This is a genomic window from Streptosporangium sp. NPDC004631, from assembly GCF_053601935.1.
In genome coordinates, this window is record NZ_JBSGCR010000016.1 from 1 (window position 1) to 57,671 (window position 57,671).

At 69.6% G+C, this 57,671-nt stretch carries 44 protein-coding genes and 3 pseudogenes (1 of these 47 running past the window's edge); 24 read left to right on the forward strand and 23 right to left on the reverse strand.

What is annotated here, in order from left to right:
- Positions 1 to 105 precede the first annotated feature (105 nt).
- A pseudogene (locus ACWEF2_RS17755) lies at positions 106 to 617 on the forward strand (transposase family protein); the annotation flags it as partial.
- A 238-nt stretch (positions 618 to 855) separates the two neighbouring features.
- Here ACWEF2_RS17755 and ACWEF2_RS17760 read toward each other — a convergent pair.
- Complete coding sequence (locus ACWEF2_RS17760; protein WP_453816431.1) at positions 856 to 1,203, reverse strand: hypothetical protein; 348 nt, start codon at positions 1,201 to 1,203, stop codon at positions 856 to 858.
- A 471-nt stretch (positions 1,204 to 1,674) separates the two neighbouring features.
- On the reverse strand, positions 1,675 to 1,878 hold the full coding sequence (locus ACWEF2_RS17765) for a recombinase family protein (RefSeq protein WP_355593133.1): 204 nt from the start codon (positions 1,876 to 1,878) through the stop codon (positions 1,675 to 1,677).
- Positions 1,879 to 2,332: 454 nt separating this feature from the next.
- On the opposite strand from ACWEF2_RS17765, the gene ACWEF2_RS17770 reads away from it, so the two are divergent.
- Together ACWEF2_RS17770 and ACWEF2_RS17775 are read left to right on the forward strand one after the other, a co-directional pair.
- On the forward strand, positions 2,333 to 2,590 hold the full coding sequence (locus ACWEF2_RS17770; RefSeq protein WP_453816433.1) for a hypothetical protein: 258 nt from the start codon (positions 2,333 to 2,335) through the stop codon (positions 2,588 to 2,590).
- Between the two features lie 2,517 nt (positions 2,591 to 5,107).
- Positions 5,108 to 5,446 (forward strand): annotated as a pseudogene (locus ACWEF2_RS17775) (flavoprotein); the annotation flags it as partial.
- A gap of 240 nt (positions 5,447 to 5,686) precedes the next feature.
- Here ACWEF2_RS17775 and ACWEF2_RS17780 read toward each other — a convergent pair.
- Together ACWEF2_RS17780 and ACWEF2_RS17785 are read right to left on the reverse strand one after the other, a co-directional pair.
- A complete protein-coding gene (locus tag ACWEF2_RS17780) occupies positions 5,687 to 7,213 on the reverse strand; it encodes an NAD(P)-binding domain-containing protein (protein WP_453816435.1) in 1,527 nt (508 codons plus the stop codon).
- A gap of 247 nt (positions 7,214 to 7,460) precedes the next feature.
- The gene (locus tag ACWEF2_RS17785; protein ID WP_453816436.1) at positions 7,461 to 12,620 is read right to left on the reverse strand and encodes an ATP-dependent helicase; all 5,160 of its coding nucleotides are present in this window, start codon (positions 12,618 to 12,620) and stop codon (positions 7,461 to 7,463) included.
- A gap of 581 nt (positions 12,621 to 13,201) precedes the next feature.
- Between ACWEF2_RS17785 and ACWEF2_RS17790 the strand changes: the two genes are divergently transcribed.
- The 4 genes and pseudogenes from ACWEF2_RS17790 (at position 13,202) to ACWEF2_RS17805 (ending at position 16,318) form a co-directional block, all read left to right on the forward strand.
- Entirely contained in the window at positions 13,202 to 13,690 is a 489-nt protein-coding gene (locus tag ACWEF2_RS17790) for a VOC family protein (protein WP_355593123.1), read from the forward strand.
- A gap of 79 nt (positions 13,691 to 13,769) precedes the next feature.
- Positions 13,770 to 13,964, forward strand: coding sequence for a DUF3046 domain-containing protein (locus tag ACWEF2_RS17795; protein ID WP_355593121.1), 195 nt, complete (start codon positions 13,770 to 13,772; stop codon positions 13,962 to 13,964).
- Between the two features lie 552 nt (positions 13,965 to 14,516).
- A pseudogene (locus ACWEF2_RS17800) lies at positions 14,517 to 14,935 on the forward strand (ISAzo13 family transposase); the annotation flags it as partial.
- A 954-nt stretch (positions 14,936 to 15,889) separates the two neighbouring features.
- Positions 15,890 to 16,318, forward strand: coding sequence for a transposase (locus tag ACWEF2_RS17805; RefSeq protein ID WP_453816439.1), 429 nt, complete (start codon positions 15,890 to 15,892; stop codon positions 16,316 to 16,318).
- 260 nt (positions 16,319 to 16,578) lie between these two features.
- Here ACWEF2_RS17805 and ACWEF2_RS17810 read toward each other — a convergent pair whose 3' ends face one another.
- Positions 16,579 to 16,848 carry a hypothetical protein gene (locus tag ACWEF2_RS17810; protein WP_453816441.1) on the reverse strand — a complete coding sequence of 90 codons (270 nt, stop codon included), beginning with the start codon at positions 16,846 to 16,848 and terminating at the stop codon, positions 16,579 to 16,581.
- Positions 16,849 to 17,125: 277 nt separating this feature from the next.
- Here ACWEF2_RS17810 and recA point away from each other — a divergent pair, with 277 nt between their 5' ends.
- The 3 genes from recA (at position 17,126) to rny (ending at position 21,661) form a co-directional block, all read left to right on the forward strand.
- Positions 17,126 to 18,220, forward strand: a complete 1,095-nt coding sequence (gene recA, locus ACWEF2_RS17815; RefSeq protein ID WP_453816443.1) for a recombinase RecA — start codon at positions 17,126 to 17,128, stop codon at positions 18,218 to 18,220.
- A gap of 13 nt (positions 18,221 to 18,233) precedes the next feature.
- Positions 18,234 to 19,094, forward strand: a complete 861-nt coding sequence (gene recX / locus ACWEF2_RS17820) for a recombination regulator RecX (RefSeq protein ID WP_453816445.1) — start codon at positions 18,234 to 18,236, stop codon at positions 19,092 to 19,094.
- Positions 19,095 to 20,041: 947 nt separating this feature from the next.
- A complete protein-coding gene (gene rny / locus ACWEF2_RS17825; RefSeq protein WP_453816447.1) occupies positions 20,042 to 21,661 on the forward strand; it encodes a ribonuclease Y in 1,620 nt (539 codons plus the stop codon).
- Between the two features lie 123 nt (positions 21,662 to 21,784).
- On the opposite strand, the gene ACWEF2_RS17830 is transcribed toward rny, so the two are convergent.
- From ACWEF2_RS17830 to ACWEF2_RS17850, 5 genes are all read right to left on the reverse strand, one after another.
- Positions 21,785 to 23,665, reverse strand: a complete 1,881-nt coding sequence (locus tag ACWEF2_RS17830; RefSeq protein WP_453816448.1) for a prolyl oligopeptidase family serine peptidase — start codon at positions 23,663 to 23,665, stop codon at positions 21,785 to 21,787.
- Between the two features lie 270 nt (positions 23,666 to 23,935).
- Positions 23,936 to 24,877, reverse strand: coding sequence for an amino acid ABC transporter permease (locus ACWEF2_RS17835; protein ID WP_453816450.1), 942 nt, complete (start codon positions 24,875 to 24,877; stop codon positions 23,936 to 23,938).
- Positions 24,874 to 25,542 (reverse strand): amino acid ABC transporter permease, encoded by a 669-nt coding sequence (locus ACWEF2_RS17840; RefSeq protein ID WP_453816452.1) that lies wholly within the window; start codon positions 25,540 to 25,542, stop codon positions 24,874 to 24,876. Before ACWEF2_RS17840 ends, ACWEF2_RS17835 begins: the two co-directional genes overlap by 4 nt.
- A 56-nt stretch (positions 25,543 to 25,598) precedes the next feature.
- Positions 25,599 to 26,408: a glutamate ABC transporter substrate-binding protein gene (locus ACWEF2_RS17845; protein WP_453816454.1), complete on the reverse strand. Its 810-nt coding sequence runs from the start codon at positions 26,406 to 26,408 to the stop codon at positions 25,599 to 25,601.
- Positions 26,409 to 26,444: 36 nt separating this feature from the next.
- Positions 26,445 to 27,200 (reverse strand): amino acid ABC transporter ATP-binding protein, encoded by a 756-nt coding sequence (locus tag ACWEF2_RS17850; protein ID WP_453816456.1) that lies wholly within the window; start codon positions 27,198 to 27,200, stop codon positions 26,445 to 26,447.
- 195 nt (positions 27,201 to 27,395) lie between these two features.
- Between ACWEF2_RS17850 and miaB the strand changes: the two genes are divergently transcribed.
- The 3 genes from miaB (at position 27,396) to ACWEF2_RS17865 (ending at position 30,457) form a co-directional block, all read left to right on the forward strand.
- Positions 27,396 to 28,889, forward strand: coding sequence for a tRNA (N6-isopentenyl adenosine(37)-C2)-methylthiotransferase MiaB (gene miaB, locus ACWEF2_RS17855; protein WP_453816458.1), 1,494 nt, complete (start codon positions 27,396 to 27,398; stop codon positions 28,887 to 28,889).
- Between the two features lie 77 nt (positions 28,890 to 28,966).
- Positions 28,967 to 29,635: a hypothetical protein gene (locus ACWEF2_RS17860; RefSeq protein ID WP_453816460.1), complete on the forward strand. Its 669-nt coding sequence runs from the start codon at positions 28,967 to 28,969 to the stop codon at positions 29,633 to 29,635.
- 339 nt (positions 29,636 to 29,974) lie between these two features.
- Positions 29,975 to 30,457: a methylated-DNA--[protein]-cysteine S-methyltransferase gene (locus tag ACWEF2_RS17865; RefSeq protein WP_453816462.1), complete on the forward strand. Its 483-nt coding sequence runs from the start codon at positions 29,975 to 29,977 to the stop codon at positions 30,455 to 30,457.
- Positions 30,458 to 30,690: 233 nt separating this feature from the next.
- Here the strand turns inward: ACWEF2_RS17865 and ACWEF2_RS17870 are convergent, their stop codons facing one another.
- Positions 30,691 to 31,062, reverse strand: a complete 372-nt coding sequence (locus ACWEF2_RS17870; protein ID WP_453816463.1) for an antitoxin — start codon at positions 31,060 to 31,062, stop codon at positions 30,691 to 30,693.
- Positions 31,063 to 31,136: 74 nt separating this feature from the next.
- Here ACWEF2_RS17870 and miaA point away from each other — a divergent pair, with 74 nt between their 5' ends.
- The 6 genes from miaA (at position 31,137) to ACWEF2_RS17900 (ending at position 37,788) form a co-directional block, all read left to right on the forward strand.
- Positions 31,137 to 32,042 carry a tRNA (adenosine(37)-N6)-dimethylallyltransferase MiaA gene (gene miaA, locus ACWEF2_RS17875; protein WP_453816465.1) on the forward strand — a complete coding sequence of 302 codons (906 nt, stop codon included), beginning with the start codon at positions 31,137 to 31,139 and terminating at the stop codon, positions 32,040 to 32,042.
- A gap of 197 nt (positions 32,043 to 32,239) precedes the next feature.
- Positions 32,240 to 33,046 (forward strand): diaminopimelate epimerase, encoded by an 807-nt coding sequence (gene dapF, locus ACWEF2_RS17880; protein WP_453816467.1) that lies wholly within the window; start codon positions 32,240 to 32,242, stop codon positions 33,044 to 33,046.
- A 138-nt stretch (positions 33,047 to 33,184) separates the two neighbouring features.
- Complete coding sequence (locus ACWEF2_RS17885; protein ID WP_453816469.1) at positions 33,185 to 35,461, forward strand: tetratricopeptide repeat protein; 2,277 nt, start codon at positions 33,185 to 33,187, stop codon at positions 35,459 to 35,461.
- Positions 35,462 to 35,668: 207 nt separating this feature from the next.
- The gene (locus tag ACWEF2_RS17890; RefSeq protein WP_453816471.1) at positions 35,669 to 36,427 is read left to right on the forward strand and encodes an SDR family NAD(P)-dependent oxidoreductase; all 759 of its coding nucleotides are present in this window, start codon (positions 35,669 to 35,671) and stop codon (positions 36,425 to 36,427) included.
- Positions 36,428 to 36,533: 106 nt separating this feature from the next.
- Positions 36,534 to 36,896 carry a phosphomannose isomerase type II C-terminal cupin domain gene (locus tag ACWEF2_RS17895; protein ID WP_453816473.1) on the forward strand — a complete coding sequence of 121 codons (363 nt, stop codon included), beginning with the start codon at positions 36,534 to 36,536 and terminating at the stop codon, positions 36,894 to 36,896.
- A 220-nt stretch (positions 36,897 to 37,116) separates the two neighbouring features.
- On the forward strand, positions 37,117 to 37,788 hold the full coding sequence (locus tag ACWEF2_RS17900; RefSeq protein WP_453816475.1) for an HNH endonuclease family protein: 672 nt from the start codon (positions 37,117 to 37,119) through the stop codon (positions 37,786 to 37,788).
- A 66-nt stretch (positions 37,789 to 37,854) separates the two neighbouring features.
- Here ACWEF2_RS17900 and ACWEF2_RS17905 read toward each other — a convergent pair whose 3' ends face one another.
- Entirely contained in the window at positions 37,855 to 38,439 is a 585-nt protein-coding gene (locus ACWEF2_RS17905; RefSeq protein ID WP_453816477.1) for a helix-turn-helix domain-containing protein, read from the reverse strand.
- A 77-nt stretch (positions 38,440 to 38,516) separates the two neighbouring features.
- On the opposite strand from ACWEF2_RS17905, the gene ACWEF2_RS17910 reads away from it, so the two are divergent.
- Positions 38,517 to 39,437, forward strand: coding sequence for a class I SAM-dependent methyltransferase (locus tag ACWEF2_RS17910; protein WP_453816478.1), 921 nt, complete (start codon positions 38,517 to 38,519; stop codon positions 39,435 to 39,437).
- 136 nt (positions 39,438 to 39,573) lie between these two features.
- Here ACWEF2_RS17910 and ACWEF2_RS17915 read toward each other — a convergent pair whose 3' ends face one another.
- From ACWEF2_RS17915 to aceB, 5 genes are all read right to left on the reverse strand, one after another.
- On the reverse strand, positions 39,574 to 40,305 hold the full coding sequence (locus ACWEF2_RS17915) for an IclR family transcriptional regulator (protein ID WP_453816667.1): 732 nt from the start codon (positions 40,303 to 40,305) through the stop codon (positions 39,574 to 39,576).
- Between the two features lie 104 nt (positions 40,306 to 40,409).
- Positions 40,410 to 41,648 (reverse strand): (Fe-S)-binding protein, encoded by a 1,239-nt coding sequence (locus tag ACWEF2_RS17920; protein WP_453816480.1) that lies wholly within the window; start codon positions 41,646 to 41,648, stop codon positions 40,410 to 40,412.
- Position 41,649: 1 nt separating this feature from the next.
- Complete coding sequence (locus tag ACWEF2_RS17925; RefSeq protein ID WP_453816482.1) at positions 41,650 to 42,864, reverse strand: FAD-binding oxidoreductase; 1,215 nt, start codon at positions 42,862 to 42,864, stop codon at positions 41,650 to 41,652.
- Complete coding sequence (locus ACWEF2_RS17930; RefSeq protein ID WP_453816483.1) at positions 42,864 to 44,321, reverse strand: FAD-linked oxidase C-terminal domain-containing protein; 1,458 nt, start codon at positions 44,319 to 44,321, stop codon at positions 42,864 to 42,866. Before ACWEF2_RS17930 ends, ACWEF2_RS17925 begins: the two co-directional genes overlap by 1 nt.
- A 123-nt stretch (positions 44,322 to 44,444) precedes the next feature.
- Positions 44,445 to 46,031, reverse strand: a complete 1,587-nt coding sequence (aceB, locus tag ACWEF2_RS17935; RefSeq protein ID WP_453816485.1) for a malate synthase A — start codon at positions 46,029 to 46,031, stop codon at positions 44,445 to 44,447.
- Between the two features lie 229 nt (positions 46,032 to 46,260).
- Between aceB and ACWEF2_RS17940 the strand changes: the two genes are divergently transcribed.
- Positions 46,261 to 46,956 carry a DUF4097 family beta strand repeat-containing protein gene (locus ACWEF2_RS17940; protein ID WP_453816487.1) on the forward strand — a complete coding sequence of 232 codons (696 nt, stop codon included), beginning with the start codon at positions 46,261 to 46,263 and terminating at the stop codon, positions 46,954 to 46,956.
- Positions 46,957 to 47,204: 248 nt separating this feature from the next.
- Complete coding sequence (gene hflX / locus ACWEF2_RS17945; protein ID WP_355593064.1) at positions 47,205 to 48,572, forward strand: GTPase HflX; 1,368 nt, start codon at positions 47,205 to 47,207, stop codon at positions 48,570 to 48,572.
- Between the two features lie 110 nt (positions 48,573 to 48,682).
- Here the strand turns inward: hflX and ACWEF2_RS17950 are convergent, their stop codons facing one another.
- Genes ACWEF2_RS17950 through ACWEF2_RS17975 form a run of 6 tightly spaced genes read right to left on the reverse strand, consistent with a single transcriptional unit; the run spans position 48,683 to position 54,621 of the window.
- Positions 48,683 to 50,263 carry a SpoIIE family protein phosphatase gene (locus ACWEF2_RS17950; protein WP_453816489.1) on the reverse strand — a complete coding sequence of 527 codons (1,581 nt, stop codon included), beginning with the start codon at positions 50,261 to 50,263 and terminating at the stop codon, positions 48,683 to 48,685.
- 15 nt (positions 50,264 to 50,278) lie between these two features.
- Complete coding sequence (locus ACWEF2_RS17955; RefSeq protein ID WP_453816491.1) at positions 50,279 to 51,976, reverse strand: ATP-binding response regulator; 1,698 nt, start codon at positions 51,974 to 51,976, stop codon at positions 50,279 to 50,281.
- The gene (locus ACWEF2_RS17960) at positions 51,973 to 52,983 is read right to left on the reverse strand and encodes an ATP-binding protein (protein WP_453816493.1); all 1,011 of its coding nucleotides are present in this window, start codon (positions 52,981 to 52,983) and stop codon (positions 51,973 to 51,975) included. The genes ACWEF2_RS17955 and ACWEF2_RS17960 overlap by 4 nt, the downstream gene beginning before the upstream one ends.
- Complete coding sequence (locus tag ACWEF2_RS17965) at positions 52,971 to 53,372, reverse strand: anti-sigma regulatory factor (protein ID WP_355593056.1); 402 nt, start codon at positions 53,370 to 53,372, stop codon at positions 52,971 to 52,973. The genes ACWEF2_RS17960 and ACWEF2_RS17965 overlap by 13 nt, the downstream gene beginning before the upstream one ends.
- Positions 53,369 to 53,749 (reverse strand): STAS domain-containing protein, encoded by a 381-nt coding sequence (locus ACWEF2_RS17970; protein ID WP_355593054.1) that lies wholly within the window; start codon positions 53,747 to 53,749, stop codon positions 53,369 to 53,371. Before ACWEF2_RS17970 ends, ACWEF2_RS17965 begins: the two co-directional genes overlap by 4 nt.
- Positions 53,749 to 54,621 carry an STAS domain-containing protein gene (locus tag ACWEF2_RS17975; protein WP_453816496.1) on the reverse strand — a complete coding sequence of 291 codons (873 nt, stop codon included), beginning with the start codon at positions 54,619 to 54,621 and terminating at the stop codon, positions 53,749 to 53,751. The genes ACWEF2_RS17970 and ACWEF2_RS17975 overlap by 1 nt, the downstream gene beginning before the upstream one ends.
- A gap of 759 nt (positions 54,622 to 55,380) precedes the next feature.
- Here ACWEF2_RS17975 and hutI point away from each other — a divergent pair.
- Together hutI and ACWEF2_RS17985 are read left to right on the forward strand one after the other, a co-directional pair.
- A complete protein-coding gene (gene hutI / locus ACWEF2_RS17980) occupies positions 55,381 to 56,589 on the forward strand; it encodes an imidazolonepropionase (RefSeq protein WP_453816498.1) in 1,209 nt (402 codons plus the stop codon).
- Between the two features lie 762 nt (positions 56,590 to 57,351).
- Positions 57,352 to 57,671, forward strand: partial view of a helix-hairpin-helix domain-containing protein gene (locus ACWEF2_RS17985; RefSeq protein WP_453816500.1) — the 5' portion only. It continues 313 nt past the right edge of the window; only the first 320 of its 633 coding nucleotides appear in the window; its start codon is at positions 57,352 to 57,354; the stop codon falls past the right edge of the window.

Consider the following 57,671-nt stretch of genomic DNA (forward strand, 5'->3'; position numbering starts at 1 on the left):
TCATCCACAAGATCGGCCAAGGTCTCTACGCCGCCGTGCCCGACCCGCCGCTCCCTTGACAGACACCCGAAAACGCTAACTACCTGGCCTTGGGGAAAGACCCCTCCTCGCCTGGAGCAGGTGTTGCGCGCTGCCAAGCGCGCCGGGTACGCCTTCGTGATCCTGGACGGCACGCTCATCCCGATCGACCGGGTGGCCGCCGACCGGCCGTACCACTCCGGCAAACACAAGCGGCACGGCATGAACATCCAGGTCGTCGCCGCCCCGGACGGCACGCTGCTGTGGACGTCGGGCCCGCCGCCGGGATCGGTGTACGACCTCACGGCCGCCCGGATCCGGGGATCGTCCGCCGACTGGAGGCCGCCGGGCTGATCACGCCGGCGGACAAGGGCTACATCGGCGCAGGTCAGCAGGTGCTGGTGCCGTACAAGGGCAGGAACAAGCCGACCTCGCTGAAGCCGGCCAACTCCGCTCACGCCAGGCTCCGCGGCCCCGGCGAACGTGCGAATGCGCAGCTGAAGACCTGGCGGATTCTGCGGAAGCTACGCTGCTGCCCTCTTCAGGCAGGTCAGCTTGTCAAAGCCATCTGTGTCCTGCAGATGCGCGAGGCAGGATGAAAAAGGCTCAGTGTCCGTTTGCCTAATCTGGTCGCGGCCGACAGCGTTGATAGTGCGACAGGGGTGGGTTCCTCGTTCGATCGGGCGGATTTGGACACCTCTGATCTTCAGGAACCGTGCCTTTCTGTCGTTGCGGATTTGGCGTTTTTTACCTGTCCCTGCCTGCGCCGTTGGATGGCTACGAATGAACCCGTTCGAAACATCAACTTGCCGGTGCCCTGGAGCATTGTGGTCGGGATCAGTCCGATGCGATCTCGGGGTCTACCTGCATGCCGATGTGTCCGATCGTGCCGTGGTAACGACGGGCCTGCGTGCCGACCTGTTGAAGCAGGCTCGTCATCTGCGCGAGGCGGTCACGGGCTTCGACGATGCGGGGTTCCGGAGCGTCGCCGGTATCGTCATGCAGGATGTACCGCTTTGGCAAGGCCGCGACCTCAGTCCGCATGTGGCTGGCTGCGGCTGCGGCGGCCAGGGTCACCTCGCCCAGCAGTCGTCCGGCGTCGTGGAGCTCGGTTAGATCCAGTGTGCGCCGCTCGCTCACGGCCTGGAGAAGCTCACCGAAGCGAGTGAGATCCTCAGCGTTCATCGCTGCTTCCTTTCACTAGGGCCTGCTGGGATCGGTCGGCGGCAGGGAACGGAGGGCCGACGAGTTCGGGGACGTGCCTATGGAGTGTGCTGGGGTTGGCGCCCGGCAGCCGGGCGATGAAGGAGATGGTGTCGTCAGGCAGGGTCAGCATGTTGCGGGCGTGGTGGATCCGCTCAAGCGTCGCAGCCGAGGGCTGACCGAGATGCTGCCTGCGGTCCCGCGCGGCGTCTAGGGCCTCAGGAGTGCCCTCAAGGTGAGCTCGTGAATGAACGCCACCAAGGCTGAGAAGACATGGAATACGAGCCGTCCGCCGGGCGTGATGGTATCGATCGTCTCGTGCAGGGTCTCGAAGCCGACGCTGCGCTTGCGTAGCCCAGCCACGATCGAGGTGAGCTCCTACAGGGAGCGTCTCAGGCGATTCAGAGGCGGCACTCATGAAGGTATCGCCGGTGCGCAGGGGATCCAGCGCCTTCACAGCTCCTCACACTTGACGTTCTTTACGGGCTTCTTACCGAAGAAAATCCGCAGGCATCCGCTGCCGGTGAGCGCGGCCATCTGGCAGTCCACGTTCTGCTTGGTGGTCGAGACCCGTGCGTAGCTGATCAGTGTGCCAGTCAGCTGGACAGGTTCGAGCAGGAGGGAGTCGTCCTCAGGAGGAGTACGTGGTGGTGTCATCCTGTCAGTGTACGAAAAAGGAATTCGGTGGCTTGTTGAACGCCCTGGCTTTCCAATACCTTTTATGACGGTGCTGATGGCCTTGGAGGCCCTTCCGGACCCCATGATTTTTTTCGAGAGATGATGGCGCGCTCGATCAACGTATCGCCGCTGTTCAGGACCTTAGCGTAAATCTCTGCCGGAGTGTGGCAGCTATGGATCTTGCGGAGACGGTTGTTGAGCTTGGTGGCGATGGCATCCAGGTCGTCTTGGCTGAAGGTGTGCATATCCATGGACTTGGGCAGGCATTTCTCCTGCGTCGGCAGGCCCGTTTTCTGCGGGTCTCGTCGATGCCCTCCCTGCCTCGACCGGCTCCGGTTCGCTCAGCGGTTCCTCGGCCAGTGCGGCCAGGTGCCGGTGGATCGGCGGCCGGCCCAAGCCGTACTCCCGGCGGGCCGCCGCCACGGAGGCCCGCATGGTGTCGCGCCTGGCAGGCCGGTGGGCTGGAGGAATTGGCGTCCAGGGGTCGGGCGGGGAGAAGTGCCGGCTGGATGAGCGGCGGCTGGAGCGGCTGTGGGCCGAGCTGGAGCGGGGGCCAGCTGCGCATGGTCTCGTCGAGGAGCAGCACTGGACGTCGGCCTGGGGTGCCGATCTGATCGCGGTCTTGTTTCATGTCCGCTATATTTTGCGCAGGGCGTCATATCTGCTGCACCGCATCGGCTGGACGCCGTAGATTCCCGTACAGCGTGCCGTTGAGCGCGACGAGGGGGGAGGCGAGTTGTGGGTCGCCGAGGAATGGCTGGCGATAAAAGGGCGGCGCCCGACCTGGGCGCCCGGTTGTGCCGGGAAGACGAGGCAGGGCAGATGAAACCGGCCAACTCGCCGCACTGGTCAAGACCAAGCCCAAACAGATGCAGTACCGCCCCACGCTGCCGCGACGGCTTCATCGCTCAGACCGTTCTTATTCTCGAACCGCCGTCCATTATTGCTCGCCGACCAGTTTCGGTTGATTCAACGAACAGGTGGGACGCCGGAGTCATATGGGGTAACGAAATATCGCATTAAGTGTGATTGGACTTCAGGGGCAGGGGATTCATGGTGCCTGGCGCGTATAATGCGCTCGCCGAATCAGAAGGCCCTCAAGTTGTTTAGGGCGTTTATTGTTAAATTCTACATTCGCAACCTGTCCTCTGGGCTAGAGTTAAACTAAGATCATCTGGGGCAGAATACCCAGTTCCAATCAGGGTCGACCTTTGGTACATTGCAGTGTGTGGTTACTGTCTGGGAGCTTCCGTCTCTGTACCACTTCAAGGTGACCCGGCCCACCCACCACCAATTCCAGAAGCTATGACAGTTTTCGATGTCGAGGCGTGCCGAGGTACTTGCCTGTGTACCCGTATGGCTTGTTCCACTGATCTTTACGGCTTGATAGAGAGTGGAATCATCGCATGCTCGAACCTGTTGGCCATTGGATCCGAAGTTCAGTACTGGCGTGGATTCTGTGCTCCCGGGCCCTGCGTAAGCGGTACCGGAAGAAGCCGTTATAGCTAATCCTACGGCCAGGATGCCGGTTGCGATGCGTTGGGCGGCCATGCGTGACATGCAAGAAGTCAAGGAGATTCCTTCCATCAAGCTATTCGGCTAAAATGCCTCGCCACACATCCACAATGGAAAAGCTGGCGATGAGCGGAACATTGAGTGGATGAAACGCCGTCAATGGAAGATTAACTCCACATTGCCGCAACCAGAGAGGGGCATCCGGGGCTACCGTTCATCTAATTATGATTTTTACATATGGAGGCGAGGTGAGTCAAGAACCTACTTGGATAAAACTTGGAATCCTCCCCATGTGTCTCCAGCTTCGCATATTACTCGTAGTGGCTGCCAGCGGACTCTAGGCGGCTCGCATCTTCGGCTTTTCGTGATCCTCGTGTGATCGAATAAAGCGTTTGCTGCGATCCTTTGTTTAAGTTCATGTCATGAGCTCTGAATTAGGGGGACCTTTAATGAACGTTTCGCTATCCCTGACGCGGATAATCATGGTTGTGATCTCGTGTAATGTCTCATCGCCTGGAGTTGATGCGCAGGCAGGAAAGTCCGCCGTTAGCCTCGATGTTTCGTGCGCCCAGTAGGACGGAGGTGAAGCCATGACGTAGCGGCTGATCATCTGTTCGTAAACTAGTCGTCGCTTACCGGTGTGAGTCCGTCCCGGGTAGCTACCAGGAGGCCCGGTAGCGGACTGGTGGCGTCAGAGGAAACGCCTGGTGTCGAACCCCAGCCATCATCACTGATCACCGCTGTCGGTCGCGAGCGGCTTGAGCAATCGGTTCTGGAATCGCCGACTCGGCTGAGCCCTATGGATCGGTTCGCGATGATTTCCGATCTGCAGTCGCGGCGTGGACGGCGGCATTCGCCGACATCGGCTCTGGCGTTGATCGCGTGTGCGACCGTGGCCGTGGGCGGTGACTCGCCGACCGCGATCGAGTAATAGGCCGACAATGCGCCCGAGCCGGCCCTGGCCGACCTGCGGGTGTGGCGCAATTCGCTGACCGGGTTGCATCAGCCGCCCAGCGAGCGGACCATGCGCCGGGTCCTGGCCGGCCTCAACGGTTACAGATCGCGACCTACGTGCGCAGTCATTGGAACGCCGTCGAGAACGGCACCCACTATGTCTGTGACGTGACCTTTCACGAAGACATCGGCCAGGCCCGAACCGGTACCCCGCGCTCCGACCTCCTTCCGTAATCTGGCCCTTGGCGCCCTGCGCCACGCGGGCTACGCCAACATCGCCTATGGCCGACGTCACCACGTTTACGGTCACCGGCGCACCCTCAATCTGTTCAAGATGGAAGCGAGGGAATCAAGCTGACCAAATCATAAACTCGCCGGAGCCCTGGGCAGAGTGAGGTTACTCTCGCCTTGCCGCACAGTTACAGCAGGCATTGGGCGTGCATGTTGCGGCAACAGAAAAGGAGCTCGTCTTACCGGACACCATGGAAAATATGAAACGCAGAAGTGTTCTGGGGATCACTGCGGCGACCTCCGTGGATCGGCCGCACTGGAGCCGCTCGCGCGACTGCTGGACGGCTTGGACGGTAAAGATCTGACAGATGTCGGTGTCGCCGAGGTTCAGGCGGTCGAGGCCGCCGCAGACCTCTACACCCGTATGGACCTGGCCCATGGCGGAAGTACGGTGGCGGCGATGGCGCGCGGCTCTCTGGGCTGGGCGATCGAGTTGCTGGACAGGCCGATGACCGTGCCGATCCGGGAACCCCAGGACGGGGAATGGGCCGTCCAGATCGTCGTGACCCCGTCGGCCCTCGCCTTCGTCGACGTCCCCGCCCTGGAGGCGCGGACCGGCCGCCCGGTGCGCAGCCGCTACCGCACGCCGGACGAGCCCAAGCCCCCGCGGGCCGACGCGATCATCGTCGCCCCGGCCACCTACAACACCGTCAACAAGTTCGCCCGCGGCATCGCCGACACCTACGCCCTCGGACAGCTGGCCGAAGCCCCCGGCCTGGGCATCCCTGTGGTCATGGTGCCGTTCGTGAACAGTGCCTTCGCCGCACGCGCGCCCTTTCGCCGGAGCGTCGAGAGTCTGCGCGCCGAAGGCGTTCCCGTCCTGTGCGGCTCCGGCCGGTTGGAGCCGCACGCACCCGGCACCGGAGACGAGAGTCCGGCGATTTACCCCTGGGAGCCGGCTCTCCAGGAAATCGAGCGGCGCCGTCCCTGCTGGTCGCCCGGAATCGATCGAGCGGCGCCGTCCCCGGTAGCCGCACGGAATCGGTCGATCCACCGAGCCTCCCGCGTCCCCGGTCCGAGCGGGAGGTCAGAGTGGCAGCAGCCGGTCGAAGAATCGCGTGAGCGGGGCCACGTGCCGGTCGGGGTGGCGCCACTCGGTCACCACACTCTCCGGCAGGTGCAGTTCGGAGGTGAGCACGCCGTTCCTGAAGACGCGGACGGCCGGGTGGATGGCCTCGCTCTCGGTGGCCCGTGACGACAGCGGGCGGCGCCCGACGGCGAACGCGCCGGCCTCCAGGTCGTCGGGGTCCGGGGCTCGGTTCTGGCGCAGGCCCACGGTGACCAGATCGCCGAAGCGCTCGACGGCGTAGTCCTCGGGCAGGTCCTCGTAGCGCTCGATGCCGTGCTCGGTGATCACCATGGCGTCGACCAGATATCCGGCCTGGGCCCACAGGGCCGAACTCCGGTTGACCCGGTCGAGGATCGATCCGGTCAGCTCCGCGCGGGGAACGACGGTGTGCGGGAGCCGTACCCCGTCATAACGCTCGGCGAGCAGGCGGCTCATCGTCCGCAGGTTGTAGCGGAAGCCGTAGATGAACGCCGACGTGCCCCGCCTGGCGTCACGGGCCTGCATCGTCGTGCCCGCGAAGTACAGGCCGTCGAGGTTGACCGACTCCCAGTCCGACCTCACCGCGGGCAGTCTCCCGCAGGAGCCGGTCCTCAGCCCGTCGGCGAACACGTCGGCACCCATCCGGAAACCGGTGCAGCGCAGTACCGCGTCGTACTCCAGCCGTTCCCTGCCCCGTCCGGCGTGGCTGTGGAGGATGTCCACGGTGTAGGTCTCGCCGTCGAACCCGATCCGCTCGACCGTGCAGTCCAGCAGCGAGTGAGGCGTGGTGAAGTGGTGGCTGTCGAGTAACGCGCCGTACGAGCCGCGCACATCTCCCGGGTACCTGGAGTTCCAGGACAGCCGGACCGGTCGTGGACTGGCCAGGTGGATCATCGACGCGTGACCGAGGAGGGCGTGGGCCGTCTCGAAGGCCGAGTTGCCCTTGCCGAGGATCAGCACCCGTCTGCCGCAGAACGGCTCGGGGTCGATGGCCATGTCCTCGTACCCCTCCGCGTGCTCGATGCCGGGAATGTTGGGGATGTACGGCTCGCCCCTCCCGCCGGCCCAGATCAGGCACTCGGCCTGGATCTCCTGCCCCTCCTCCGTCTCCAGCCGGAACCCCTCCTCCTTGCCGATCACTCGGCTGACCCCGGTGCCGAAGGCGATCCTCAGGTCATGGGTGGTGTGGAAGTCGGTCAGATAGCGTCGCAGGTCGTCGGGGGAGGGGAGGTAGTCGTCGCTGTAGTGCGGGAACAGCAGGGACGGATCGTCGCTCAGCAGTGAGTTCCAGTCCCAGCGGAGCCGGGTCTCCGGATCGTCGGACCAGGTGTGCACCTTGTTGAGTGAGATCAGCCGGCGGTGCCTCGGAAAACGGGTGAAGAATCCGCCAACGGTGTGGTTCCGTTCCAGGATCAGGTAGTCCGCCCCCCTCTCCTGCAGGAAATGGCCGATCTGCAGCCCCGCGGGACCGGCGCCGACCACCACGTAACGATGCTCCTGGATCACGAGAGGACCTTTCTTAGGTTGGGCAGATCCCTCCTGGGGTCCCAGCGGGCATCTCCTGGGATACCCACACCCGGCGGTCGCCCATCCCCCCGAACGCAGCGGCCTTGAGCCCGTCGCCCCCAGCCCACAGCGGAGCCGGCCGGTAACGGAGCGAGGAGGCGGCAGTACCGCCCCGTCCCCCTGGAAATGGAACGACGGGTGGCTGTTCCGGCCGTGGGCGCTGGTGACGGCGACACGGTCGGTACGGCTAAGCGCGCAGGCGCAGGCCTTTCGGGGTCGGATGGAATCCGGCGGACTCCAGGGCGGCGGCCAGGGGGGAGTCGTTGATCGCGGTGCCGTCGGCGCGCTCCACGGTGAGCTTGCCCAGGGCGCCGTCGCGTACGGCCAGCGCGAGGGCGTCCACGGCGGACCGGAGGCCGTCGCCGGTGGAGAAGGACAGCAGGGTCTTGCCGCCGCGCTCGACGTAGAGCACCAGATGCCCGTCCACGAGCACCACCAGGGATCCGGCCTTCCGTCCGGGTCTGTGGGACCCCTCACCCGGATGGACCGGCCACGGCAGGGCCGCGCCGTACGGGTTGGCCGGATCGGTCGCCGCCAGCACCACCGCCCGCCGTGCGCCTGTGGCCGGGTTTCGGACGGCCCGCGGATCGGACGTGCCTGTGGCCGGCTCCCGGACGCTCCATGGATCGGACGCGGGTGCGCCGGTGCCCGGCGCCGCCGAGGTGGCACGCATCCGGTCGACGGCGCCGGGCAGCGCGAACTGGGCGCCCCCCAGGCCCTCGACGAAGTAGCCCCGGCGGCACCGGCCGCTCTCCTCGAAGGCCCGGAGCACCTGGTAGACCGCGGCGAACCCGCCGGGCAGCCGCTCGGCGGCGACCGCGCCGCGTGTCACCACGCCGTGCCGCTCCAGCAGGATCTCGGCCTGGGCGTGCACCCGCTGGGTCGCGTCGCCCGACGGGGCGGGCAGTGGCCACCAGCGCCCGCCCACCGTCGGCGGCCCGCTCCGGGTGGGCAGCACCGCTCGTCGGCTGCGAGTGGGAGCCCGGCGGTGCGCGGGGCGTCCGGTGCCGAGGGTGGCGCGCAGCGGTGCCAGCGTGTCGCCGGTGATCCGCCCCGCCCACACCAGATCCCACACCGCCGCGGTCAGCACTCCGTCATCCGGAACCGCACCGGGCAGCAGGGCGCCGACGCGCCCGGCCAGATCGCGGAAGAACAACGCGCCCCCACCGCCGAGGACGGTGAGGACCGTCTCGTGCACCGGGGTCATGGTGATCTCCAGTGGATCGGGCATCAACAGTGGAGCGGTGTCCGCGAAATACAGGGCCACCCAGCCGTCCCCGCCGGGCAGCGACCCCTGCCCGGCCCAGACGACCTCGCCCGAGGCCGTCAGCTCGTCCAGCAGCGACGGATCGTATCCGGGCACCCGCGAGGGCAGGATCAACGTCTCCAGCGCCGAGGCGGGCACCGCCGCCCCCTGGAGCTGCTCGATCGCGCCCACCAGCGCGTCGATGGGCGGTCTGCTCCGCCGCGGGGCGCCGGTGATGCCGTGCCAGGCGGGGGCGAAGGCCGCCAGCGTCTCGGGGGTGACCGGCTCCACCTCCTTGCGGAGCCTCGCCAGCGACCTGCGGCGCAGCATCCGCAGGACCCCGGCGTCGCACCACTCCTCACCTCGGCCACCGGGCATGAACTCCCCGTTCACCACCCGGCCGGAGGCGGCCAGGCGGCGCAGCGCGTCGGTGACCACCGCCGGGCCGAGACCGAACCTGGCGGCCGCCGTACCGGCCGAGAACGGGGTGCGGGTACGGGCGTGCCTGGCGACGAGATCGCCGAGCGGATCCTCCACCGGCTCCAGGAAAACGTGCGGCACCCCCACCGGCGGCGGCACGCCGAGCGCGTCGCGCAGCCGGGCGGCGTCCTCGATCGCCGCCCACTGCCGCTGCCCCGCCACCCGCACCCTGATCGCCCGCCGGGCGGTCTCCAGGGTGATCAGCCACTCCGGGTCGCCCCCGCGCAGGCTTACGTCGGCCGCGACCAGCGGGCCGTGCGAGCGGAGCAGGTCCGACAGGTCCTCGGCGTCGCGGAGCGGCCGGTCCAGCCGGGCCAGCTCGCGCTCGGCGTCGGCGATCACATCGGGGTCGAGCAGCTCACGGAGGTCCGCCTGACCCAGCAGCTCCGCCAGCAGGCTCGTGTCGAGCGCGAGCGCCTGCGCTCGGCGCTCGGCAAGGGGGGCGTCCCCCTCGTACATGAACGCGCCGACGTAGTTGAAGAGCAGCGACGCCGCGAACGGCGACGCCTGCCCGGTCTCGACCTCCACCAGCCGCACCCGCCGCGCCGCGACGTCCCGCATGAGCCGGACCAGTCCCGGCACGTCGAAGACGTCCTGCAGGCACTCGCGCATCGTCTCCAGCACGACCGGGAACGATCCGTACCGGCCGGCCACGCCGAGCAGGTGCGCGGCCCGCTGCCGCTGCTGCCAGAGTGGGGCGCGCCTGCCCGGCGTGCGCCGGGGCAGCAGCAGGGACCGTCCCGCGCACTCGCGGAACCGCGCCGCGAACAGCGCCGAACCGCCGAGCTCCTCGATGACGATCCGCTCGATCTCCTCCGCGTCGAAGACCGCTATGTCCGAAGGGGGACCGGAGAGCGTGTCGGGGACGCGCAGCACGATCCCGTCGTCGGAGTGCACGGCCTGAACGTCGGTGCCGTAGCGCTCCCGCAGCCGCCGCCCGATCGCCAGGGCCCACGGCGCGTGCACCCGCGCCCCGTACGGCGAGTGCACCACGACCCGCCAGTCGCCCAGCTCGTCGTGGAACCGCTCCACCAGCAGCGTCCGATCGTCCGGTACGTATCCGGTGGCCTGCCGCTGCTCGGCCAGGTAGGACAGCAGGTTCGCCGCGGCGAATCCGTCCAGCCCCGCCGCCCTGATCCGCTCCAGCGCCCTGTCGCGGGCCGTACCGCTCCACCCGCCGGAGCCCGGCTTCCCTCCGCCGGGCGTCGGCCCCGCCAACCCCGCGGCACCTCCCTCCGCGCCGTTGCGCCTTGGACGACCGTGCTCTGCGCCCTCCGCTCGCGCACCGTCGCGTCCCGGACCTTCCTGTCCCATGGAGTCCGTCTTCGCGTCGGCGCGTGCCGCGTCGCCCTGCCTTGAGGCGACGCCTGTCGGGCCGTCTCGTCCCGCGGATCTTGGCTCCGCCTCGGAGTCCGCGCCCGCCGCGGACATCTCGCGGAGGAACGCGCCGATCGCCCTGCCCAGCTCGGCCGGGCGTCCCGCGCTGTCACCGAGCCAGAACGGCAGCTTGCCCGGTTGTCCGGGCGCGGGGGAGACCAGCACCCGGTCGGCCGTGATGTCCTCGATCCGCCAGGAGGTCGCGCCCAGCACGAACACGTCCCCGACCCGCGACTCGTAGACCATCTCCTCGTCCAGCTCGCCCACCCTGGAGGTTTTCGCACCGACCAGGAACACGCCGAACAGCCCCCGGTCGGGGATCGTGCCGCCGTTGGTCACCGCCAGCCGCTGGGCTCCCGGCCGTCCCCGCAGGGCGCCGGTGAGCCGATCCCACACGATGCGCGGCCTCAGCTCGGCGAACTCCTCACTCGGGTAACGCCCGGCGAGCATGTCGAGCGTCGCCTCCAGCGCGCTCCTGGGCAGTGTCCGGTACGGCGCGGCACGCCGTACCACGGTCTCCAGGTCGTCCACCGTCCACTCGTCCATCGCGGTCATCGCCACGATCTGCTGGGCCAGCACGTCAAGGGGGTTGCGCGGGTAGCGGAGCTCCTCGATCTCGCCGCTCCGCATCCGCTCGGCCACCACGGCCGTCTGGACCAGGTCGCCGCGGTACTTGGGAAAGATCACGCCACGCGAGACCGCGCCCACCTGGTGCCCGGCCCTGCCGATCCGCTGCAGGCCGCTCGCCACGCTCGGGGGCGACTCCACGCAGGCGACCAGATCCACCGAGCCCATGTCGATGCCGAGTTCCAGGCTGGAGGTCGCGACCACCGCGGGCAGCCGCCCGGACTTCAGCGCCTCCTCGATCTGGGCGCGCTCCTGCTTCGACACCGATCCGTGGTGCGCCCGTACGATCTCCGGGACGACCCCCTTCGCCGCACCGGCCTGCGCCATCGTCGCGGCCGGGGTGGACGGGGAGGCGGGCGGCACGGGGAAGCCCTCCGACCAGTGCGCGGGCTCCGGCGACTCCGACGGCCCCGACGGCCCAGGCGGCCCGGGATCTTCCGCCCGCCGTTCCCAGGCCAGCTCGTTGAGACGGGTGCACAGCCGCTCGGCCAGTCGGCGCGAGTTGGCGAAGACGATCGTCGAGCGGTGCCTCCCGATCAGGTCGAACAGCCTCTCCTCGACGTGCGGCCAGATGGAACGCCTGGCCGGCGGCCTGGTCTGCCATCCGCCGTCGCCGTCATCGGCTCCGGCGGGAGGTGGGGCGGTGTCGAGCTCGGTCATGTCCTCGATCGGGACGACCACCTCGACCTCGATCACCTTGTCCGAGGGCGGCTGGACCACCGAGGCCGGGCGTGAACCGCCGAGGAAGGCGGCCACCTCGCTCACCGGCCGCACGGTCGCCGACAGGCCGATGCGCTGGGCGGGCCGGGAGAGCAGGGCGTCGAGCCGCTCCAGGCTGAGGGCCAGGTGCGCGCCGCGTTTGGTGGCCGCCACCGCGTGCACCTCGTCGACGATGACGGTCTCCACCCCGCGCAGCGCCTCGCGGGCCTGACTGGTCAGCAGCAGGAAGAGCGACTCGGGGGTCGTGATGAGGATGTCCGACGGCTTGGCCGCGAAACGGCGCCGCTCCTCCGGTGAGGTGTCACCCGACCGGATCGCCACCGAGATCTCCGGCACCGGCGACCCGAGCCGCCGCGCGGTCTGCTTCAGCCCGGCCAGTGGAGCCCGGAGGTTGCGCTCGACGTCCACCGCCAGAGCCTTGAGCGGTGACACGTAGAGGACCCGGCACCGCCGGACCGGCCCGTCGTCCTTCCATGAGGCGGCGCGCCCGCGCGCGGGCCGCCTGTCACCGGCGTGCGAGGCCCCCGCAAGACCGGCGGGTGGGACGGCAGTGGTGCTCGCCGGGTCTTCGGGGGCCGTGGTGCCGGCGCTCGCGAGGTCTGCCGCGGTGCCGGCGCTTACGGTGCCCGGCGGGAATCCGGAGCCCTCCGCGGCGCCGGGGGCGCGCTCGGCGGCCAGCCTGTCCAGTGACCAGAGGAACGCGGCCAGTGTCTTGCCGGACCCGGTGGGCGCGACCACCAGCGTGTTGTCCCCCCGGGCGATCGACGCCCACGCCCCCTCCTGCGCGGTGGTGGGAGCGGCGAAGGCCCCGGCGAACCACTCCCTGGTCACGGGGGTGAAATGGTTGAGCGCCGAGCTCGCCCCGCGCCCCGGCGGCCCCGTGCCCGTTCCGTCCATCACGTGCCCCCTCGTGTTTGATCCGGCTACTCGATCCGGCTCGACGGTTCATAGTGCACTGCCCTACCGACAGAATCCGTCCCGCCCTCGGGGTTGAGTAACAGGCGAAAGATCACCTAAAGGTGACCAAAATCCACATTGCTGGCTGTCGGGACCTTATCGACATATTTTCCGTTTATAGGGCCGTTATGAGAGTGAGCGGCTGTGCCGTGCACCCGGCGGCTCCGGTCTTCTTCCCCCTGTTCTCCGTACGGAGGTCGGAGGGAGCCCCTCCCGGCGCCTCCGGGTAAGGGGGCCGGAGCCCCTCCCCTGGTCGAGGCCCCCGGCACTCCCGGGAGCAGGGAAGGCGTGAGGACACGCCACGAGGGCCGTACCGAGGTGTGCCGGGACGGTGGGCCCGTGCCGTCCGTGCCGTCTGTGCCGCTCTAGGACTTCTTGGACTCCTTGGACACCGGGGGTTCGGTGGGCTCCGTGGGCGGGGTTTCGGCCACAGGCGCATGACGATTGAGAAAGGTTCATGTCCCGATAAGCCGGAGATAGATCTCAGACCAGCATCCGACGCATTAAGTGGTGAGCCGGCGATGAGCATCGACCATCCCGCCGTCGAGACGGCGCGTGAGCGGATCAGGGCGGAACGCCTGGGGAGGCACCGTCCGCTGAGCAGCGCGAGGGGGCTGCACCATGTCGCGCTGATCTCCTCCGACGTCGAGACGACGATCGCCTTCTACCAGGACCTTCTTGAGTTCCCCCTCACGGAGATCTTCGGAAACCGCGACTACCGGGGATCGAGCCACTTCTTCTTCGACATCGGCAACGGCAACCTGCTGGCCTTCTTCGACCTTCCCGGCCTGGACCTCGGTCCCTACCGTGAGGTTCTCGGCGGTCTCCACCACATCGCCATCTCGGTGGACCCGTCGACCTGGGAGCGGTTGCGGGGCAAGCTGGAGGCCGCGGGCGTGCCGCACGAGATCGAGAGCGGCGCCTCGATCTATTTCAGGGATCCCGACGGGGCCCGGCTGGAACTGCTCGCCGACCCGCTCGGGGAGATGTACGGCTCCAGCGTGCTCTGACCGGGTCGAACCGAGCCCTACCCGGCTCGGGGCGCGGAAGGCAGGGGTTCGCACGTGGGCGGGGGCCCATACTTGGGGAATGCGCCTGTCGGAGTTCTGGAAGCGAATGAAACTGCACTTCGGTGATATTTACGCCGAGTCGTGGGCGCGCGACTACGTGATCGCCGACCTGGGGGGACGGACGGTGAATCAGGCGCTGGCCGAGGGGGTCGCGGCCAAGGAGGTCTGGAGGGCCGTGTGCGGGGTGTCCGACGTCGCCGCCCGCCTGCGCTGACGCCCCGCCGGGATGCCGAAGCCGCGGCGGGTTCGGAGCCCCGCGCGGCGCCCACTCGCCCGGACGCCGCCTCTCGAAAGCACGGGCGGATCCCCGGGCGGGCCTGAACCGCCGGATCACGTCCTCGAACTGCTGTCGCAGCGGCCCGGGGTACGGGCCGTCCTGGGTGACGCGGGTTCAACTGCCTGACGAGGAGTGGAAGTTCAGCCAATCGGCGGGTTCGGCCTACCGCGTTAACACGCCACAAGGGCGAATCCCGCAGATTGATCACAACTCAATACGCGGCTAGCACGGCTTGTGTTTCGCTGATACGGTAAAGGGTCGCGTCGCCGTAATGGCGTTCGAATGGGCCGCCTCGGCGACCATGCGATTGCCTTCCAGGATCATGTGGACAACCTCGTCCTTGAACTCCTGGGTGAACCTTCTCCAGTTGCGCTTCGACGCTCTCTGTCCTTCCGGTCGGCCTCACTCCCAAGGATTCACAGAGAAATAACCGGATGATTCGATCTGGACATGGGGAGCCCGCCTGAGCAGGCGGGTCATGGCAGAGATATGAGTGATACGCGGCACGCCTCCCTGACCTCGAAGCCCGGGAAGATCTTCCCCCATCCGGATGAACGTCAGCGGCGGCCGCTGATGAGAGCTGAAGCCCAGGTGCTGGGTCATGGCGGGATCCGGCTGGGCGCCTAGGCCGCAGGGGCAGGTGAGGGCACCGTCTCCCGAGGCGTGCGTGAACCGGCCGGCGGCGTGCCGACGCCGGGCCGGGCCGGCGGCCGGGCACAGACCGCAAACCCCTGCCCCAGACCGACCCGCAGGTACGTGCGGCTCTGCTTGGGCTGGTCGAGCCGGACACACGCGGAGGTCCGGACTCCCCGCCGCGGTGAACGACCACGTCGCCCCGTCGTCTGGCCGCCGAGCCGACTTGTCAAGGGCATCGCATCAGCGCGGACACGGCGGGCAATCTCCCGCGCCGAGCATTTCAGCCTGCGGGGCACCTACGACTCCGCTTGAGCGCCACGGTCTTGGCCGCGCTGACCGGGTACCGGCCGTGGCCTGATCTACCGGGCTCTCGACGAGATCCAGCCGCGGCGCCGACGATCCACGGCCATCACATTGGATGTCGCAAAAGTGATCGACACGTTGACCGAGAGTGAGCATTCGAGATGATCCATTACAGATACCCGTATAAAAATTCAGGCAAACCGGTAAAGTTTCATTAACCGCGTGATCTTGGTAACGCATAAAATCGTTGACACTCAAAAAGAAAAAAAGGAGAATATTTGCAATCCAACGACGCAATGGAAGGAGCTCGGAAGTGAGAATCAAGCCCTACGGCCGGAACCTCGTCACGCTTGCTCTTGCACCAATCGTAATAGGAGGAGTTCTCGCCGTGTCCGCCGGCGCGGCGAACGCATCTTCGGCAGGCCATTGTTACTCGTCGCAGGTAGGGTCCAGTGTCGCCACATCCCAGTGCACTTCAGGTAATATGGGAATCGAACACCGGGTCTGGGCCGACTGCTATGACCTGGGGGTCTACCAGGGGCGCTACAGAGGGAACTGGGCGAGCTCTCAGGGGCAGTCGAGTGTGTCGTGCCCCGGCTCGTCGGTTGTCCGGGCCCACGGCCTCGAGATACGCAGCTAGCATCTGGGCTCCCGTGAATAAGGCGCCACGGGGCAAAGGCCACCCGTCGGCTTCCGATGATGCCTGACGGACGGCAAACGAGGCGTACGGCTCATGCGAGCCGTACGCCTTCGCCGTGTCTGGGACGCTTTCACCGCGTCCCAGCCCTGATGAGCAGGGACTGGGCCGCCGCGTGACCCGGCCGTACGCGATGCCGAGGACGAGAACCACGGGAGTGAGACCCGGCGTTAGGGCCAGGGGGATTCGCCTGCGCGTTGGTCTCCGATCCCGGTAGAGCGTCGCCATGGCGCGCGGCGACCTCACCGATGACGAATGGTCCTTGATCGAGCCTCACCTGTTCCTTGGCGGGCAAGGCCTGATCCCGGACCTGCGGCAGCGGTTCAACGCCGTGATGTGGCGGTTTCGTGTCGGTGGCCCGTGGCGAGACCTGCCCGCCGAATGCGGGCCGTGGTCCACCGTCCACGACAGGTTCCGGTCGTGGGCCACAACCGGCGTCTTCGAGTGGCCGATGCAGGCCGTGATCGCCGAGGCCGCTGCCCGGGGTCAGGTCGATCTTGACCTGGTAGGCGTGGACTCCACCACGGCCCGCGCTCACCATCACGCAGCCGGGATGGTCCTGGACGGTGAGCTGGTGAAGGCGCTACAGGAGGCCGCCGAACAGGAAAAGGGCTGCGCCAAAGGGGCAAAGGCTCCAGAGCGGCGACCCCGGTGAGGACCGGGGCGAACGGCTGGCGGTTACGGCGGCGGCGCGGAATACGGCTGACAGCAGCCGGGCTGGGCCGCTCCCGCGGCCGCTGCGCAAGGCCGCGTTCGTCAGGCGGACCTTCGCCGATGCCACCGAGATCGCCTATGTGGTCGCCGTCGCCACCGCCCAGCCCAATGCCCGTGCCCAACCCTGAACCTGGGGACGGCCACCACTTCCGGTCCCGCACCCTCCGCCGCACGTTCGTCTACCGGCTATGGGGAACGCGGTCAGGAGGAGCCGTCCAGCAGTTTCCCGAGCGCCTCTGCCACCAGTCGGAGATCCCCGGTGTCCTCCTGCCCGTCGGGCGACCACAGGAAGAGCCACCCGTCCTTGGCCGGGGTGGCGAAGACGATCGTCTGCCGGCCGCTGTCCGGATGCCACACCCACAGCACGGGATCGTCGCCCCCGACCGTGCGGCTGACCAGCCCGTGCTTCGACAGTTCGGTGGCCAGGGAGCCAAGATGGATCAGACGTTGTCGGCTGAACGTGCTGGTCACGTGGGACACCTCGGGATCGTTTGCCCTCAGGATCGCCCCGGTTCGCCTTGGAGACAACATGTGCGGAGCAATGCCCGGGAATGTTGCCTTCCGGATGGGGTCCGTCGGCCCAGGCCGTCTGTGACACCCCGGAACACGTGGTCTCGTTGAGCTACGATCGAACAGTCGTTCGGCTATATTGGACACCGTCGCTCCAGGCGTGCTCTCCGGAAACTGTCGGTGGCACCCCGTAGCTTTCTGGCAACCGATCCAACCCGCGACCCTCCAGGGGGCTCACATGGCAGCTAACGACCGCGAGAAGGCGCTTGAGACCGCCCTTGCTCAGATCGAGCGACAGTTCGGTAAGGGCTCGATCATGCGTCTCGGTGACGAGACCCGGGCGCCCATCGAAGTGATCCCGACCAGTTCCATCGCGCTCGACGTCGCCCTGGGCATCGGCGGGTTCCCGCGAGGCCGCATCGTCGAGGTCTACGGTCCCGAGTCCTCCGGCAAGACCACCGTCGCGCTGCACGCGGTGGCCAACGCCCAGCGAGCCGGCGGCATCGCGGCGTTCATCGACGCCGAGCACGCCCTCGACCCCGAGTACGCCAAGAAACTCGGCGTCGACACCGACGCGCTGCTCGTCTCCCAGCCCGACACCGGTGAGCAGGCGCTGGAGATCGCCGACATGCTGATCCGCTCCGGTGCCGTCGACCTGCTGGTCATCGACTCGGTCGCGGCCCTGGTGCCCAAGGCCGAGATCGAGGGCGAGATGGGTGACAGCCACGTCGGTCTCCAGGCCCGGCTGATGTCGCAGGCCCTGCGCAAGGTCGCCGGCGCGCTCAACAACACCGGCACCACAGCCATCTTCATCAACCAGCTCCGAGAGAAGATCGGCGTCATGTTCGGCTCGCCGGAGACCACGACCGGTGGAAAGGCGCTGAAGTTCTATGCCTCGGTCCGGCTCGACATCCGCCGCATCGAGACGCTGAAGGACGGCACCGAGGCGGTGGGCAACCGCACCCGTGTCAAGGTCGTCAAGAACAAGATGGCCCCGCCCTTCCGGGTGGCCGACTTCGACATCCTCTACGGCGTCGGCATCTCCCGCGAGGGTGGCCTGATCGACATGGGGGTCGAGCACGGCTTCGTCCGCAAGTCCGGCGCTTGGTACACCTACGAGGGCGACCAGCTCGGTCAGGGCAAGGAGAACGCCCGCAACTTCCTGAAGAACCACCCGGACATGGCCAACGAGATCGAGAAGAAGATCAAGGAGAAGCTCGGCATCGGCCCCCGCGTGGACAGCCCGGCCACTCCGCCGCCCGCCGCCCCCGCCCCGGCCGCCGCCTCAGGCCGTGCTTCCAAGGCGACGACTCCCAAACCGGGTGACGTCTGACCCGGAGTGATCGATGACGACGGGACCTGACTCCGGTCCGGCCGACGCGGCCGGGCCGCGAGACTGGGGCGCCTGGCCCGACACGCCGGAGGCCGCGTCCACCGGATCGGCCCGGCGAGGGGGCGGACGGCCGAGGCGTGCGCGCCGAGACCGTTCGGAGGAGTGGGAGACGTCCGGTACGGGCGGGGACGACGCCTTCCCTCCGGGCGACTTCACAGAGAGTCCGCCGGACCGTTCCGATGGGGAGGGGCGAGGCCGGGGCACTCGCGGATCCCGGAGGGCGAGCCGGTCCGGAGACGGATCCGGGGGAGTTGCGCCGGACGGGCCGGCCGGGGGATCTCCGGCGAGCCGAGGTCCCGGCGCCGATCCGCAGGCCGTGGCCAGGTCCGTCTGCCTGCGACTGCTGACCATGGCGCCGCGCACCCGAGCCCAGCTCGCGGAGGCGCTGCGCAGGCGTGAGGTGCCGGAGGAGGCCGCCGAGGCCGTGCTTGAGCGGTTCTCCGAGGTCGGCCTCATCGACGACGAGGCGTTCGCCGCGGCCTGGGTGAGTTCACGTCACGCCGGACGAGGTCTCGCCCGCAGGGCCCTCGCCTCGGAGCTCCGTCACCGAGGGGTGAACGAGGACACTGTCAAGGATGCCGTGGAGCAGCTCGACCCCGAGCAGGAGGTGGAGACGGCGCGCAGGCTGGTGGCGCGCAGGCTGTCGTCCACCCGGGGGCTGGAGCCCGCCGCCAGGACCCGGAGGCTGGCCGGCATGCTCGCCCGGAAGGGGTATGGCCCCGGCCTCGCCTTCCGGGTGATCCGCGAGGCACTTGAGAGTGAACAGGCGGAGCGTTCCGCTTTTTCCACGGAGTTCGACTATCCGGATGAGTAGTGAAGACGATCGGTAAGCGATGTTCGACTATCCGCCCGGTGACCGGAACATGCGGTCGGTGACCTCGTCCACGTGGAGGTATAGGTGATCGGTGTGTGCTGTTCGGTTATTTGAGCGGCTTGCAGGTCATGTGATGTGTGGGGTGTTCTGTCCGGAGGGTGATGATTCGGATACGCCTGGGGTCGCTGAGGGGGTAGGACCGGCCGCCCGGTGGTGAGCGGGGCGAGACGGAGTGGTCTGTGGGCTTCGATACTTGGCCGGGGCTGGGTGCCAAGGGGGCGTCCGGCCGTTCGGGGGCCGGAGGTGACCGGCGTCCGGTTGGGTGGGTCGCCTGGGATGGATTCGAGTGATGTGCGGGGTTGGCCTGGTCAGAGGGGCGGCCAGAGTGGTGGGGAAGCCCGATGGGGCTGAGGTGGTCTTTGAGTATCCGGCTGGTTGTGCGGGCCGAGAGGTAAGCGGGTGGACCGTCCAGTGGGGTCGGCCTGGCGGGGATGACCGATGAGAACATGCGGTGACGGGGGCCGTCGATGTCCCGGCCTCCTCCGGGGAGACGGTTGGACCGGTGGAAAGCGAGTCACCACCGGGGCGGCACCCCTGTGAGCCTCGGTACATCATGTCTGGCCACATGAGAAAGAAATATCGCTCCTTCACGTTTAGCCGCTCCGAAGTCGGTCTTTGCTTGCCCGTTACCTCTTTGACGCTTAACCTCGACGGCAGTGAGGAGTTACTCCGCGCAGCGCGGATTGTCATAACGGTGAATTACGGATGAGCTAGTTCGACGGATGCGAGCGGATGGCGGGTCGGCGGGCCCAGCCGCTGCGCCGTCGGCTCTGGGTGATATCTGTCGGTGATATCTGGCCTGGTGGTGCCACCGCTCGGGCTTTCCGTGGTGTGCGTGTGACCCCTCGCGTGCTTGATATTTGCGACGCGAGGAGGGCGGGGCGCGCATGAATTCGGTGGTGGTCATCACCTTGGCGGTTGCGGTCGCGGTTCTCGCCGTGGTGACGATAGCCGTGCTGATCATGTTGCTGCGTCGTACCGGTGGAACCGTCGGAAGGCTGAACGGCACCTCTCCCGAGCAGGAGACCGGGGCTCGGGCGGATGTGGAGGAGGCCAGGCGTCAGGCCGCGGAGATTCGCCTCCAGGCCGAGAGCGACGCCAGAGAGGTTCTGCACAGATCGGAGGCCGCCGTCGAGGCCGCCGCCGAGCTGCGTAAAGAGGCCGAGGAAGAGAGCCGGATCCTTAAATACGAGCTCAAGGAGCTCCGTTCCGACCTCGAACGCAGGGAGAAGCGGCTGGCTGAACGCGAGCAGCGGCTTGATGAGGAGGCCAGGCGTCAGGCCGACCGGGCCCGTAAGCTCGCCGAGACGGAGACCGAGCTCGCCGACCGGCGCGAGGATTTGGACCGGGTCAGCCATGAGCGCAGGACCATCCTGGAACGGGTGGCCGGACTCACCGGTGATCAGGCGAAGTCCGAGCTGATCAGGGAGATTGAGAACCAGGCGAAGCGCGAGGCCGCCCTGATCGTCAGGGAGATCGAGGGCCAGGCCCGAAAGGAGGGCGAGAAGCGGGCCACCAAGATCGTCACGTTGGCGGTCCAGCGGGTGGCCGCGGAGCAGACCGCCGAGTCCGTCGTCAGCGTCCTGCATCTTCCCGGTGACGATATGAAGGGCCGCATCATCGGTCGTGAGGGCCGCAACATCCGCGCCTTCGAGTCGACCACCGGTGTCAACCTGATCATCGACGACACGCCCGAAGCCGTGCTGCTGTCATGTTTCGACCCGGTCCGTCGGGAGACCGCCCGGCTGACGCTGGAGAAACTCGTTCTCGACGGCCGCATCCACCCCCAGCGCATCGAGGAGGCCCACGAGCGGAGCAGGGCCGAGGTCCAGGACCTGTGCGTACGCGCAGGTGAGGACGCCCTGGTCGAGCTCGGCATCACCGACATGCATCCCGAGCTGGTCACGCTGCTCGGCCAGCTCCGCTACCGAACCTCCTACGGTCAGAACGTGCTGGGTCATCTCATCGAGTCCGCGCACATCGCCGGGATCATGGCGGCCGAGCTCAGACTCGACTCGATGCTGCTCAAGCGCTGCACGGTCCTGCACGACATCGGCAAGGCGCTCACCCATGAGGTCGAGGGCAGTCACGCGCTCATCGGCGCCGAGATCGCCAGACGGTATGGCGAGCACGAGGACGTGGTCCACGCGATCGAGGCCCACCACAACGAGGTCGAGGTCAGGACGGTCGAGGCCGTTCTCACCCAGGCCGCCGACGCGATCAGCGGCAGCCGGCCGGGTGCCCGGCGCGAGTCGCTGGAGGCCTATGTCAAGCGGCTGGAGCGCCTGGAGGAGATCGCCACCTCCTACGACGGCGTCGAAAAGGTCTTCGCCATGCAGGCCGGCAGGGAGATCCGCGTCATGGTCAAGCCGGACTCGATCGACGACATCCAGGCCCAGGTGATCGCCCGTGACGTCGCCAAGCAGATTGAGGAGGAGCTCACCTACCCCGGCCAGATCCGCATCACGGTGGTCCGTGAGTCACGGGCCACGGAGTTCGCCCGCTGACCCGGTGACCGTGAACCTCGCCGGGCTCCGGCACCCTCCCGCGGAGGCGGTTGTGATTCACTCCATCCGAAACCGGACGGGGCAGCCCGATAACACTCCGGGCGCACTCCAGGGGTTCGGCTGTCAGGGGCGGAAGATCTGCTGGTAGAAGGCGAGTTCGGTGGCCAGGGCCGCACTGCGGGTCTCGGCGCGGCGGAAACCGTGGGCCTCGCCCTCGAAGGTGAGGTAGGTGCAGGGGACGCCGTGTTCGGCGAGGGCGTCGGCGAAGGCCTGGGACTGGGCCGCGGGGACCACCGGATCGGACAGGCCCTGCAGCAGCAGCATGGGACAGTCCACCCCGGCCACCCGGCCGAGGGGTTCACGGGAGCGGTACAGGACGGGGTCCTCCGGGCCCACCAGCCATTCGATGTAGCGGGACTCGAAGTCGTGGGTGGTCGCCAGGAACGGGGCGAGCGCGCTCACCCCGTAGTACGAGACGCCGCCGGCGAACGTGTCCGACGCGCAGCAGGACGCCATGACCGTCCAGCCTCCCGCGCTGCCCCCCCGGATCGCGATCCGTCCCGGATCGGCCAGCCTCTCCGCGGCCAGCCACCTTGCCGCGTCGATCGAGTCCTCCACGTCCACCACGCCCCACTGGCCGTGCAGCAGATCGCGGTAGACCCGGCCGTATCCGGTGGAACCGCCGTAGTTGACGTCGAGCACCCCGATGCCCCTGCTGGTGAAGAACGCCTTCTCCAGGTCGAGTGCGCTGACGCTGTGTGAGGTGGGACCGCCGTGAACGAACACGACGTACGGCGGGGCGCCGTTGCCGGAGAACCCGGGATTCGACGGCGGATAGACGAACGCGTGCACTCGGCGGCCGGACCGGCCCTCGATCTCCACGGCCCGGGGGACCGGCAGGTAGGCGGCGTCGGGCAGCTCGTCGATGTCGCGGCGCAACTCCTCCGCCTGCCCCGTGCCGGGGTCCACCCGGACGACCGTGGGGGGCACAGCCGGGCCGTATCCGATCCCGGCCAGCATGCGCCCGTCCGAGGACAGGGCGGGGCGCCAGCCGTCGTAGGGGGTGTCCAGGTCGGTCAGTATCCCGCTGCTTGGGTCGAGGACGCCCAGTCGCAGGTCACCCCGCCCGTGCAGGACCGCGATCCGCCCGTCGGCCAGCGGCGCGTACGGCGCGCCGCCGAGCTGCCAGAGCGGTCCGGCGAACTCCTCCTTCAGCGGGCAGAGCGCCTCCGGCGCGGTGTCGTGCACTCCGACCCGGTAGAGGTTCCACCAGCCCGACCGGTCGGAGATCAGATAGAGGTGCCGGTCGCCGCACCAGCGGGGGAAGAGCACCGACTCGGCGGTTCCGCCCAGCACCGTCCGGGAGTCGCCGTCGGCCAGCCGGACGACCCGCAGCTCGGTACCGTTCCAGGGCATGAGGGGGTGATCCCAGCAGATGTAGGCCAGGTGCCCTCCACCGGGGGAGAGCGCCAGGCAGGCGTAGAAGTCGCTTCCGCCGACCCACTCGCGCGGCTCGGTCCCGCCGTGCAGCGGGACGGAGACGATCGAACGGCTGACCTCGCCGTCGTCGTGGTGCCGCTCGCGGACACACCAGACCTGTCCGTCGTACACCAGCAGGTCCGCGTAGCGGAGGCCGGCCTCCAGGGTGGGTTCCGGCGTGATCGGCCGTGGCTCGGCGCCGGGGAGGAGCAGGTAGAGCCGCTGGTCGGCGAAGTTCGTGAACACCAGGCCGCCGCCGGGGACGACCGCGTAGGGCCGTCCGCCGTACTCGTGGACGCGGGTCCTGGCGTTCCATGGGGCGGCCAGCAGCTCCCGGCAGGTGCCGTCGGCGTCCCGGTGCACGACCGTGGTCCGCCCACCCTCGGTGGGACGGTCCTCGCTCCACCACGTCTCCTCGCCGCGCACCGTCGGGAATTCCAGACGCAGCCCGGACCGGGCGACGCCGGTGGACGAGATCGGTGAGGGCCAGGCACCGTACGGCCGGATGGCCTGCTCGGGGGACATGGCGCAATCCTGCCCGACCAACCCGCCGCCTGTCGCCGGTATGGCATTCATCCCCTGTGACATGCGGAAATTCACTTTCCGTGACGGCTGACGACGGCCCTCAAACGGTGATGATCCGGTTTTCCCGGACGTCGGAGATAGTCACCGCAATCGCGGCGATCAGGTCTTCCCGGACGGCGAGGGCACGCACCACGACCCCGGCCGATCGGACCCCGTCGGCCAGGCGAACACCTGGCCGACGGGGTCTGTGCCTCCGATGAGGAGCGTCAGCTAGTCGACCGCGGAGACGCCGGTCGGGGAACCGGGCACCACGATCGCCCCGGGGGGCTCGATCGGCTGGGCCGAGGTCCTCCGGCTGCGGCGGCTGCGCCGTTCCAGCCAGGTGGCGAAGGCGCCGACGATCAGATTGATGATGATGTAGACGATCGCGATGACGATCACCGAGGGGATGAGGTTGTTGAAGTTGGACGGCAGCACGCGCGCCCCCGCGTTCAGCAGGTCCTCGAACGAGACGATGAACCCCAGGGCGGTGTCCTTCAGCAGCACGACGAGTTGCGCGACGATCGCCGGCATCATGGCCGTGACCGCCTGCGGCAGCAGGATCATCCGCATGACCTGCCCCTTGCGCAGGCCGACCGCGAGCGCGGCCTCCGACTGACCGCGCGGGATGGACTGAATGCCCGCCCGCACGATCTCCGCCAGCACCGACCCGTTGTACAGCACCAGGCCGATCACCACGGCCATGAAGGGGGTCACGGTGAGCCCGAAGACCACGCTGCCGCCGTACATCACCGCGAAGATCATGACGAGCAGCGGGATCGCCCGGAAGAACTCCACCACCACCCCCGCCGGGACACGGATCCAGCGCTGGTCGGCCAGCCGCCCGATGCCGAGGGCGAAACCGAACGGCACCGCGATCAGAGCGGCGACCGCCGCGGCGCTCAGCGTGTTCAGCAGGCCGGGCAGGATCAGGTTGACCCACACGTCGCCCCGGAGGAACGGCGTCCACAGGGCGGGGTCGAGCTGGTGCTTCTCGTTCAGCTTGACGACCATCGCGTAGCCGGCGAACAGCACGGCCACGATGACCAGCACCGTGAACACGGCGTTGCGCCTCCGGGCGCGGGGGCCGGGCGCGTCGTAGAGGACGTTGACCCGGTCGGATGTCCCGGCGCCCCCGCGGGTCCGCCGAGGTTCGGTGGTCAGCGCGCTCACCGGACCACCGCCAGCCGCCTGGACAGCCAGGTGAACAGCAACCCGGTCGGCAGGGTCAGGATCAGGAAGCCCACCGCGAACCCGAAGAAGATCGGGACGACCGCGTCACCGTGCGACTCGAAGAGCGTCTTCATCGTCAGCGACGCCTCGCCGACACCGATGGCGGCGGCGATCGTGGTGTTCTTGGTCAGCGCGATCAGGATGCTGCCCAGCGGGGCGATCACCGCCCGGAGCGCCTGGGGCAGCACGATCAGCCTCAGGTTCTGGAAGAAGGTGAGACCGATGGCGCGGGCCGCCTCCGCCTGGCCGAGCGGGACCGTGTTGATCCCGGCCCTGATCGCCTCGCAGACGAACGCCGCCGTGTAGGCGGAGAGGCCGATGATCGACAGCCAGAGGTAGTTGGTGGACAGGCTCGTGGAGAACGAGACGTCCAGGACCAGGCCGAGACCCAGCCCGCAGAACACGATCACCAGGGTCAGCGGGGTGTTCCGCAGGATGTTCACATACGCCGTGCCGATCCCGCGCAGCACGGGCAGCGGGCTGACCCGCATCCCGGCGAGGACCGTGCCGAGCACCAGCGCCAGCGCCCCGCCGGCGAGCGTGAGCCGTATCGTCAGCCAGAAGGCGCCCACGATGACCGGGAATTCGTCGAAGAGTGCCTGCACTCATCCCTCCAGAGGCCCGCCGGCCGGGACGTCGACGTCCCGGCCGGCCGGGGCGGTCAGTAACGCTCGATGGCGGGTGGCGTGGTGAAGAACGTGCCGAACTCGCCGAAGTTGGCGTCCACGGCCTTCTTCCAGCTGCCGTCGGCGAACATCTTCTCGACGGCCTTGTTGATCTTCTCGCGGAGCTCCTTGTCCTCCAGCTTCACGCCGATGCCGTACTTCTCCTCGGAGAAGGGCTTGCCGACGAGGCGGAACTTGCCGGGGGACCGGGTGGCGAACCCGGCGAGGATCGTCGCGTCGGTGGAGATCGCGTCGACCTGCTTGTTCTCCAGAAGCGGCAGGCAGGCGCCGTACACCTGCTGCTCGGTGAGGTACTGGCCCTTCCACGCCTCGCCGAACTTCTCCACCAGGCGCTTGGGCGAGGACGACCCCTGGGCGCCGCAGACCTTCTTGGTCTTCAGGTCCTCGACGCCGTTGATCGTCGTGTCGTCCGCACGGGTCAGGATGTCCTGGCCGGTGATGAGGTACGGCCCGGCGAAGCCGACCTTCTTCTTACGGTCGTCGGTGATCGAGTAGGTCGCGATCACGGCGTTGACCTGGCCCTGCTGGATGAACGACTCGCGGTTGGCGGAGCTGGCCTCCTTGAACTCGATCTGGTCGTCCTTGTAGCCGAGTTCCTTGGCGACGTACTTCGCCACATCGACGTCGAAACCCTTGAACGAGCCGTCGGGCTGCTTCTGGCCCAGGCCCGGCTGGTCGATCTTGATGCCGACGACGAACGTGTCGCCGCCCCCACCGCACGCGGTGACTCCGGCGGCCAGGGCCGCCACGGTGATCACCACGGCTCCAACACGACGTACACGCATCCTGCTACCTCGTCTTTCCTCAAGAGGGGTGAGTCGCTAGTGCGTTAAGATCTTGGAGAGGAAGTCTCTGGCCCGGTCGGTCCGGGCACCGGTGAAGAACCGCTCGGGGGTGTTCTCCTCGACGATCTGGCCCTCGGCCATGAAGACCACCCGGTCCGCCGCGCGGCGGGCGAACCCCATCTCGTGGGTGACGACCATCATCGTCATGCCGTCGGCGGCCAGGCCGATCATGACGTCGAGCACCTCCTGGACCATCTCCGGGTCCAGCGCCGAGGTCGGCTCGTCGAACAGGATCATCTTGGGGTCCATGGCGAGGGCGCGGGCGATGGCCACGCGCTGCTGCTGACCTCCCGAGAGCTGCGCCGGATACTTCGACGCCTGGGCGCCGATCCCGACCCTCTCCAGCAGCTCCATGCCCCGTCGCTCGGCCTCGGGCCTGGCGAGACCCCGGACCTTGATCGGCCCAAGGGTGACGTTCTCCAGGATCGTCTTGTGCGCGAAGAGGTTGAAGGACTGGAAGACCATGCCGACCTCGGATCTGAGCCGGGCCAGAGCCCTGCCCTCCGCGGCGAGGGGCCGGCCGTCGAAGGTGATCGTGCCACTGTCGATGGTCTCCAGCCGGTTGATCGTCCGGCACAGGGTCGACTTGCCGCCGCCCGAGGGCCCGATCACGACGACGACCTCACCTCGGGAGATCGTCAGGTTGATGTCACGCAGGACGTGCAGACTGCCGAAATGCTTGTTGACGTCCGCAAGGACAACCAGAGGAGTCGCATCCCCGTTCTCCGTCATGAAACACAACGTAAAGCTGTAAGGGGCACCTCGGGCTAACCCTGTGGTACCGATCCGATCACAGCCTGCCCGCCTCGGGTAAAGCTTGCCCCCGCTTCCGGTCTTCCCGGTCTGTCGCGGTGTCCTTTCAGGGGTGGATGCCCGACCGCGTGAGCCGTACCCGGGGGTCGGCGGAGCGCCTACCCTTGTCTTGAGATGACTGCCACCGTGGAGAGCGCCCGCACGTACCAGGTACGTACCTACGGGTGCCAGATGAACGTGCACGACTCCGAGCGCCTATCGGGCCTTCTCGAAGACGCCGGATACGTCCCGGCGCCCGAGGGGGAGACGGCCGACGTGGTCGTGTTCAACACCTGTGCCGTACGGGAGAACGCCGACAACCGGCTCTACGGCAACCTCGGGCACCTGCGCCCCTCGAAGATCGGCAACCCGGGCATGCAGATCGCCGTGGGCGGCTGCCTGGCGCAGAAGGACCAGGGGGAGATCGTCCGCAGGGCGCCCTGGGTGGACGTGGTGTTCGGCACCCACAACATCGGCTCGCTGCCGGTGCTGCTGGAGCGGGCGCGAGTCCAGCAGGAGGCCCAGGTCGAGATCAAGGAGTCCCTGGAGACCTTCCCGAGCACGCTGCCGACCAAGCGGGAGTCCGCCTACGCCGCGTGGGTGTCGGTCTCGGTCGGGTGCAACAACACCTGCACGTTCTGCATCGTGCCGTCACTGCGCGGCAAGGAGAAGGACCGCCGCCCGGGGGACGTGCTCAACGAGGTGCGGACCCTGGTCGACCAGGGCGTGCTGGAGGTCACCCTTCTCGGCCAGAACGTCAACACCTACGGCGTGGAGTTCGGCGACAGGCTCGCCTTCGGCAAGCTGCTGCGGGCCTGCGGCGGGATCGAGGGGCTGGAGCGGGTCCGCTTCACCAGCCCGCACCCCGCCGCGTTCACCGACGACGTCATCGAGGCCATGGCCGAGACGCCCAACGTGATGCACCAGCTCCACATGCCCCTGCAGTCCGGCTCCGACCGGATCCTCAAGGTCATGCGCCGCTCCTACCGGGCCGAGCGCTACCTCGGCATCATCGAGCGGGTCCGCGCGGCCATGCCCGACGCGGCCATCTCCACCGACATCATCGTGGGCTTCCCCGGCGAGACCGAGGAGGACTTCCAGGGCACGCTGGAGGTGGTGCGCCGGTCGCGGTTCGCCAACGCCTTCACCTTCCAGTACTCCATCCGGCCGGGCACGCCCGCCGCCACCATGGACGACCAGGTTCCCAAGGAGGTCGTGCAGGAGCGCTACGAACGGCTCGTCGCCCTGCAGACCGAGATCTCCTGGGAGGAGAACAGGGCACAGGTCGGCCGGACGCTTGAGGTGCTGGTGGCCGAGGGGGAGGGCCGCAAGGACGGGGCGACCAACCGCCTGTCCGGCCGGGCCCCCGACAACCGCCTGGTCCACTTCACCCCCGGCGCCGAGGTTCCGCGTCCCGGTGACATGGTCCGTGTTCAGGTCACCTACGCGGCCCCTCATCACCTGGTGGCCGACGGCTCCGCGTCCGAGCTTCGCCGCACCCGCGCGGGCGACGCCTGGGAGGCCAGGCAGGCGGGTCCGGCGGCGGGCTCCGGGGTCATGCTCGGCATGCCCTCGATCGGCCGCCCCGCGGCCCCCGCGCTCCAGGAGACCCCCGGCTGCTCCACCTGACGCCCCGGCTCCCCCGGAGAGCCTTCCCGTCGCGGGGTGACGGCTGTCGGAGGTGAGCGCTCGGTTACGCTGACGAGGTGCTTGTCGCCGCGGCCGTATGCCCGCATCCCCCGCTGCTGATCCCCGAGCTGGCCGGTGCCGCGGCCCCGGAGCTCGACGGGCTCCGGGCGGCCTGTGCCGCCGCCGTACGCGCCCTGGGGGAGGGCGGGCCCGACGCGATCGTGGTGGTCGGCGGCGCCGACCGGGCGGGAACCTACGGCGCCGACGCCGCCGGAAGCCTGGCCCCCTGGGGAGTTGACGTCCGGATAGGGGACGGTGACCCCGTCCTGCCCCTCTCCCTGTCGGTCGGCCGCCGGCTGCTGGAGTGGGAGGGGCTGACCGCGTCGGGGTTCCACGCCGTGCCGTTCGACGCCCCCGCGGAAAGGTGCGCGGCCCTCGGCGTACGGCTGGCCGGCGCCGCCGAGCGGGTCGCGCTGCTGGTCATGGCCGACGGCTCCGCCTGTCTCACCGAGAAGTCCCCGGGATACCTGGACCCTCGTGCCGCGCCGTACAACGCCGCGATCGTCGGGGCGCTCGCACGGGCCGAGGTTCCCGATCTCGACCCCCGCGTGGCCGCCGAGCTCTGGGTCGCGGGCCGCGCGGCCCTTCAGGTCCTCGCCGGAGCCGGGGGGGCGCTCAGCGGTGAGGTCCTCTACGACGCCGCCCCCTACGGCGTCGGCTACTTCGTCGCCCGCTGGACGGAGTGACCCCGGCCCGCCTCGGCGGCGACCGGGTGGCCGTACCGCGAGGCGGCGGACGGAGTGCCGTGTCGGGGGTGTTCCCTCCTCCGGCCCGCCTGCCGCACCGCGGCCGGTGGAGGGGGCGGCCTCCCCGGGTGTTCGCCGAGATCTGGGGGGCAACGCCACGGAGGGGAAGAAATACGGATCTATGAGGGGTTCTTACTTTATAAAGGGTCCTGCCTGTTGCGATCACCGTCGCGGGTGGGGACCGCGCTTGAGGTGCCGAGGACGACGAGTTCACGAAGGGGCAGAGTCCACATGGTAGGAACCGTGGCGTTCGGGAGTGTTCCGACACCGTTGGGGGACATGCTCGTCGCCGTCACGGAGGACGGCGTGGCGGCGGTCGGCTGGAGCGCCAGGAGCCGTGGGCTCAAGGCCCGCACCCTGGAGGGGCTCGGCCTGCCCGAGGTGGACGATCCGGACCGGACGGCCCCCGTCCTCGGTGAGCTCGCCGAATACTACGCGGGCGGGCTGCGGGACTTCGGCGTGAAGGTGGACTGGCGGCTGACCTCGCCCGTGCAGCGCAGGGTGCTCGGCACGCTGTACGAGACCGTCGGCTACGGCAGGGCCGTGACCTACGGCGAGTTGGCCGCGCGGAGCGGGACGGGTGTTCCCGCCAGGGCGATCGGATCGATCATGGGAGCCAACCCCATCCCCATCATCGTCCCCTGTCACCGGGTGGTCGCCGGGAACGGGCTCGGCGGTTTCAGCGGGGGAGAGGGCGTGGAGTCCAAACGGTGGCTGCTGACCCTGGAGGGCTACCTGCAGCCGATGCTCGACTGGGAGTGAACCGGACGGCTTCCCGGATACCGGAAGGCAGGGCGACGGGGGAGACGGTCGGGCGGAAGGACGGCGTTGCCCGGAGCGCGGCAGGGGGAGCGCGGGGAAGGCCGGGATCTGGGCGCACGGGAACCGCGCGGGACCCTGCCGGGTGGTCCCGCGCCTCTGCCGACGGTCTGTCCGGCCGTTCCGGCCGGAGTCAGCCCGGTAGCCCGATGCCGGCCCGGATGCCCTGACCGGAGTCAGCCGGAGGCGGGAGGCGTGTCGTCGTCGTCCGGATTCCGGTAGGGGTCGGCCTGGCCGGAGGCCGTTGAGGTGTCGTCGTCCGTCACCCCGTAGGGGTCAGGCCGGTCGGCGACAGGGGACGTGTCGCTCGCGCCCCCTGTTCCGTAGGCGTCGCTCTGGCCAGGGGTCTGCGGCGTGCCGGTCTGACCGTCGATCCTGTCGGCCATCTCCTGGGCCTTGGCCGACGCGGTGTCGATGTGCTCGTCGTACTTGCCGCCGGTCCGTTCCTTGGCGGCCTGCGCGGTCTTGTCGATGCCCTGCTTGGCGAGCTCCTCGGCCTTGGTGCTGTGCTCGCCCAGCAGGCTCTTGACCTTGTCGAAGATCGACATAGGTGAATCCCCCGATCCGACGCGACAAAGCGTCGTCTCTCATACATACCCAGAGAGTTGACACACTTATCACTGTGCGTCAGCTACCAGTCATCGCCGTCATCGGACCCACCGCGGCCGGGAAGTCCGACCTCGCCGTGGATATCGCCCTCGAACTCGGGGGGGAGGTCGTCAACACCGACTCCATGCAGCTTTACCGGGGAATGGACATCGGAACGGCGAAACTCTCCCCGGCCGAGCGGCGTGGGGTTCCGCATCATCTGCTCGACATCTGGGAGGTGACCAAGGCCGCGAGCGTGGCCGAGTATCAGTCGCTGGTCCGCCCGCTGATCGACGACCTCCGGGGCAGGGGGGTCGTGCCGATCCTGGTGGGCGGGTCCGGTCTCTACGTGCGGGCCGCCCTGGACGACCTGGAGTTTCCCGGCACCGATCCGGAGATCCGCACCCGCCTGGAGGCGGAACTGGAGCGTGCGGGCCCCCTCCCCCTGTACGAGCGGCTCCGTGAACGGGATCCGAAGGCGGCCGAGGCGATCCTTCCCGGCAACGGCCGCAGGATCGTCCGGGCGCTGGAGGTCATCGAGCTGTCCGGGCGGCCGTTCTCCGCCACGATGCCCTCCTACGACGCGGTCTACGACAGTGTGCAGCTGGGGGTGGAGGTGCCGAGGGAGATCCTGGACGAGCGGGTCGCCGCGCGGGTGCGGCGGATGTGGGAGGCCGGGCTGGTGGAGGAGGTCGGGAGGCTCGCCGAGAAGGGGCTCGCCAAGGGCCGTACGGCCAGCCGCGCGCTCGGCTACGCCCAGGTGCTCCGCTTCCTCGACGGCGAGTGGAGCGAGGAGCAGGCGATGGAGGAGACGATCCGCGCGACGCGCAGGTTCGTCCGCCGCCAGGAGTCGTGGTTCCGCCGCGACCCCCGGGTGATCTGGCTGCCTCAGCAGGCGCCGGACCTTCTCGCCCGGGCGCTCACCGTGGCGCGCCGGTGATCCGCCGTCGGCGGCGGAGGTGCGGGGTGGCCATCCCGGCCGGAATGGACAGGTGGACAGGATGGGGACAGGTGCGGGATATGGACAGGGCATGGACAGAATCCGGCAAGGAAATGGACAGGACATGGAAAGGGAGTGGACGGGGCGTGGACAGAGCCCGGGGCCGTCGCCCTGATCGGCCTGGATAGAGTTGGGGCATGCGATTCGTCAAGGGGCACGGTACCGAGAACGACTTCGTGATCCTCCCCGATCCCGACGGTGAGCTGGAGCTGTCCGCGGCGCTGGTCGCGGCGGTGTGCGACCGGCGGGCCGGGGTCGGCGCCGACGGGGTGCTGCGCGTGATGCGGACGAAGCTCAGCCCGGAGGTGGCCGGCCAGGCCGGTGAGGCCGAGTGGTTCATGGACTACCGCAACGCCGACGGCGGCGCCGCGGAGATGTGCGGCAACGGCATACGGGTCTTCGCCCGTTATCTGGTCGACGCGGGGCTGGCCGAGGCGGGCGAGTTCGGTGTGGCGACCCGGGCCGGCGTCAGGTGGGTACGGCTGGCCGAGACCGGCGACGTGACCGTGGACATGGGGGCGCCCCGGGTGCTGGGCCACAGCACCACGACCGTGGGAGGTCACGAGTACGACGGCCTCCACATCGACATGGGCAACCCCCATCTGGCCTGTGTCATCGGCGACCCGGTCACCCAGCTCGACCTGGGTCACCAGCCCGCGTTCGACCCGGCGGTCTTCCCGGCCGGGGTGAACATCGAGCTGCTCAACCCGGTGGGGCCGCGGCGTGTGGTGATGCGGGTCTTCGAGCGGGGTTCGGGTGAGACGCGGTCCTGCGGCACCGGCGCGGTCGCGTCGGCCGTGGCCGCGGCGCGGCTGGCGGGGGAGAGCGTCGGCACCTGGACGGTCCAGGTCCCCGGCGGCACGGTCGCCGTCACCCTGGAGGAGCACACCAGTCATCTCGCGGGTCCCGCCGTACTCGTCGCCTCGGGGGAGCTGACCCTCTGAGACGGTCGCCGCCGTCACGCTCCGGCGCCGGACGCGGCCGACTCCGCTGAGCACGGTCGAATCGCTCCGCCGCGGACCGGCCGGTCGGATGGCGGAGCCGTTTGGGGCATGGTCGCCGACCTGGCAGACTGACGTCTCATGGACGTGGACATCTGGGCCTGGGTCGGCGACACCCAGCGGCAACTGCACGAAGCCGGGAACACCGGTCTTGCCATGGCGATCGGCGATGTGCCCGCGCAGGCGCTGGAGGGCCGATACTCGCAGCTCGACGTGCTGGCGCCGGCCATCGCGCAGCAGGCGGCGAGTCTGGAGCTGCCCTGGCTGGAGTTCTACGCCCGCTACTGGCACCTGATCGGACGCGTCGGTGATCGCGCCCAGGGGGCGGTCGCCGTGGCCGACGCGGAGACCCTGGTCGAGTTCGCCCGGCGGGAGGATGTCCGTGACTGCCCGGCCGCTCCCGGCGCCGTCGCCGCGCTGGCCCTCGTCCAGGCGAACACCGACGGCCCCGGATACGCGGCCGAGCGGCTGGAGGTCCTCGGCGCCGTCGAGATCGGGCCCGACTCGCTGGCCTTCTCGGCCGTCGCCGAGCAGTACGTCGCGGCCCTGGTGGACGCCGGGCGCGCCGACGAGGCGGTCACCTACGCGGAGTCCGCCGTGGCGAGGCTGGGCGACGCGGGCCGGGAGGCGAGCTGGGAACTGGGCGCGGCCTCTGCCCGCGCGCTGCTGGCCGCCGGGCGTGCGGAGGACGCGCTCACCGCGCTCGACGCCGCCACCGGGTTCAAGCCCGACGACCCGATCGCCAAGGCGCACCGCGAGGGCGTGCTGCGCGCGCTCGTGCTGGCCACCCTGGATCGGATGCAGGAGTCCGTCGACGCGCTGCCCGACCTCGACGTGGTCGGCGATCATCCCCGTGACTGGGTCGAGTGGGCGCGTGCCATCCGCGGTCTCGCCGGGTCCGCGCGCATCACCAACACCTGGCAGCTCGGCCGGGTGCTCAAGCAGTGGATCGACTACTTCGCCATGATGGGCGGCTATCACGCCCGGGCCGAGCTGGCGCTGATCGCCGGTGACCTGGCGGTCATCCGGCAGGGGGTCTGGCAGGCCCGGCTGCTGGCGGACGTCGCCGAGTCGGCGGCGGGTGAGCTGAGGAACCCCGGTGACGTCGCCGAGCGGATCGCCGCGCTGCGTGCCGCCGCCGACGGGGTCGTCGCGCCGGAGGCTCCCGGCCCCGAGGCCGAGCTGGTCGCCTACTTCGACGCCGCCGACGGTTTCAACGCCGACCCCGAGCGCTGGGTGGGCTGGCTGGCCCCGCTCTCCGGCCAGGATCTGCCGGCCACCCGGCGGCACACCACCACGCTGGGCTTCCTCGGCTATCCGGCCAGGGGGGTGGACATCTACTGGAGCATGCTGGTCGAGTCCGGCGACATCGGGACCGCCGACCCGCAGGACGTCTCCTACCTCGTCGGCCTGCTGATCGAGGCCCGCCAGGACGAGCGTCTGGAGCAGATGGCGCAGCTGCTTTCCGGGGCCCAGCGTCATCTGGCCCTGGGCCGCCTGTACCGCGCGCGGGAGCGCTGGGAGCAGGCCGCGGCCGAGGGGGAGGCGGCGGTCGCCGCCGGGGCCGGCGTCGAGGCGAGCCGGCTGTGGTCCGTGGCCGTGCAGCAGGGCGGGGACAACGTCAAGGGCGCCACGATCCTGCGTGAGGTGCTCGACTCCGAGGAGATCGAGCCGGAGGACATCTGGCGGATGATCACGATGGCGACGGCCGCCGAGGACTGGGAGACCGTCCGGGCGGGCACCGCCAAGATCGGCATGCCGCTGCAGTCCACCGAGGGGCCGATCGAGGAGGAGATGGGCCTGGTGCGCATCATCCTGCCCGCCCCCGACGGCAGCCAGCGCGCGGTCATCAGCCTGCGGACCGGCCCGGCCACGGCCCGCCTGGCCATTCCGCAGCCTCCCGGCATGGAGTACAACGCCGGTGACCTGGTCGTCTTCGAACCGCAGCTCCTTGAGCCGCTCCCGGAGACCGCGGAGGAGCAGGAGGGCTTCATCCCGCCGTTCGCCGCGGTCAGCATGCTCCGTCCCGGCGGCTACACCAGCTGGTTCTTCGACGGCGCGGCACCCGGCGAGACCGACTGGACCGAGTTCAACGAGGTCATGGCCGAGCGTGGCTGGCCGATGTGGGTCTACAGCGACGACAGCTACACCGTGACGCATCCGACTTCGGGGGAGAAGCTGCCCGGTGTGTTCGGCTGGATCGCCGTCCCGCCGGATGTCACCCCGGTGGAGGTCGACGCGGTGCTCGACGACGCCACCGAGCGCTGGGTGCACCCGCTGGCCTGGCTGGACCTGGCCAAGGCCGTCGACGTCGAGGTCGAGCGGCACGAGCGCATCGTCAAGGAGTACGGCCTGTAGAGGCGCCCCCGCGGGAGGTGCCGCAGGACATCACCGGGCCGTGGGGGTGTCGCCGGGATCGCCGTGACCACGCGGCCGCCGCGCGTGCCCGGTCCTTCTCGGAGAGTCCGTGACGGCACATCGCCCGTGGGGAATCTCCCCGCGGGCGTCGTGCTGTCCGCTCTAGAGTCGTGTTCCACATTTTTCGCGCGTACGAGGAGGATCCGGATGCTGGATCGATTCCGGCTGGACGGTAAGGTCGCGATCGTCACCGGCGCGTCCTCGGGGCTCGGCGTCGCCTTCGCGCGAGGTCTGGCCGAGGCGGGGGCGGACATCGTGATCGGCGCGCGCCGCGAGGACCGTCTCGCGGAGACCCGCGCCCTGGTCGAGGAGACCGGCAGGCGGTGTGTGGCCCTGGTGACCGACGTGGCCAGGCCGGAGGACTGCCGGGCACTGGTCGGCGCGGCGGTCGCCGAACTGGGCGCGGTGGACATCCTGATCAACAACGCCGGTGTCGGTACGGCGGTGCCGGCCCTGAAGGAGACCCCCGAGCAGTTTCGGCGGGTCGTGGACATCAACCTGAACGGCACCTACTGGATGGCGCAGTCCTGTGCCGGGGTCATGAGGCCGGGCTCCTCCATCGTCAATGTCGGCAGCATCCTGGGGGAGACCACGGCCGGGCTGCCGCAGGCCGCCTACAGCGCCTCCAAGGCCGGGGTCGCCGGGCTCACCCGCGATCTGGCCCAGCAGTGGACGGGCCGGCTCGGCATCCGGGTCAACTGCATCGAACCGGGCTTCTTCGCCTCGGAGATGACCGAGCGGTACGCCCCGGAGTACCTGGCCTGGCAGCTTGAGCACCGGGTGCTGATGAGGCGCCCCGGCGACCCCGCCGAGCTCGTCGCGGTGGCGATCCTCCTCGCCTCCGACGCCGGATCCTACGTGACCGGGGCCGTGATCCCGGTGGACGGCGGAATTCTCATAACCTGAGGTAGTCGTGTTGCCCGAGTCAAGGATTCGGTCTCGTGGAACGCGCACATCCGTCCCGCACGCGTGCGAGAGTTCGTGTTACCTAGGCGGAGCGAATGGAGGCATCTTGCAGGAGATCGACCGGCTCGGCGCAATTGTTCGCGACGAGCGTCCGTGGGGTGGTTTTGAACGGTACACGCTCAACGAGGCGTCCACGGTGAAGATCATCGAGGTGGCGCCCGGGCAGCGGCTGAGCTTACAGCGGCACGAGCACCGGGACGAGCTCTGGGTGGCTCTCGATCCGGGCGCCGTGTTCGAGATCGACGGGGAGCTGATCGAGCCCTCGGTCGGCGACCGCGTGCTCATCAGGGCGGGGCAGACCCACCGGCTCGGTTCCACGGGCAAGGGCACCAGGATCCTGGAGATCGCCTTCGGTCACTTCGACGAGGACGACATCGAGCGTCTTGAGGACTCCTACGGGCGGGTCTGAGGCCGGGCCCGCCCGCGGCCGGCTGGGCGGCCCGGCGAACGTACGGCCGTCGCCGAACGCGCCCGAGGGCGGCTCGGACTCCGATTCGAGCCGCCGGAGCCGCCTCGCCGCAAGGTCCTCGCCGGGGGCGCGGCCACGAGATCGGGCGTGGCTTTTATGGTTGGAGTTGATATGTAGGGTAATTTGCCCCTTCATGGGTAGTGGGCGTGTGAGGGGTGGCATGGTGCGGTCGGCGCTGGGACGAGGGGCGGTCGCCGCGGCGATCGTGTTCACACTGGCGGGCTGCGGCCTTGTGGGGCAGAGGAGCGGCACCTCACCCGCCGAGAAGGGGCGGTCCTCGGCGGAGGCGCTCACGGAGCTGAGGAAACTCCCCGTCAAGGGGCGTGCTCCGATGACCGGGTTCGACCGGACGCGGTTCGGCCCCGCGTGGTCGGATGTGGACCACAACGGCTGTGACACCCGCAACGACATCCTCAAGCGCGACCTGAAGGCCGAGACCTTCAAGTCGGGCACCCACGACTGCATCGTGCTGACCGGCATCCTGGACGACCCCTACAGCGGCAAGACCATCACGTTCGAGCGCGGTCAGAAGACCAGCTCAGCGGTGCAGATCGACCACGTGGTGGCCCTCGCCGACGCCTGGCAGAAGGGCGCCCAGCAGCTCCCGGAGGGCAGGCGCAAGGAGCTCGCCAACGATCCGCTGAACCTGCTGGCCGTGGACGGTCCGCTGAACAGCCAGAAGGGCGCCGGCGACGCGGCGACCTGGCTGCCGCCGCGCCGGGCCTACCGGTGCTCCTACGTCTCCCGTCAGATCCAGGTGAAGGTCAAGTACGACCTCTGGGTGACGTCCGCCGAGAAGGACGCCATGCAGACCGTGCTCGACTCCTGCTGAGAGTCCGTTCGCTGTTTCTCCGTGCTCTCTCTGCGAGGGCCGTCGAGCGGGTCGCGTCGCGACCCGTCACGCGCGGGGCTTCGCGCGGACGTGCATGCGCTCTCCCTGTCTCCCGAAGAGGCTGAGGATCTCGACGGGCCTCCCGTCCGCGCTGCTGAACCAGTGGGGCAGCCGGGTGTCGAACTCGGCGGCCTCGCCGGGGGCGAGGACCAGATCGTGCTCGGCGAGGACGAGCCGCAGCCGGCCCTCCAGCACGTACAGCCACTCGTAGCCCTCGTGCGTACGGAGATCCGGCTCGGTCCCCCGGTCGAGAATGATCATCTTGTACGCCTGGAGGGGGCCCGGGCTCCGGGTCAGGGGGACGACCGTACCGCCGCCCGGCATGGCGCGGGGTGTCAGCCGTATCCGGGGATCCCCCACTTCGGGGGCGCCGACCAGGTCGTCCAGGGGCACGTGGTAGGCGCCGGCGAGCGGCAGCAACAGCTCCAGGCTGGGGCGGCGCTGTCCGGACTCCAGCCGGGAAAGGGTGCTCTTGGAGATGCCGGTCACCTCGGAGAGCGCGGCCAGGGTGAGGCCGCGCTTGGCGCGCAGCCGTCTGAGACGGGGAGCTACCTCGTCGAGGACCGCTTGGTAGGGCGGTGGGCTGTCCATGCGGACATTCCACCCCGCTGTCCCGGAATTGGCAACAGGAGTTGCCGTTATCGCCCAGCCGGTGCACGCTCCTCGGCATGAGCCCACACAGTGATTCCGGACACGGACACGGACACCACCACACCGACATCGACTGGGAGGTCATGGCCGACCAGCTGGAGAAGAACGGCGAACTGCAACTCCCGGCCCTCCGCTGGACGGCGGCCCATCTGAGGGAGCTGCTCGACCCGGAGATGAAGGTCCGGCGCGTCCTCGACATCGGCAGCGGGCCGGGCGTGATGACCTGCGTGTTCGCCGAGGTCTTCGCGGATGCCGAGGTGGTCGCCGTGGACGGCGCGCCCGGACTGCTGGACCGCGCCCTGGCCCGCGCCGGGCGGCTCGGCCTCGGCGGCAGGGTGGCCGTCCGGCACGCGGAGCTGCCCGAGGGCCTGGACGGCGGTGACGAGCACGGGGGAGGCGGCCTCGGCGAGGCGGACCTGATCTGGAGCAGCAGGGCCGTGCACCACCTCGGCGATCAGCAGGGCGCGCTGAACGCGCTCGCCGGTGTGCTGAGGCCCGGCGGGCTGCTCGCCATAGCGGAGGGCGGTCTGCCGATGCGCTTCCTCCCCCGCGACATCGGTATAGGCCGGCCGGGACTCCAGGCCCGGCTCGACACCGCCCAGGAGCGCTGGTTCGAGATCATGCGAGCCGAGCTGCCCGGCAGCACCACCGTGGTCGAGGACTGGCCCGCGATGCTCGGCCGCGCCGGGCTCACCGGCGTCGGCGCCTTCACCTCCCTCCTCGACCTACCGGCACCCCTGGGCGAGACGACCCGCGCCTTCCTGCACGGCCATCTGACCCGGCTGCGCGAGACGATGAGCGAGTCCCTGGACGTGGAGGACCGCGGGACACTCGACGTGCTGCTCGATCCCGGGGCGCCGGAGGGCATCCTGCGGCGGCCCGACGCCTTTCTCCTCTCCGCCACCACGGTCTTCACGGGCGTGCGCCCGGCGCGGTGAGCGTGCCGGACGGGGGCGGGGGACACCTTCGGTTCGGTGGGCGCTCGCCGGCCCTTCGCCATCCGTGTCGCCGCCTCGCTCGGCACCTCCTCCGGGCCGAAGGTGATCACGATTTCCCCGGCCGGGGGACGCCGGCTCACAGCCCGAGTTCGGAGGCGAAGTCGTCCGCGATCTTCCGCATGCCCCTGGCGAGCTCCTCCCGGTCGAGCGCGCCGATCCGCTCGGCGGGGCCCGACACCGACATCGCGGCGATCATCCGGCTGCCGTCGCGCACCCCCACGGCCAGGCAGTGCACGCCCGACTCCTCCTCGCCCAGGTCCACGGCGTATCCCCGCCTCCGCACCCGCTCCAGCTCGGCGAGCATGCCGGGCAGGTCGGTGATCGTGCCGGCGGTACGGCGGGGCATGCCGGTGCGCCCGACCAGCGACGCCACCTCACCGTCGGTCCGGCAGGCCATGAGGACCTTTCCCACCGCGGTGCTGTGCGGCAGCACCCGGCGGCCGACCTCGGCGAACATCCTCAGCCGCCGGGGTGACTGCACCTGCGCGACGTAGACCACGAAGTCTCCCTCCAGCACCGCCAGATTGGCCGTCTCGCCGGACAGTTCGACCATTCTCGACAGGTACGGCTGCGCCCGGATGCCGACCATGCGTTCGGCCACCCCGCCCAGCCGTACCAGCGCGCCGCCCAGCGCGTAACGGCGGTCGGACTCCTGGCGCACGTAACCGCGGCCGAGCAGGGTGCGCAGCAGCCGGTGGATCGTCCCGTACGGCAGGCCCGTCCCGGCCGCGATCTCCGAGAGCCCGGCCTCCCCGCCCCGCTCGGCCAGCGCCTCCAGCACGTCCAGCGCACGGTCCACCGACTGCACCGTGCCGCCGGCGCCCGTTCCGCCCGCGCGTCCGGATGCCTCGGTGCCCGCTCCGCCGGTCCGGTCCGGGACCTCCGGGTCTGCTCCACCCCTGTGCTCCGGGCTCATCGGACCTTCGCCAGACCGCGCAGCGAGGCGTCCAGGACCTGGGCGGTGTGCGCGATGGGGATCGGCTCGGCGCCCCGGCGGCGGAGGGCCGAGGTGATCTGCATGGTGCAGCCGGGATTGGCCGAGACCAGCAGGTCGGCGCCGGTGGCCAGCACCCGTTCCGCCTTGCGGTCGCCGAGGTCGCGGGCGGCCTCCGGCCGGAGGAGGTTGTAGATCCCCGCGGACCCGCAGCAGATGGCCGATTCGGAGATCTCCCTGAGCTCCAGGCCGGGAACGGCGGCCAGCAGCCGGCGGGGTTCGGAGCGGATGCCCTGCGCGTGGGCCAGGTGACAGGCGTCGTGGTAGGCCACCGTGAGCGGCAGCGGATGTCGTTCGGCCGCCGGCCCGAGCTCGGCGAGATACTCGGCCAGGTCGACGGTCCGGATGGCCCGTGCCCGCTCGGCCCATTCGCCGTCGAGGATCTCGGCGTACTCCTTCATGGTCGACCCGCAGCCCGCGGCGTTGACCACGACCGTCGCCACGCCCGCCCGCTCGAAGTCAACGACGGTCCGCCTGGCGAACCGGGCGGCCTCCCGCGGGCGCCCGGCGTGCAGTGACAGCGCTCCGCAGCAGCCCTGTGACGCGGGGATCACCACGTCGCAGCCCTCCATCGCCAGCACCCGGGCCGTGGCCGCGTTGACCTGCGGGAAGAACTCGCCCTGGACGCACCCGGTGAGCATCCCGACCGTGGCTCTGCGCCTGCCCCGCGCCGCGACCCTGCGCGGCAGCCGTACCCTGGCCTGGGCCGGGGGGGCGAGATCGGCCATGGCCGCCAGGGACGGATTGATCCGCTCCAGCCTGGGCGTGATCCGGCGGCGCAGCCCCGCGCTGAGCCGCAGCGGCAGCCGCATCGCCCGCAGCCGCCGAGGGTGGGGGAAGAGCTGGAAGATCAGGGCGCGCAGCGCCCGGTCGTCCGGCTGTCTGACGTGGGTCCGCTCCACCTCGGCCCGCGTCCCCTCGATCAGCCGGTCGTATCGCACACCCGACGGACAGGCCGTCACACAGGCCATGCACCCCAGGCAGGCGTCGAAGTGCCCGGCCATCTCCGGCGTCAGCGGCGTGCCCTCGACGTGCTGTTTCATCAGGTGGATCCGGCCGCGGGGAGAGTCCATCTCCTCGCCCCACAGGACGTAGGTGGGGCACGTGGGCAGGCAGAACCCGCAGTGCACACAGTCTTTGATCAGCTCGGGGTCCACATCAGATCCCTCCCACGAACCGGCCGGGAGACATTCTCCGGTCGGGATCGAACCGTTCCTTGACCCGCCGCATCAGCGGCAGCGCGCCCACCGGTCCCCAGCGGTCCACCAGGCTCGCCGGTCCGGGCGGCGCGGTGAGCACGGTCAGCCCGCCGCCGAGACGGCGGAGTTCGTCACGGACCGACGCGACGAACCCGGCGAACTCCGGCCCGCCGGTGTCCGGGGGCAGCGCCGTCCGAAGGACTCCCGACGCCGACGATCCCCGTACCCGCGCGGGCAGCCCGCGGGCCGCGATCGCCCGCAGCGCGCCGTCCACGGCGGCGGGCGGGACCCGCAGCTCCAGCAGCACGTCCTCGCCCGGCAGCCTGTTCCACCAGCCTGGCGGCCGGTCGGAGATCCGCACGGGACCGTCGATCAGGGATCCCACGGCCCGCGCCCGCTCCTCGGCGGCCGCCCCCTCGACGAGGACCGCCACGGTGAGCCCGCCCCGGAGGTCCGGCCAGTCCACCTCGATCGCGCTCGGCTCGGCCTGGGACGCCGCGAGCCCGGCGGGGAGGCCGGGCGCGGGGAGTTCCGCGGTGATCCAGCGGCGGTCGGCCGGGGCCGGATGGAGGCGGAAGATCGCCTCGGTGATGACGCCGAGCGTGCCGTAGGAGCCGCAGAACAGCTTGCCCAGGTCGTAGCCGGCGACGTTCTTGACCACCCGGCCGCCGGACCTGGCGATCGTGCCGTCGGCCAGCACGACCGTGATGCCGATCAGCAGGTCGCGGGCGGTGCCGTACCGGAACCGGCGGGGGCCGGCGATCGCGGTGGCGAGCGTGCCGCCCACGGTGCCCGCCGGGAGCGGGTTGTCCAGCGCCAGCTCCTGCCGGAAGCCGGAGAGGCCGGGCAGCGAGGAGAGCGAGCCGACGGGCAGCCCCGCGCTGACCCGGGCCATCAGGTCGCCGGGGGAGTGCTCGACGGAGGATCCGCCGTCGAGGGTGAGGCAGCAGGTGTCGATCAGCAGGTCGCAGCGTTCCGGCGGGTTGCCCCAGTCCAGCTTCGTCCCGTCTCCCACCGGCACCACGGCGAGGTCGTGCTCGGCCGAGACCCGTAGCAGCGCGGCGACCTCCCCGGTGGTCTCGGGCAGCGCCACCCAGCGGGGCGGCACCCCGGCCACGGCGTCGTCGGGTACGGCCTTTCTGACCGTCACGCCCGTGTCGCGCAAGGCGTCCATCAGAACTGCTCCGCCCGCCCCGACTCGACCAGCGGGTGCACGCCTCTGCGGACTCCCGGGACCTCGCCGCACAGGCGCGGGGTGGGGAAGACCTTGCCCGGGTTCGACAGGCCGCGGGGGTCGAAGGCGCAGCGGACCAGTTGCATGGTGTCCAGATCGTCGTCGGAGAACATCTTCGTCATATATCGGGACTTGTCTACACCAACACCGTGTTCGCCGGTGATGGAGCCGCCGTGCTCGACGCAGAGATCGAGGATCCTGCCCGAGACGAGCTCGGCCCGCTCACCCGCGCCGGGCTCCGCGTCGTCGAACAGCACCAGCGGGTGCAGATTGCCGTCTCCGGCGTGAAAGACGTTGGCCACCCGGATGCCGTACTCCCGTGACAGCCGGTCGATGCTCGCCAGCACCTCGGGCAGCGCGGTCCTGGGAACCACCCCGTCCTGCACGATGTAGGCGGGGCTGATCCGGCCCACCGCGGCGAAGGCCGACTTGCGGCCCTTCCAGATGGCCGCCCGCTCCACCGGGCCGGCGGCGGTCCGCAGCTCGAACGCCCCGCTCTCCCGGCAGATCCGCGTCACCTCGTCGAACTGGTGGGCCACCTCCCCGGCCGGACCGTCCAGCTCCACGATGAGCACCGCCCCGGCACCCTCGGGGTAGGCACAGGCCACCGCGGCCTCGGCCGCCTCGACCGCCAGGGCGTCCATCATCTCGATCGCCGCGGGCAGGATGCCGCCCCCGATGACGGCGGACACCGCCTGGCCGCCCCGCTCGATGCCGTCGAACGCCGCGAGCAGCGTCGTCACGGCCTCGGGGGCGCGCGTCAGCTGTACGGTGACCTTGGTGGCGATGCCGAGTGTGCCCTCCGAGCCGACGAAGACGCCCAGCAGGTCGTAGCCCGGATCGGTGTCCGACAGCTCGACGATGTCGCCGTCCGGGGTGACGATCTCCAGGGCCGTCACGTGGTTGACCGTGAAACCGTGTTTCAGGCAGTGCGCGCCGCCGGAGTTCTCCGCCACGTTGCCGCCGATGGAGCAGACCTGCTGGCTGGAGGGGTCCGGCGCGTAGTAGTAACCCCGGTCGGCGACCGCCTCGGTGATCGCCAGGTTGGTGACGCCGGGTTCCACCACGGCTCGCCGGTTCGCCAGGTCGATCGAGAGGATCCGCCGCATCTTCGAGGTGACGATCAGTACCCCGTCCGTCCTGGGCAGCGCCCCGCCCGACAGCCCCGTCCCCGCGCCCCTGGCCACGAACGGCACGCCGTACTCGCCGCAGATCCTCACCACGGCCGCGACCTGCTCGGTGGTCTCCGGCAGCACGACGACCCCCGGGGTGGCGCGGTGGTAGGTCAGGCCGTCGCATTCGTAGGTGCGCAGCCGTACCGGATCGGTGATCACCGATCCGCGGTCGAGGAACTCCCGGAACCGCCGGGTCGGCTCGTCCAGTGTCCGCTCCGGCATCGCCCCTCCTTCCGCGCGCCCGGGAGCCTCACCTCCCCCGCCGCCGTGATCGATCAGCCGGTCGAGACCATCATCTCCCCGGGGCGGGAGGCCCTCGGCCGGGAGGGCCTCCCGCCCCGAGGTCTACGGCATGCGCTCGTAGGCGGGCAGGGTGAGGAAGTCCACGAAGTCGTCGTCCAGGGCGACCTCCTTGAACAGGGCGGTGGCCTGGGCGTAGAGCGCCTCGTCGTAGCCGGGCTCGGCCTTGATCCCGGCCAGCTCCTCGTCGATGATCCGCTCGACGAGATCCCTGGTGACCACGGCGCCGGTGTCGGCGAGCCTGATGTCGTTGTGGATCCACTGCCAGGTCTGGGAACGGGAGATCTCGGCGGTGGCGGCGTCCTCCATCAGGTTGTGGATCGCCACCGCCCCCAGCCCGCCCATCCAGGCCGCGAGGTAGCGCAGCGCCACGTCCACGTTGTTGCGCAGCCCCGCCTCGGTGATCTCACCGGGGGTCTTGGAGACCGCCAGCAGGTCGGCGGCGGAGACGGAGACGTCCTCGCGCAGCCGGTCGAGCTGGTTCGGCCGGTCGCCCAGGACGCCGTCGAAGACGTCGCGGCAGATCGGGACCAGATCGGGGTGGGCCACCCAGGAGCCGTCGAATCCGTCGGTGGACTCGCGGGTCTTGTCGGCGGTGACCTTCTCCAGGGCGACCCTGTTGACCTCGGGGTCGCGGCGGGAGGGGATGAACGCGGCCATGCCGCCGATGGCGTGGGCGCCGCGCTTGTGACAGGTGCGGACCAGGAGTTCGGTGTAGGCGCGCATGAACGGGGCTGTCATGGTCACCGCGTTCCGCTCGGGCAGCAGGAACTCCCGGCCCCGGGTACGGAACTTCTTGATCACACTGAACAGGTAGTCCCAGCGGCCCGCGTTGAGACCGGCGGAGTGGTCGCGCAGCTCGTAGAGGATCTCCTCCATCTCGAACGCGGCCGGGTAGGTCTCGATCAGGACGGTCGCCCGGATCGTGCCCCGCGGGATGCCGAGCAGGTCCTGGGCCCTGACGAAGACGTCGTTCCAGAGGCGGGCCTCCAGATGCGACTCCATCTTCGGCAGGTAGAAGTAGGGGCCTCTGCCCTTGGCGAGCTGCCGCCGCGCGCAGTGGAAGAAGTAGAGGGCGAAGTCGACGATCGAGGCGGAGAACGGGGCGCCGTCGAGGGTGAGGTGCTTCTCCTCCAGGTGCCAGCCGCGCGGACGCACGACGACGGTGGCGAGCTCCTCGTCGGGCTTGAGCGCGTAGTGCTTGTCACCCGCCGAGAAATCGATGGTCCGGTCCAGCGCGTCACGCAGGTTGAGCTGGCCGTTGACGGTGTTCTCCCAGGTGGGGGCGTTGGCATCCTCGAAGTCGGCCAGCCAGACCTTGGCCCCGGAGTTCAGTGCGTTGATCGTCATCTTCCGGTCCACCGGGCCGGTGATCTCCACGCGGCGGTCCACCAGGCCGGGGGCGGGCGGGGCGACCCGCCACTCGGACTCGCGCACCCGCCGGGTCTCGGGCAGGAAGTCGAGGGTGCCGCCGGCCGACAGCTCCGCCTGGCGTGCCTGGCGGGCGTCCAGCAGCTCAAGACGCCGGGGGTCGAACTCCCGCTGGAGGGTGGCCGTGAAGGCCAGGGCCTCCGGCGTGAGGATCTCCTCGAACCGGTCCTGCGGGGGACCGGTGATCTCAACGCCGTCCATGGGCTTCCTTTCCGCACAGTGGAAAACCACTTCTGAATTGTGGAATCGACGCTACTTCATGGTCACTTACCGGTCAAAAACAGGGGTCTCCTAAGGGGCCGTGTCGGGGGCTTCCCCGATGAACGGGGGGACGCGCTCGACGACAGTTGAGGTGGCTCCCTCCACAGGGGAGAGGCGGAGCCGTTCGTGGGAGGCGGAGACGCCTCCCGGAAATCGAGGACTGGGACTCATGAAGAAGAAGACGATCGCCGCGGGGGCACTCCTGGGTTCGGTCCTCGTGCTGTCCGGCTGCCGCCTCGACGTCGACCTCGGTGACCAGGAGCAGGCCATCACCTCATACGACGTCGGCGGGAGTCTGACCGCGCTGGAGGTTCACACCGACTCCGGGGACATCGTGGTCAACGAGTCGGACCGGTCCGGGGTCCGGGTGACCGAGACGCTCCACTGGACCGGTGACCAGAAGAACAGGCCCAAGACCGAGCACCCCGTGTCGGGCGGCACGCTCACCCTGAGCCAGGAGTGCTCCGGCGGGAACTGCTCGGTGGACTACAAGGTCGAGGTTCCCAGGGGCCTCAAGGCGACGCTCGGATCCAGCGCGGGTGACATCACCATGCGCGCACTGACGGGCGAGGTGAACGCCCACGCCGCCTCCGGCGACATCGAGGCCGCCTCCACGGGGGCCAAGCGGTTCGTCGCCACCACCGGCTCCGGCGACGTCGAGCTGAGGTTCGACACCGTGCCCGACCACGTCGAGATCGAGACCGGCTCCGGCGACGCCGCCGTACGGCTGCCGCAGGCCGACTACAACGTGACGGCCGAGACCGGCTCGGGGGAGAGAACCGTCAAGGTCACCGACGTCCCGTCCTCCTCCCACCGTGTCTCGGTGCGGGCCGGCGCGGGGAGCGTCGACGTGCTTCCCTCCTGAGGTCGTCCACGGAACCCGGCCGGGAAGCGCCGGCCGTCACCTTCCGGCCGGGGGTGACGGTGGGTGAGCGGCCGGATAACCAGATGAGGGCCCGGACGTTCGCGTGGCACCATCATGGGGAAGAGACCTGAGGTGTTCGGGCGTTCTCCTAAGAGAACACGGACCACGCATCTGAATGGAGCAACGACATAGACACTCGTGAGCCGCTGGACCTTGACCGATTCGACGACCTGCCCGAGACCGGTGAGATGGATCTGGCCGAACGCCAGGCGCTGCGCCGGGTCGTGGGCCTCTCCACCGAGCTGGAGGACGTCACCGAGGTCGAATACCGCCAGCTGCGACTTGAGCGGGTCGTCCTGGTCGGCGTCTGGACCTCGGGTACGGCGATCGACGCCGAGAACTCGCTCCTCGAACTGAAGCTGCTCGCCGAGACCGCCGGCTCGGAGGTGCTGGAAGGGCTGATCCAGCGCCGTCAGAAGCCCGACACGGCGACCTACATCGGTTCGGGCAAGGCGCAGGAACTCGCCGACATCGTCTCCGCCACCGGCGCCGACACCGTCGTGTGCGACGGCGAGCTGAGCCCCGGCCAGCTCCGCCAGCTTGAGGAGGTCGTCAAGGTCAAGGTCATCGACCGGACCATGCTGATCCTCGACATCTTCGCCCAGCACGCCAAGAGCCGCGAGGGCAAGGCGCAGGTGGAGCTCGCCCAGCTCAGCTACCTGCTGCCGCGCCTGCGAGGCTGGGGTGGCAACCTGTCCCGCCAGGTCGGTGGACGCGCCGCGGGCGGCGCCGGCATCGGCGGCCGAGGCCCCGGTGAGACCAAGATCGAGCTGGACCGGCGCCGGATCCGCGAGCGGATGGCCAAGCTGCGCCGCCAGATCGTCGAGATGACCGCCTCGCGTGAGACCAAGCGGGCGCGGCGGCTGGAGCGCGAGGTTCCGGCCGTCGCCATCGCCGGTTACACCAACGCGGGCAAGTCCTCGCTGCTGAACCGGCTCACCGGTGCCGGAGTGCTGGTGGAGGACGCCCTGTTCGCCACGCTGGACCCGACCGTCCGCAGGGCGCACACGCCGGACGGCCGCCTGTTCACGCTGGCCGACACAGTCGGATTCGTCCGGCATCTGCCGCACCAGCTCGTCGAGGCGTTCCGCTCCACCCTGGAGGAGGTCGGCGACGCCGACCTGATCCTGCACGTGGTCGACGGCTCGCACCCCGATCCGGAGTCGCAGCTCGCCGCGGTGCGGGAGGTGGTCGCCGACATCGAGGGCGCCCGCGACATTCCGGAGATCGTGGTCATCAACAAGGCCGACGTCGCCGACCCGGTGGTGCTGGCCCAGCTGACCGCGAGGGAGAGGCACACCGTCGTCGTCTCGGCCCGCACCGGCGCCGGCATGGACGAGCTGATGGCCGTGATCGAGCGGGAGCTGCCCCGCTTCGACCAGGAGGTCCGGCTGCTCGTGCCGTACCAGCGCGGCGACCTCATCTCCCGGGCCCACCGGGAGGGCGAGGTGCTCGGCCTTGAGCACACCGGAGACGGCACGATCCTGCACGCCAGGGTTCTGCCCGGTCTCTTCGCCGAGCTGGAGAGGACCGCCAAGCCGGTCGAGACCGTCTGACCCGGGCCCCGCCCGCCCCACGTCCCGTCCGTGCCCCGCCTCGACCACAGGTGGGGCGGGGCGCGGTGGGGCGGGCACCGGTCCGGTTTCCCCGGGGCGACCCGCGGTTTTCAGCGAGAGGGGCTGCGGCGGAACGCCACGAGCGCCACGTCGTCCTCCCGGGCGCCGAACTGCTTGATCAGCCGGTCGCAGAAGAGCTCCAGATCGTCCTCCACGGTCTCCGCCAGGTGCCGCACGATCTCCAGGCTCTCGTCGAGCAGCTTGTCGCGGTCCTCGACGAGCCCATCGGTGAACAGCAGCACGCCCCCCTCCTCAGGCAGGGTCAGCCGGTCGATCCGGTAGGTCTCCTCGGCCACGCCCAGCAGGAGATTACCCAGGCGGTCGTAGCGGGACTCCCCGTGACCGATGAACAACGGCGGGATGTGACCCGCGTTGGCGATCTCCATCTTCCCGGTGGCCGGATCGATGAGGATCAGGCAGACCGTGGCGGTCATGCCGGGGTGATAGCGCCGCAGGACGTTGTTGAGCAGTGCCATGGAGGCGCCCAGGTCCACGGTGCCGATGAGGGAGGCGCGCAGCGCGTGGCGGAGTTCCGCCATGACCGTCGCGGCGAGCAACGAGTGCCCCTGGACGTCCCCGATGGCGATGAGCACCCGACTGTCCAGCCGCAGCACCTCGTAGAAGTCGCCGCCGACCTCCACGTTGTCCAGCGACGGCTGATAGCGCCAGCTGATCTCCAGCCCCGGTGTCTCGGGGATCCGCGCGGGCAGCAGGCTGCGCTGCAGGGTGAGGGCGATCGCGTGCTCCTCGGCGTAGGCGCGCAGCGCGTCCACCGCCAGGGCCAGAGCCTGCCCGAGCTGGCGCAGGATGTTGGACTCGTCCTCGTCGAGCGACGGCACCGCCTCCACCCCGAGGTAGACGGCCGGTCGGCCGGCCTTGGTGCGGCAGAGCACCCCCAAGACGTCGCCGCCGATCTCCGCGTCGGGCATCAGTCTCAGCCATTCGTCCGCCGGGACCGTGAAGACCTGGGTCCCGGCCGCGTCGCCCAGCGACATCGCGCCCAGTGTGAGCAGCGTGTCCGGCGTCGTGGCCCTGGGCGCGGCGCCCGCCCGAGGCATGGCCGTGTATCTCCGGACCCGGCCGTCCGGCGGGAGCGTCAGCGTGCCGGACTGCCGGCCGAGGATCCGGGAGGTGCCCTCGACGGCGGTGGTGAGGAGCTCGTCGAAGGTCTCGGCGGAGTTCATCGCGAGGGTGACCTCGGTGAGGGCCGCCAGCCGCCCGGCCATCCGCTCCGCCCGCTGCCGCGCCCGGTAGTAGCGCAGGGTGGCCTCGATCGTCGCGGTGAACTCGTCCGGTTCGACCGGTTCGGCCAGGTAGGCGTCGGCTCCGCGTTCGAGGCCGTGGGCCCGGTCGGCGGGGGTGATGGCCGCCCCGGAGATCTGGACGACCGGTATCGAGGCCGTCGCCGGATCGGCCTTGATCTGCTCACAGACCTCGTAGCCGCTGATGTCGGGCAACCGTACGTCGAGGACGACCAGGTCGGGGTGGAGCTCCCTGACCTTGGCGAGCGCCTCCAGCCCGCCGGTGGCCTGCAGCACCTGATGTCCCGATCGCCGCAGCCAGCTGGACAGGATGTAGAGCTTGGTCGGCGTGTCGTCCACGACCAGTATCGTTCCCGGCCCCTCAGGCATCGCGCTGCCCCCCTCTCACCGCGCTCCTGACTCCGAGCCGTCGTTTCGCCGCAGCGCACTCCGCACGGCCTCCCGCAGGTTGTCCCCGCGCAGCTCGCTCTTGGCGATGACGGTGTGCGCCTCCTGCGGATACTGGTGGGCGGCCGCGAGGGTCACCACGACCACCGGTATCTCGCGCAGCCGTTCGTCGTCGGCCAGCCGCTGGAGCAGGGCCGTACCGTCGAGGCGGGGCATCAGCAGGTCCACCAGCGCGACGTCCGGCGGGTTCTCCGCCATCATCTCCAGCGCGGCCAGCCCGTCGGCGGCCTCGTCGACGTGGGTGGCGAACCCGGCGAGCATCCGCCGTACGGTGGCGCGGAACTCCGCGTCGTCGTCCGCGACGAGCACCCGGCCGACCACCGGCGCCTCGTCGTGCCGGTGCGGCAGCCTCAGGGTGACCGTGGTCCCCGCCCCGGCCGTGCTGACCAGCCGGAGCGTGCCGCCCATCGCCTCCGCCAGCCGGCGGGCGTACGGCAGGCCGAGCCCGGTGCCCTTGGTCCGCACCTGAATCGGCCCCGGCACCTGGTAGAACTCCTCGAAGACGCGCTCCTGGTGCTCCTCGGGGATGCCGATCCCGGTGTCGGTCACCCTGAAGACCACCTCGTGGGTGGCGGCGTCGAGGCTGACGTCCAGGAGGACCTCGCCCTCCTCGGTGAACTTCAGCGCGTTCGACATCAGGTTGCGCAGGGTCCGGGTGAGCATCACCTCGTCCGCCGACATCTCGGGCGACTCCGGCGCGATCCGCACCGAGAGCGTGACCCGGTCGGTCTCGCTGGTGGGGCGGAGCGTCCTGCGCAACTGCTCGGCCAGGGCGACCAGGTCCACCGCCGACGGCTGCGGGTCCAGCCGGCCCGACTCGGCCTTGGCCATGTCGAGCAGCTCGCTCACCAGGGTGAGGAGCGTTCCCGCGGAGGAGCCGATGAGCTGTATCTGGTGGAGCTGCTCGTCGGTCAGCGGTTCCCCGCCGGGACCCACCAGCAGACGGACCAGGCCGATGATCGAGTTGAGCGGGGTGCGCAGCTCGTGGCTGACCGTGGCCCAGAACCGATCCTTGGCGTCGCTCGCTTTCCGCAGCTGCGCGGACTTCTCGTCCAGCTCCGCGTAGAGCGCCACAACGCCGCGGTTGGTCTCCTCCAGCTCCTCGGAGAGCTGGTTGTACAGGGCAAGCACACCCTGGTTGGTCTCCTCCAGCTCGGAGTTGAGCTGGAGGACCTCCTCCAGGGTCGCGGCGAGTTCGCGGTTCTGCCGGCGCAGTTCCTCGAAGGCCGTCGCGGGTGTCAGCTCGGCGAGCCTGGCGCGTATCTCCTCCGCGGAGGGCCTCGGGCCGCCGTGCGGAAGCCGTTTGAGCATGCTCACTGTCCCCTTGGCGGGGTCCAACTCGATCGTGTCGACGAGACGCCCCGCCAGCGTAACGCCGTCCGCCGATTGAAAATCCGTCCGCGGCGGGAAGCCGATCGTGACGAGCAGGCCGTCCTGTTCCAGCAGGAAGACGACCGACGCCTCGAACCCCTCGTTGAGGATCTCCCGCCCGACCTCGCTCAGGGCCGTGGCCAGCCGGATCTGGTCCTGGGACTGCAGCCCGGCGGCCTTCGCCGCCTCGCGGCCCAGCTTGCGCATGGCGAGCACGTCCTGCTCCTGCTGGACGCGCATCCGGATCAGTTCGTCGCCGGTCATGTCCCCGGCCTCACGGTGACCACGCAGGCGTCGTCTCTGCGGGTTCCGGCGTCGCGCAGCAGCGTGGTGGCGATGACGGAGGGGGCGCGCGTGACGAGCCCCGGATAGGAGGTGATGTCCCAGCGGTCGGAGAGCCCGTCGGAGTGGAGCACGACCACGCTGTGCGGTGGCACGGCGTATTCGTACTGGCGCAGGGTCCTGGCCTGGTGGCCCGCTATACCGGGCACCGAGATCATTCCCTGCCTGCCGTCCTGGTGGGCGATCCACGCCGAGACGTTGCCCAGGCCGGCGAAGCTCACCGTGGCCGCCGTACGGTCGATCCGGGCCACGGCGACCGCGCCGCCCCTGGTCTGACCCAGCCCCAGGTGGATCCGTTCCAGGGCACCGGCCGGTGCGAGGTCCGGGCGCTCAAGGAACAGCCGTACCGCCTCCTGCGAGGCGTGGGCAGCCAGGCTGCCGTGGCCGAGCCCGTCGCAGAGCATCACGGTCACCACGGCGCCGGTGTCGACGGCGGCGAACGCGTCACCACAGGCGATCTCCTCGCCGATCGGGCGCCGCACGCCGCTCAGCCGGCCCGAGGGCCGTGGAGCGTCGCGCGCGGTGAAGTACATGCCGAGCACCGTGCCCCGCCCCGGCATGGAGTGAACCTCGTATCCGCTGGCCATCCGCGCGATGCCGCCCAGGCCGATGCCGAGGGTGCCCGCCGTGGAGTAACCGTCGCGCAGAGCACGCGAGATGTCGCGCATGCCCGGCCCCCGGTCGGCGGCGACGACCTCGATCGCCGAAGCCATCTCCGGATGCGGCCGGATCAGCATGGTCCCCTCCACGGCGTGCTTGACCAGGTTCGACGCGGCCTCGCTCACCGCGACGGCCACCCGCCCGGCGTCCTCCTCGTCGAATCCCCGCCGCTCGGCCAGTACGACCGCCGCTCGGCGCAGGGCGCCGATCGCGCTCGCGTCCTCGGCCCTCGTCCATGTGTCGTCGTGGGAACGGATCACCTGGCCCATTTGGTCACCGTGATCAGCGTCCCCTCGCCGGGAGCCGACTTCACATCGAACTCGTCGACCAGGCGGCGGGAGCCGCTGAGGCCCAGGCCGAGCCCGCCGCCGGTGGTCCACCCGTCGACGAGCGCCTGCTGGATGTCGGGGATGCCGGGTCCCTCGTCGCTGAAGGTCAGGCGCAGGCCCCGGCGCACGCCACTGTGCACGATCTCGATGCGCACCTGCCCGCCTCCCGCGTAGACCAGCGCGTTACGGGCCAGTTCGCTGGCCGCGGTCACCACCTTGGTCTGGTCGACGAGCGAGAGCCCCACGTCCAGGGCCGCGGTTCTGACGTTCTGCCGTACCAGGACGACGTCGCTGTTGCTGTTGACGGGCAGCTCGGCGGGGGATGTCACCGGGCGGCCGAGGCGATCTGCGCGCCCTCGATGTGGTTGAGCAGCGCGACACCCTTTTCGAGGTTGAGGGCGGTGCGCACGCCTCCGAGGGAGAGGCCGAGCTCCACCAGGGTGATCGCCACCGCCGGACGCATGCCGACGACCACCGTCTCGGCGTCGAGCATGCGGGAGATCGCCGCGATGGTGGCCAGCATGCGGCCGATGAACGAGTCGACGATCTCCACGGCGGTGATGTCGATGATCACTCCTCGTGCGCCCGTCGAGACCACCTTGTCCGCCAGGTCCTCCTGAAGCGCGAGGACGCTCTGGTCCTGGAGGTCGATCTGGATGGAGACGATGAGGATGTCCCCGAGCTTGAGGACGGGTACGCGGTCCATCAGCCCTCCTCGGTTCTCACGGCGACGCGGGTCTTCCTGCTGACGAACTCGACGCCGCTCTCCCGAAGCGCGTGCGCGAGGGCGTCGGCGAGCGAGGACTTGGTCACGATGTCGCCGAACTCGATGCCGAGGGTGACGATGGTGTGGGCGATCTGCGGGCGGATGCCGGAGATCACGCACTCGGCGCCCATCAGCCGTGCCGCGACCACGGTCTTGAGCAGGTGCTGGGCGACCTGGGTGTCCACCGCCGGCACGCCGGTGATGTCGATGACCGCGTGCTCGGAACCGGTGTCCACCAGCGTCTGCAGCAGCTTCTCCATCACCACCTGGGTCCTGGCCGAGTCGAGCGTGCCGACCAGCGGCACCGCCACGATGCCGTCCCAGAGCTTGACCACCGGGGTGGAGAGCTCCAGGAGCTGCTCCGCCTGATCGATGATGACCTTCTCCCTCGCCGTCGCGTAGTTCTCCATCGTGAGAAGTCCCAGGTCGTCGATGACCCGGGAGAACCAGATGAAACCTCGCAGGGCCTCCGGAGAGCCGTCGTCCTCGATGGTCTCGTAGAGCGCCTCCTTCAGCCCGAACACCATGACGGCCGTCTCGGTCGGGGTGAACCCCTGACGGGCGCGGGTCCGGGAGAGCTCGGCGAGCAGCCCGCGCAGGTCGCTGAGGTCTCCGGAGTCGGCGAACGACCGCTGTAGCGCCTGGTAGAGCTCCTGGAGCCGGTCGGCCGTGTCGGCGCGACCGGGGTGACCACCGGGGTGACCGCCGGAGGGTGATCCCGCTATCTTCAGCCAGCGTTTGAAGATGCGCTCCTCGTTCTCTCGGAGCAGCTCTTCGATGCGACGCCGACCGGCGTCTGCGGAGACGGACAAGGTGACTCCCCCATACATGCGTCTTACAGATAGCTCGCACGAAAGGTTACACGGAATGTCCTGCTTAGAGCCTATTTAGGGGATGGGGGTGACGGGAGTCGTCCACTGGCCGGGCGGCCCTGGATCCGTGGAGTGCCGGCGCGGACGGCCGTGCGCTCCGCAGACCTTGATCACCGGCTGTCGCGGGGGCGCCGGGGAGGCGTTCCGATTTCCCCGAGTATCACCCTAGGTAGATCGAAGGTCGCACCGCAATCGTCAAGCTTGCGCCGGAGGGGGTCTGTGGGGTGCACTGAGGGCGCGACAAACCCGACAAAAGCCGTAAAAGTGACAGTGGTCGGGCGGGGTTTGGATTGCTACCATAAGTCAAATCCCGCGAGATGTTGGGCCGCCTGTTGTCCTGGCGGCCGCTGTTACGGATGAGCAAACAGTGGTTTGAGCTGTGCAAACGTACTCGGGCCGAGTGAAACCATGAAGCCGGCGAGCCGGATGTGGCCATGGTGAAACGGCGTTCTTCCCAATTAGCCTGTACAGCGAGCTCACTTGTGAAATAACGTAACTGAACTGAAATCGCCCGATCATGATCTCGGCGATACTGTCGCCGCACAACGATATGCGGATGAGAGCAGGAGACCCCCCAATGTCGTCCGGATACAGAGCGGACCCGGTGGGCATGGCGCCCCGCACCGGCCGGGTCGGCTCGTCCTGTCCTGAGACGGTCTCCCTCCCGACGTCTTCCCCTGCGCGCAAGGCGGTGATGCTATGACGGTCCGCCTTCTGACCAACATCGGCCGGCTCTGGACCGGCAACGACGTGTGCAGCAACGCCGCGATCCTGGTGCACAACGACCGGATCGCGTGGGTCGGCCGCGCGGCGGACCTGCCTCAGAGCGTGCCCGGCGTGGTGGATGACATCGTCGATGTCGACCACGTCGAGAACCTCGGCGGCGCGCTGGTCACGCCCGGCCTGATCGACGCTCACACCCACCCGGTCTACGCCGGCAACCGCTACGCCGAGATGGCCATGCGCTCCGGCGGCTCCACCTCGTCCGCGATCACCGCGGCCGGCGGCGGCGTCGGGTCCACCGTCACGGTGACCCGCGGCACCGATCCGTGGACCCTCTGCAACGGCGTCCGCGAGCGTCTGCGCGAATGGCTGCTCAGCGGCACCACGACGGTCGAGGCCAAGACCGGCTACCACCTCACCCGCGACGGCGAGCTGGCCGACGTGCGGCTCCTGCGCGAGCTCGAAAAAGAGCCGATGATGCCGCGCGTGCACGTCACCTTCCTCGCCGCCCACGTCGTCCCGCCGGAATACTTCGGCCGTCAGCGCGACTACGTCGAGGCCGTGGGTGCCTGGTGCGCCGACGCGGCGGCGGCCGGAGCCGACAGCGTCGACGTCTACTGCGACGAAGGCCACTTCACCACCGACGAGGCACGCTGGGTCCTCGCCTCCGGCCGCAACGTCGGACTGCTGCCCCGCGTGCACGCCGGCGCCTACAGCCGGCGCGGAGCCGTCCAACTCGCCGCCGAGCTCGGCTGTGCCTCCGCCGACCTGCTGCACCACACCTCCGACGAGGACATCTCGATCCTGGCCCGCTACGGCGTCCCCGCCGTGGTCTGTCCGGGAACCGCGCTTCAGCGTGGCAGCCTGCCACCGGTGCGGCGGATGCTCTCCCAGGGGGTCACCGTGGCGCTCGGCAGCGACCACAACCCCGGTCACTGCGGGATCACCTCCATGTCCCTGGTCATCAGCCTCGCGGTGGCCGCCTTCGGGATGAGTGTCGGCGACGCGCTCCGTGCCGCCACCATCGGCGGAGCCGCCGTGCTCGGTGTTCCCGACCGAGGCGTCCTCGCCCCCGGCCGCCTGGCCGACATCGTCCAGTGGGACGCCGACCACGAAGGCGCCTTCGCCTGGTCGTTCGGCCTCAAGCCCCGCCGAGTCTGGCGCGGCGGCACCCCCATCCAGTAGTCCCCGCCCGGCCGCCCACCCGTCTGGCCGCCTCACGTCCCCTCGTCCCCCGTCCGGCCGTCCATCCGTTCACCTGTCCGGCCTGTGGGCCCACTTTCGGCCCGGGGCCTACGGCCCTATGGCTTCGCCCTTGCGCGTTCCATCCGTCCTGGTGTTGTCCACAGCTCCGCGGGGACGTCGTCGAGTTTTCCCCAGAGTCGGATTCGGTTGAGAACCGCGGTGCGCCGCCGTCATAGCGTCCGGAACGTGCGGACCACAGATCAGGCCACCGAGCGGTTCCGGGCAGAGGCGCGGCTGCGGGCGCTGACGGCGTTCACCGCCCGCGATCCTGGGCCCCTCCCGGGTCACCGCCCTGACCGGGCCCGCTCAGCCCACCCGACCGCACACCCCGCCCCACCTCCCCCCACCTCCGCGGCCGATCAGACGCGCCCGGCTCATCTGGTCGCCTCGCCCTGTCCCACCCCCGTGGCAGACCCGGCCTGTCCGGTTCACTTGGCCGACCAGGTTTACCGTCCCACCCGTCCGGTCCCCGAGGACGGCGCCCCAGGCCCTGGCGGTTCCGCCGGTCGAGACGGCCTGCCCCGATCCGATCGCGTACCTCTCTCAGATGATCCGTCTCCATCCGGCTGCCCCGCCGACTCGGACGGTCACGCGCGTTCCGAGGGCTTTGCCCGATCCCTCGGACCCGCCGCCCGGATCCGATCCGCTCCGCTCCCACCCTCGTTCGAAGCCCTCCGTACGGCTGTCGCCGCGCAGGGGCCCATGTTCGACCCGGGCCGTCCCGGGCTACGCGTGCTCCTCCTCGTCGCCCTCATCGCGGTCGTCGCGGGTGGTGTCTACGCCTGGCGCTCCCAGCCGGAGCCCGAGCCTCTCGCTCCACCCACGCCCGTTGGGTCTTCCCTTTCGGCGCCGTCAGCCGGCCCGTCCCCGCAGCCCACCACCGTCGGCGGTGGCCCGGTGGGCGGGGTCGGAGCCGGGGTCGGCGGCGGCACGGTCGGCGAGGTCACCGTCCACGTGACCGGCAAGGTTCGCCGCTCCGGAGTGATCAGTCTGCCCGTTGGCTCCCGGGTCGCCGACGCGCT

Excerpts from the sequence above, each read along its gene's own strand:
- ACWEF2_RS17760 (WP_453816431.1), bottom strand. The coding sequence starts at position 1,203 with ATGAACGCTGAGGATCTCACTCGCTTCGGTGAGCTTCTCCAGGCCGTG.
- ACWEF2_RS17765 (WP_355593133.1), bottom strand. The coding sequence starts at position 1,878 with ATGACACCACCACGTACTCCTCCTGAGGACGACTCCCTCCTGCTCGAA.
- ACWEF2_RS17770 (WP_453816433.1), top strand. The coding sequence starts at position 2,333 with ATGGTGTCGCGCCTGGCAGGCCGGTGGGCTGGAGGAATTGGCGTCCAG.
- ACWEF2_RS17785 (WP_453816436.1), bottom strand. The coding sequence starts at position 12,620 with ATGGACGGAACGGGCACGGGGCCGCCGGGGCGCGGGGCGAGCTCGGCG.
- ACWEF2_RS17790 (WP_355593123.1), top strand. The coding sequence starts at position 13,202 with ATGAGCATCGACCATCCCGCCGTCGAGACGGCGCGTGAGCGGATCAGG.
- ACWEF2_RS17795 (WP_355593121.1), top strand. The coding sequence starts at position 13,770 with ATGCGCCTGTCGGAGTTCTGGAAGCGAATGAAACTGCACTTCGGTGAT.
- ACWEF2_RS17805 (WP_453816439.1), top strand. The coding sequence starts at position 15,890 with ATGGCGCGCGGCGACCTCACCGATGACGAATGGTCCTTGATCGAGCCT.
- recA (WP_453816443.1), top strand. The coding sequence starts at position 17,126 with ATGGCAGCTAACGACCGCGAGAAGGCGCTTGAGACCGCCCTTGCTCAG.
- recX (WP_453816445.1), top strand. The coding sequence starts at position 18,234 with ATGACGACGGGACCTGACTCCGGTCCGGCCGACGCGGCCGGGCCGCGA.
- rny (WP_453816447.1), top strand. The coding sequence starts at position 20,042 with ATGAATTCGGTGGTGGTCATCACCTTGGCGGTTGCGGTCGCGGTTCTC.
- ACWEF2_RS17830 (WP_453816448.1), bottom strand. The coding sequence starts at position 23,665 with ATGTCCCCCGAGCAGGCCATCCGGCCGTACGGTGCCTGGCCCTCACCG.
- ACWEF2_RS17845 (WP_453816454.1), bottom strand. The coding sequence starts at position 26,408 with ATGCGTGTACGTCGTGTTGGAGCCGTGGTGATCACCGTGGCGGCCCTG.
- ACWEF2_RS17850 (WP_453816456.1), bottom strand. The coding sequence starts at position 27,200 with ATGACGGAGAACGGGGATGCGACTCCTCTGGTTGTCCTTGCGGACGTC.
- miaB (WP_453816458.1), top strand. The coding sequence starts at position 27,396 with ATGACTGCCACCGTGGAGAGCGCCCGCACGTACCAGGTACGTACCTAC.
- ACWEF2_RS17865 (WP_453816462.1), top strand. The coding sequence starts at position 29,975 with ATGCTCGTCGCCGTCACGGAGGACGGCGTGGCGGCGGTCGGCTGGAGC.
- ACWEF2_RS17870 (WP_453816463.1), bottom strand. The coding sequence starts at position 31,062 with ATGTCGATCTTCGACAAGGTCAAGAGCCTGCTGGGCGAGCACAGCACC.
- dapF (WP_453816467.1), top strand. The coding sequence starts at position 32,240 with ATGCGATTCGTCAAGGGGCACGGTACCGAGAACGACTTCGTGATCCTC.
- ACWEF2_RS17885 (WP_453816469.1), top strand. The coding sequence starts at position 33,185 with ATGGACGTGGACATCTGGGCCTGGGTCGGCGACACCCAGCGGCAACTG.
- ACWEF2_RS17890 (WP_453816471.1), top strand. The coding sequence starts at position 35,669 with ATGCTGGATCGATTCCGGCTGGACGGTAAGGTCGCGATCGTCACCGGC.
- ACWEF2_RS17900 (WP_453816475.1), top strand. The coding sequence starts at position 37,117 with ATGGTGCGGTCGGCGCTGGGACGAGGGGCGGTCGCCGCGGCGATCGTG.
- ACWEF2_RS17905 (WP_453816477.1), bottom strand. The coding sequence starts at position 38,439 with ATGGACAGCCCACCGCCCTACCAAGCGGTCCTCGACGAGGTAGCTCCC.
- ACWEF2_RS17910 (WP_453816478.1), top strand. The coding sequence starts at position 38,517 with ATGAGCCCACACAGTGATTCCGGACACGGACACGGACACCACCACACC.
- ACWEF2_RS17925 (WP_453816482.1), bottom strand. The coding sequence starts at position 42,864 with ATGGACGCCTTGCGCGACACGGGCGTGACGGTCAGAAAGGCCGTACCC.
- ACWEF2_RS17930 (WP_453816483.1), bottom strand. The coding sequence starts at position 44,321 with ATGCCGGAGCGGACACTGGACGAGCCGACCCGGCGGTTCCGGGAGTTC.
- aceB (WP_453816485.1), bottom strand. The coding sequence starts at position 46,031 with ATGGACGGCGTTGAGATCACCGGTCCCCCGCAGGACCGGTTCGAGGAG.
- ACWEF2_RS17940 (WP_453816487.1), top strand. The coding sequence starts at position 46,261 with ATGAAGAAGAAGACGATCGCCGCGGGGGCACTCCTGGGTTCGGTCCTC.
- hflX (WP_355593064.1), top strand. The coding sequence starts at position 47,205 with ATGGATCTGGCCGAACGCCAGGCGCTGCGCCGGGTCGTGGGCCTCTCC.
- ACWEF2_RS17950 (WP_453816489.1), bottom strand. The coding sequence starts at position 50,263 with ATGCCTGAGGGGCCGGGAACGATACTGGTCGTGGACGACACGCCGACC.
- ACWEF2_RS17955 (WP_453816491.1), bottom strand. The coding sequence starts at position 51,976 with ATGACCGGCGACGAACTGATCCGGATGCGCGTCCAGCAGGAGCAGGAC.
- ACWEF2_RS17960 (WP_453816493.1), bottom strand. The coding sequence starts at position 52,983 with ATGGGCCAGGTGATCCGTTCCCACGACGACACATGGACGAGGGCCGAG.
- ACWEF2_RS17970 (WP_355593054.1), bottom strand. The coding sequence starts at position 53,749 with ATGGACCGCGTACCCGTCCTCAAGCTCGGGGACATCCTCATCGTCTCC.
- hutI (WP_453816498.1), top strand. The coding sequence starts at position 55,381 with ATGACGGTCCGCCTTCTGACCAACATCGGCCGGCTCTGGACCGGCAAC.